This is a genomic window from Synechococcus sp. BL107, assembly GCF_000153805.1.
Classification (GTDB): domain Bacteria; phylum Cyanobacteriota; class Cyanobacteriia; order PCC-6307; family Cyanobiaceae; genus Parasynechococcus.
Genome location: NZ_DS022298.1, coordinates 1,479,439 through 1,536,932, shown reverse-complemented (window position 1 = coordinate 1,536,932; position 57,494 = coordinate 1,479,439). Strand labels below are relative to the sequence as shown.

Sequence of the window (57,494 nt, the reverse complement as noted above, 5' to 3'; positions counted from 1 at the left end):
AACAGCTTGTTCCTCAAGCTTTGGTTTTGGATAACTTAAAAATGGTAGTTCTGGTGATAATCGATCAACAGCAGGGGAAATGACGTACGCCCCGGCTATTTGTTGGATCAATAACGGCACCAAGATTAAAAGCAACAGAATGCGCAACGAAATCAGCGTGCTGTTGCGACGTCGTCGAAACCCGGCAACAACCGTCTCTTCAGATGCAGGATCAAGTTGACGCCGAACCGTGTCAAAGAAGCCGAGCAAGGATCTCGGCAAAGCCTCCGGACTACGACTAATTGCAGGGGATCCACCGCTTGGTAGTTGATATCCGTAGCGACTCACCACAGCCTCAATCAGCTGCAGCTGCCTGAGCTCCTGAGTATCAAGTTGACCACGATTGCGTTCCACCGACTCCAGGGTGGTTCGGCAGATCAATAAGGCAGCACGGAACCTCCGCAAGATGCTGGCCTGAACAGACTTTGGAACGGCTAAATCAACGTCGGGCCTAACCAAACGATCGCCATAAAATTCCAATTCGAAATTCTGGATCAACAGCGCAGATTCATAGCCACGCTCAAGGTCGTTGCTGAGATCGAATCCCTGCCCACGCGAAAAAATGTTGATCCAGTTTCTGCGACTCATGACAGCGTTGTCCTAGCGGGAAAAGACCCACCAGGTGGCCATCGGGATGATCGTTCCCAGTACGAGTAAAACAATGATCCATGTCGTTGCATCGCTTTCTTCCGTTTCCGCCTTTGTGGGGATGTTGGTTGGAAGCGCCACCCGCTCGAGGACCTCCGGAGGACCTGGATCTTCACCACCTGCAAGAACGGTGGACAACCGAGCTAGTCCATCGATCGATGACTGTCGGTAGCGATCACCATCACGAAGTGGAAGGGTCATCGTTGTGCGAGCAGTACTCGTGAGTAACGACTCCGGCAGTTGACTTTGCAACGCAGAGTCGGCGAGAAGCGCGGCACGTTTGTTTTGTGTTTCGATCAAAATCAATAAAAGGGGCACCTCGCTTTTTCCAGACCAGGACGCCATCAGTTCCTCACCGAAGCTCTTCAAGCTGTATCCGTAATCAAGACGCCGCAATGTGATCAAACGTGCATCAACGCGTTGATCCTCCAAGCCCTTCAGCTTCGATTCGAGCTCATTGCGACTCGCGCGACTAAAGACATTGGCTTCATCAACAATCAACTCCTGAGGAGGAGACGACCCCAGTTCTGATGGCGAAATGGCTAGCCCAACGGGCACCCAAACAAACAAACAGAGGCTGATTGCCAGAAGCGCGGCAACAAAACGGCGGGGGAACAGCGGCATCACCTCAAGCGGAACTCACTGCAGTCTGCCCTTAGCTGTCGAGCATGTCTCGATTTAAGGCCTCAATAGCCACAACAATCATGTTCGCTTCGTTTTCTGGAAGGTCCACCTTGGCCGCCAGTTGCTTAAGGAAATCCTCCTCCTCGCTGGTCACTTTCTTGTCGGCATGGACAAGGTGCGCGGCAAGGGCCAGCGCGGACTGTTGTTGACGGGGGCTCAACACAGGCAAGGCTTCGTCGACGAGTCCCGTGACGCCCCGCTCCCTAAGCACCGCTAACAGCTGATCGAAGAGTTCACCCATGACGGCTTCGCTGCTGCTGCTGTAAAGCGATCGGTACTCCAACTGCAGTCGAAGAGCATGGGCTTCATCTCGCCCCAACACACCATCACACCCCACCGCAGCTAGGGCCACTGCGGCAAAAGCCTCTGCACAGTTCATGGGCGCAACACGATTGCCCATATTTGAGCAAGATGTTCCCGTTCCTGCAGCAGTCCGCATCGATGCCAACACCGGCCCGTGTTGTTTTGTTCAGTGGGTTGCTGGTCCTGGTTTTGGCTGTCACGAATGCATCGACAGCTGATCGGATTACGCCAGACCTTCAACGGGCGGAGGTCTTGGCCGGACTGGCGGCGGTAGGACTGATGTTGGTTGCCGTGCTGTGGACGAGGGCCAATCCTCGATCGGCGGACCAGGTGGATCTGCAAGGAGAGCAGGGACTCGTGATGGATCAACAGACTTCAGCGGATCTTCGCGAGGAATTGGGGTGGGGGAGTCACATGCTGCTAACCGCAACACCAGCGTCAACGGTGCTGGTGTATTGGAGAGGGCAGGTCATCCTGCGTCGCGGCTTGATTCGTGCTGTCACGTTTAAACCAGGAGACATTTGCAATCGAGTGATGGAACGGGAGACGACCATCTCGCTCGTCAATACAGAACTATTTCCAGGACGAACTGAGTTTGATTCTGTTGTGGAAAATCTTCCAGCCGTCGTGATATCTCCCCTGGGAAAAAATGGTGTTGTTGTTGTGGGTGGGTGGTCGAAACGTTGTTTCAGCCAGTCCGATGAACGCTGGTTAGAAGGCTGGACTCAGAGACTTAAAACTTCACTTGAGAAGAATTCTTCTGATTAACATCTTTATTGTTTTTGTCTTCGAATTTAATCTGAGTTTTTACGCGATTTCTGGATGGTGAAAACTGTATCGAACCATTAGAATTAAAGCCAGCTTCCATCTGTTCAGCACGTTTTATTTGCCCGGCATTAGATTCTTTAGGGTTTGTATTACCGGCAGCAGTGAGAAGATCATCGCGCCAGTTCCAAGTACAGCTTTGGGCTCTCAAATTCTTATCTGGTTGTTTGACTTGACACGAATTGGAGATAGTGAAGGTATGGCTTGGTATATCAATAACAAATCCAACACCACGGACATCACTCTTGGGAAGTGATGCAGAAACCGGAGCTTTTGATGAAAGCTGATCACGTTCAAAGTACCAGCGAGTTTCGCCTGCATCCACAACAGCATCGTCCTCCTCAAGCTTGAATTGAACAGGAGCTTTTAAGTCAATAAAATTTTTCTTTGTATTGCCCTGAACCGAAGCAGCCGTAAGACGACGGCCATCCATTTGATTTGCAATAATGGGACCAAGAGCAGCAATGATCCCACTATTTAAATTCCATCGACTATTCCCAGCCGTGATCACCGTTTGTGGATCAATGGTTGAACTATAGTTGTTCTGCCATCGCAAAAGTGTTGTCGGACCTTTGAATAGAAGCTGACCACTTTCTTGCTGAAAAGTAAGAGAACTGGAAATAATTTTTGAATTCCTGTTTAAAGCAGTAGGCCTTTGATTGATCACCATTGTCGACAAAGCCGGTCTCCATATCAAACGATCACCCTGAATAAGAAGAGGTTCTGCCCCTAAACGTTTCAGCCGCACAGAGCCTTCCAGCACAACAAGCTCGCCATCATTAAGTACGGTTGCATGCTCTGCACTGATCATGAATGAAGGCTTGTCTTCAAAATAAAGAATCCCCTTAGGAATTCTTGCCCTCACTGTTCTTGCAGCTGTGTTGTAGCGAGCCTCAGGACTTGTCAGTTCCCAATCTCGAATACCATTAGGTCGACGTTGTTTTAGATCTAGCGACCGAAAGACAAAAGGGGTGGATGCCTGATTCTTAATTTGACTAGAAGGATTTGAGGCGCACGCTGAAAGGAAGCAAGAGCTACCTATCACAGCAATAATGCATCTTGACCGTAAAAACTTCAGTTCCTTCATATCAAAGATCGTCATCCAATTCGAGACGCGCCATCACCGGCTCAGGTTTTGGCAGCTCAGTTCCAGATGTCAACCCACCCCAATGAAGCTGGTCCAGCCAGTGTTCAGGATCTAAAGAACAATTCAGTTGATTCAAAATACGAGAACTTAGGTCGGGTAGTAAAGGTGCTAGTAGTAACCCAACAATCCGAGTTGACTCCAATACCACATAAAGATCATTCGCAACAGATTGTTCCTCACCTTGCTGCTTCATCCGACTCCAGGGAGCCGTGTCATTGAGATGACCATTGGCGGCAATCGCTAATTGTAAAATAGACTCAGATGCGGCCTTGAAACCAAGTTCAGGCATGCAACGCATCACAGTTGCAATTGTGGCTTGTGCTTTTAGCGCAAGGGGATGATTGATATGGCTTTCGACTGAATGAGGGGGGACTGAATCATCGAACCACTTTCGCGCCATTGATGACGTGCGATTCAAAAGATTTCCGATGGTATTAGCCAAATCATTATTGACTAAGTCGGAAAAACGTTGTTGTTGAAAATCGCCATCATCGCCAAATTGAATATCCCTTAACAGATACCATCGCACAGCATCAGTACCACACTTTTCTAATAACAATTCTGGATCAAGAACATTTCCCAAAGACTTGCCCATTTTTTGTCCCTCGCGGGTGAGAAATCCATGACCAAAAACACGCTTTGGAAGAGATAGACCAGCAGATATCAACATTGCTGGCCAAAAAACAGCATGAAATCTCAAAATATCTTTACCGATCACATGGACTGAAGCTGGCCATCCGCTGTCGGCTAATCGATCTAGATCAACGGAACCACCATCATCCAAGAGTGCAGTTAGGTAACCGAGCAGTGCATCGAACCACACATAAAACGTATGTCCTGGATGTCCTGGAACTGGTATGCCCCATGACACATTGACCCGTGAAATTGAAAAATCACGAAGTCCGCGTGCTACAAAATTACGAACTTCCTGTCGCCGACTTGCAGGTGCAATGAAGTCGTCATTTGCGATCAACTCTTCAATCTCACGTTGATAACGGGATAAGCGGAAAAATAGGTTCTCCTCGTCGCGCCACTCAAGGGTTTTTTGATGAATCGGGCATTGGGGATCGACTGCATCATCAGGATCATCTTTGAATTCCTCACATCCAACGCAATACCACCCCGTCTGTCGACCGGTAACGATGTCGCCAGAGGCTTTAACGCGCTCGTAGAACTGTTCTACAAGCTCAAGGTGTCGAGGATTAGTGGTACGGACAAAACGATCCTGACTGATGTCCCAACGTGACCAAAGGTCTTGATAACGCTCGCTGACTTGGTCGCAGTGAGCCATAGGGCTGATGTTTTTTTGTTCAGCCGTGCGTTGAATTTTCTGACCATGTTCATCCACACCGGTGATGAACAGCACGTCGTTTTGGGTCAGTCGCTTAAAACGGGCCAGGGCATCACAGGCCAGGGTCGTATACGTGCTGCCGAGATGCGGCTTGTCGTTGACGTAGTAAAGCGGAGTCGTAAGTGTGTAAGACATCGTCGGGAGAAAAACTCCGCTGCACCGCAGCGACGCCAGAGTTTAACGACCATGTCTCTCAACAACGACCACGCTTGGGTCTGTTTTCCTAAAGGTGATCCATATCCCCATTCCCTCAGACCCCATGATTCGGAAAGACGTGCTGGTTTGGGGCGGTGGAACCGGAGGCGTTGCCGCTGCTCTGCAAGCAGCACGCAGCGGTGCTTCCACCATGTTGTTAACGCCCGGGCCATGGCTTGGGGGAATGGTTAGCGCTGCTGGGGTCTGTGCACCGGATGGTCATGAACTGAGTTGCTGGCAAACGGGGATGTGGGGTGCTTTCTTGCGGGAGCTTCATTGCAGTGAACCCTCTGGGCTCGATCAAAACTGGGTGAGTTGTTTTGGCTATCGGCCCCAACAGGCCGAGGACATCCTTCAGCGATGGGTCCATAACGAGCCGTTGTTGCAGTGGTGTGGGGATTGTGAACTGCGAAACCTTTCCCAGCGAGACGGGCTGATTCAACGTCTCGAGGTTCAGCAGGGACCCGCTTCACAACAACAACGCCTCTTTGTTGAGGCAGACATTTTTATTGATGGGAGTGACCTCGGAGACCTCCTTGCCCTAACGGACGTGCCCTACCGCTGGGGATGGGAGGCCAAGGAACAGTGGGATGAGCCAAGTGCTCCAACCCAACACCGACTGATCAACGAAGCGTTCTTCAAACACCAACCTGTTCAATCCCCCACATGGGTTGTGATGGGACAGCTGAAACAATCAGGCCCTCCATCCAAACCCCTTCTGCCATCACAGCCTTTTGAATACAGCACCGCTGCCTTTGGGTTGGAGCGGACGATCACCTACGGCCGCTTGCCCGGTGGTTTGGTCATGCTCAATTGGCCACTTCACGGCAACGATTGGCATCACGGACTGCACAGGGCAGTGAGCTCTGATCCTCTGGACAGAACGGAGCTGGCCAATGAGATGAAAGCGCATAGCGCATCATTTTTATCGGCCCTTCAAGAATGTTCGGACGGTTGGATCACTCCAGGGAAGGCTTTCCCAGGGGCCAACCCCAGTGTTGCCCTGATGCCCTACTGGCGAGAAAGTCGTCGACTGATCGGGACGACCACCGTGACAGAAAACGAATTGCTACCCGTATCAGCCGGCGCCCGTCGTGGATCGATTCCCTTGGATGACGACGGTCAATGCACCAGCATTGCGGTCGGCACCTACGCCAACGACCATCACTACCCAGGGGAGGACTGGCCCCTTGCTTCCAAAAGTTGTCGATGGGGGGGGCGGTGGACCGGTACTCCCTTTTGCATCCCCTACGGCGCATTAGTCAGCGAAACCGTGCCAAATCTCTTGATGGCAGATAAAGGCTTCAGCGTGAGTCACATGGCGAATGGCGCGACGAGGTTGCAACCCTTAATTCTCAACATCGGTCAAGCAGCTGGTTTGGCAGCGGCGTTATCGGTCCATCGCTCCTGCCTACCCACTGAGGTACCGGTGAGCGTGCTTCAGACCCATCTCCTTCATGACCCGACGGCCCCAGCAGCAGTGTTGCCACTTTGGCAGTGGCCGGCATGGCATCCCCACTGGAGAACAGCTCAAGAACAAGGATTAGCCGCACCAGAGCAAGTTGATGCCATGGGTTTGTTGGCCCCATCGCGATCCGTTCACCTCGATCAACCTGGCCTGAATGAAGCCCATATTGATCGCCACGAAGAGTTCTTAAAGGGCAGGGTGTCCTCGACGGCAGACGGTGGCTTTCAGTTCAGCTCCGATGATGAACATTGGCCTCTCATCACGCTGGAGCCAGCCATCAACGCATGGCTCCACCAACAAGATCGCCCAACTGGGATGGTTCGTGTACGCGTGGTTCGGAATCCGTGGGGGCCCTGGCTTCGTTTGATTGGGGTGATTGATTAAGTCAGCTGAAGCTGCAATTCGCCCCGGTCAGGATCCGCCAGCTTCACCGTCATCGTCATCCGATCTCCTGGATTCGGATTGCCTTGATCGACGCGACCGACAACATCCATGGCTAAGTCAGCAAGATGGACAAGGGCTAAGCCGTCTTGCGGTCTTAAAAAACGAAGAAACTCGGCATCCCAGCGTTGATCTCGATATTGAGAAAACCACACCTGTTGCCAATGGCGCTGGTCTTCACGGCTGATTTGAATCGACTGACGGAGCGGATCGTCTAAGTCGTCGATTAATTCACCCATTTCAGGTTCACTTAACGGGGTGGTGTTCTCCAGTTGAGCAATGATCTGACGGTGGGAGGCCAGGTCGGCATAACGACGGATGGGAGACGTGGCTTGCACATAGGCAGACAGTCCAAGGCTGAAGTGCGCCATGGGCTGGGTTCCCTGTACCCCACGACTCAAACATCGCTTGATCGCAGCATCGCGGGCTGGCCCCTCAGGCAATTGGTCGAGTTCAGTCTGCGACGGAAGTTCAGCGGGCGGCTGACTTCGAAATGGCAGAGCCAACTCATGTTGACAACCAAACTCCGCGACAACTGCACCCATCAACAGCATCGCTTCACTCACCATCAAACGCGCCGGACTGGGTTCCACCAATTGAAGGAATAACGCACCGTCACTCCGCCGAAAGCGTCCTTCCATTCGATCAAACATCAGGGCTCCTTGTTGGCGACGCCATCGACTGCGCAGCTGCATCAACTGGGATAAATCCGCCAACGTTTCGTCACCAGGAGGGGCCAATTCGATCAGCTCGTCGCCATCCGCATAGGTAAGGCCATAGCGAGGCTGCACCCAACTCCTCGCAATACGACGCTCAGCGATCGCTCCAGCACTGTCCAACCGCACAGAAACGCTGATTGCCGCGGTGCGTTGTCCGGCACGAAGGCTTAGGGGGCCGGCGGCTAGTCCGAGGGGAAGCATCGGAAGTACGCCATCGGCAAGGTAAAGGCTGGTGGCACGACGACGGGCTTCTTGATCCAACGGGCTACCAGGGCTGATCAGGCGTGCTGGATCAGCGATATGAACCCAAATCCAAACTTCACCGTTTTGAACGTCGAGGGAAACAGCGTCATCAATTTCACGGGTCCCGGCATCGTCGAGGGTGTAGGTCGCCAGATGACACAGGTCCAGCCGGTCGTCGTCTCCAGGATGCGGTTGCGCCGCAGACGAGATCAGTCGTTGGGCCTCGTGCTCCAACTCCATGGCAAACGTTCCGGACCAGACACTGCCGTGCAGGGCACGGGGCTGATGCGGATCCAAAAGCCCTCTTTGAATACACCACTGCCGCAGGCTGCCCTGATCAGGACTCAGCGAAAACACTTGCGCCCAATGGGCCACATCGGGATCATCCTTCAAGTTCGAAGCATCATCACGAGCTCGATCAACCAAGCATTCCAATCGCTTGCGCCATTCAGGATCAAGCGTTTCCAACTGTTCTGGGGTCAGTGGAGACGATGGAGCAAGAACTGCGATCTGCTGCTGACTGTGGTCCTCCGCTAATCGCTGTTGTTTTTGAAGCTTCCTTTTGCGTTGGATCTCGTCCAAGGGCACCACAGAAATCGACTGATCCCGTCGCCAGCGGAACCAGGGTTGATCACCATGCAACCAAGCCCAAGTGGCTGCTATGTCAGGAGTATCAACGTTGGCTTTCAGGAGATCCGTTAACTCAAGGAGAGCTTGGTTCTGCTGCATTGCCTCAGCATCGGCAGCCAAAATCGACCAAGCTTCCGCAGCCGTTTTGCGATCGGGCATCAACTCCGAAAGCTCGTCAGGTGTCGGCAGAGGTTGGTCCGACACATGACCGACGGCCACGAGCTCTCGAAGTGGGAGGTCCTGATCCCGTCGTTGTCCTCCAAAAGAAATAACCGCCTTACTGCCCTTGAGAGACAGAAGACGGCCGATCAGGGGGACACCCTTTAAAACAACAGCAACAATGTCGTTGGCCTTAACTGAGGCTTTCACCACGTCGCTGAGTGACTAAGCGTGGAATCAACCTTCGGGATTTACGAATGGCAGCAAGGCCACAATCCGTGCTCGCTTCACGGCATTAGTGAGATCCCGCTGTTGCTTGGCAGTCAAGCCAGTCAGACGACGGGGAAGGATCTTGCCACGCTCTGTGATGAATTTCTTGAGCAGATCCACATCTTTGTAATCGATGGGATCGCCAGGCTTAATCGGAGAAAGACGCTTCTTGAAAAAGGAGCTCGACATGAATCAGAAACGGTTGAAAGGTTGGAAGGTCTGCAGGCTCACTTGATCTCTTTGTGGAGAGTCATTTTGTTGAGTTGTGGACAGAACTTCATGATCTCCAGCCGCTCGGTGGTGTTCCGTCTGTTCTTCTCTGTTGTGTAGCGCGAAACGCCCGGTGAACGTTTTTCGCTAGCGGAAGCGGACCGGCATTCTGTGCACTCGAGAGTGACCACAATCCGGACGCCCTTGTTCTTAGCCATAAAGGACGTTGCACCGCAGGTGCGAAGTGAATGACAAACAAAGATCTTACCTTGTTGACCCCTCGATTTATCGAAGAGGCTGTTCCTAAGATCGCGAGCTATTCGGTCGACTTCCGATGCTGGTGTCTTTGTCCTGGCTGAAAGAACTGGTCCAGGTGGATGACGCGGTAGACGACCTGGCCGAACGCCTGTCTATGGCTGGGTTTGAGGTGGAAAACGTCGATGATCTCAGCGCCCAATCAAAGGGGGTCGTCGTCGGCCACGTTCTCACCCGAGATAAGCATCCCAATGCCGACAAACTCAGTGTCTGTCGCGTCGATATCGGCGCGGAAGAGCCTGTTCAAATCGTCTGTGGAGCCGCCAATGTGCGGGCGGGTATCTATGTTCCCGTCGCCACGGTTGGTGCCGTTCTGCCGGCTGTGGATCTCACGATCAAGGCCGGCGAACTTCGGGGAGTCACCAGTGATGGAATGATCTGCTCCCTTTCTGAATTGGGTCTGACCGCCGACTCGTCCGGTATCGCCATTCTTGAAGACAGCACCGAGGAGGTGCCCCCTGTGGGGACACCCGTGGCGGCACTCTTTGGCTTAGACGACACGGTGTTGGAGTTAGCAATAACAGCCAATCGTCCCGATGGGATGTCGATGGTGGGGATTGCAAGGGAGGTGGCAGCCCTCACTAACGCCTCACTCTCACTGCCATCGCTCAATCACACACCGGATCAAGAACAGCTCCAAACAGAGCTCGATGGCAGCTATTACGGCATCGCTTGTGTTGAGGGTGTCCGAGGAGATCAAGAATCACCGCAGTGGATCCAGCAGCGACTCAGCCGTGCCGGAATCAACGCCGTGAATGCTGTGGTGGACATCACAAATTTGGTGATGCTCGAACAGGGACAGCCCTTGCATGCCTTTGATGCGGAAGCCCTGGAATCCCTTACCGGGCAGTCGGTGGATGCTGCCAGTTTTGCTGTGCGGCCAGCAAAGGATCAAGAAACCTTCATCGGTCTCGACGATCAATCCCTCTGTCTTGATCCTCGAGTCCAGGTCGTCACATGCCATGACCGTGCCATTGCGATTGCAGGTGTGATGGGAAGCCGGGATAGCGCTGTAAGCGACTCCACGACGAGAATCTGGTTGGAATCCGCCATGTTTTCACCCATCCGAGTTCGCCAGTCCTCGAGGGCTGTGGGATTACGAACGGATGCCAGCAGCCGCTTTGAGAAGGGATTGCCACCGGAAGTCACCTTGGCCTGTTCTCAACGAGCTATTGATTTACTCAGTGATCAATTTGCCTGCCGCGTGAACGGACGTTGGGTGGGTGGAGAGGGGCCCAAAACGCCTGTTCCACTTCAATTACGTCGAGACGCACTGCATCAACTTTTAGGGCCGATTGACACCGATTCAAGTCCAGTGGATTTGGCCGATCACACCATCGAACAGTGCTTAACCGCCCTTGGATGTGAGATGGAGTCGACAGACGAGGGGTGGGCGGTCATGACACCACCGTCTCGCCGCCAAGACCTGCATCGAGAAGTCGACCTAATCGAAGAAGTGGCGCGTCTTGTGGGCTTTGACAAGTTTGGATCGCACCTCCCTGACCCCGTTGCCCCTGGATCACTGACACCCCGCCAACAGGCAGAACGTCGATTAAGACGGCTGTTCTGTTCCGCCGGACTCCAGGAAATCACCACCTTGTCGTTGGTTGGCAGCTCCGATGGGGATGGGCGGATCGCGATCAGTAACCCGCTCTTGGCCGAAACCAGCCACTTGCGTACCAACCTGTGGGAAGAACATCTTCAAATTTGCGTTCGCAACCTCAAAGCCTCCATGGCTGGTTGTTCGATTTTTGAGGTTGGGAATACCTACAGCGGTTCGCCTGAGTCGGTTGAGCAATCAGGGGTGGTCTCCGGAGTGATCTGTGGCGACCGTCGGCTGGAACGTTGGAGCACCAGTGGTAAGTACCAGGCACCCAACTACTACGAGGCTCGCGGTGTTCTCTCCCGGGTGATGGGGGCCATGCAACTTGATCTCAGTGATCGCCCCCTCACGAATGATGAGCGACTGCACCCCGGGAGAGCCGCAACCTTGGTGCTAGAGGGACGCCCCCTGGGCTGTTTTGGCCAGTTGCATCCAGCCCTAGCTGATGACCTATCCCTGCCGGAGTGCACGTACCTATTTGAGCTGGATTTAGACCGTTTGCTGGATGCAGCAACACGCAGCAACCGTTGGACTCCGATCTACAAATCATTCCCGACAGTGCCCGCTAGTGAACGCGACTTGGCTGTTGTCGTTGATCGAAACAGCAGGGCTGGGGATTTGATCCAAGCCATCAGAAAAGCGGGAAAACCTTTACTAGAACATGTCGAATTGATCGACCGTTTCGAAGGCGACCAACTCGGGGATCAAAAGGTGTCACAGGCATTCCGGTTGCGATACAGGAGTCCAAATGAGACCCTGACGGACGACAAGATTCAGCCAGTGCACGAGAAAGTTAGAGCCGCGCTGTCGAAGCAATTCAAAGCCGAGCTTCGTAGCTAGTGCGTTCCAACAGGGCTAGCGACTCCAAATGCGTGGTTTGGGGAAAAAAGTCAATGGGTTGATGCTTCTTCAAGCGATAAGGGCCAGCCGGCTCCATCAACATTTTCAAGTCTCTTGCCTGCGTTGCAGGATCACAACTGAGATATGCCAGACGCTGGGGGGGCGTATCAAGAATGGTTTGAATCACGCGAGCGTCAAGGCCACGCCTGGGGGGATCAAGCACCAAGGCATCTGCACCAAACAAGGCCGCCTCCAATAGGTCCACGACATCTCCAGCCCGGAAACGACACTGTTTGGACAAGTTATTTCGCATGGCATTAAGCAGGGCTTGGTCAACAGATCCCTGATGCAGCTCCAGTCCGATCACATCAAATCCCTTTGCTGCGAGGGGGAGACTGATCGTGCCAATTCCGCAATAGGCATCGACAACAGTGCCGCTACCCATGTCAGTCGATAACCAGTCGCAAAGCACGCGAACGATGCGCTCGGCCTGAGGAGTGTTGATTTGAAAAAAGGTCGTGCTGCTGAGTTGAAGATGAATTCCACAAAACTCTTCCGCGATCGTTTCAGACCCAGCAACCAGAAGAGTTTGAGCTCCTAACACCAAATTATTGGGCTTTGGTTGGAGATTGAGGCAAACACCTTTCACCATGGGCCAACGATCCATCCACTCTTCCGCCAGCTCTAATAAACCGGGGTAGCGATCATGGGAGCTGATCAAGGTGATCAACACCTCGCCGCTGTGGTGACCTAGACGCAAACCAAGATGGCGTAAACCCTTGGCTTGAATCAGATCATGGTCGGCAGCCCAACCGGTTGAATCCAAATCCTGCTTAATCGGTTCGATGAGTTGATCGAGCCGTGGGTCAAGAACAGGACAGTGATTCAAGTTGACAATGCGATGGCTTCGTGGGCGGTAATAACCCGCGCGCAAACGGCCATCACCTTCTCGCTTCAGTGGAATCAAGGCACGGTTGCGATAGCCAAACGCGCGGCTGTTATCCGCTAAAAGCGGTTGTGGCGTGGCTTCAATGCCACCGATGCGTTGCATCGTTTGTTGAAGAGAGGAAAATTTCCAACTGTTTTGGGCCGATTCCTTGAGGGATTGCAGGGTGCAACCACCACAGTCCGCAGCAAGAATGCATGGAGGTCGGCGACGGTCGTCCGACGGTTGAATGAGCTCGCCCCGTCGAGCCAACCAACGCGAGCGTTGACGCTGCTGCAGCTGCACCTGAGCTTGTTCGCCAGGCAGTAAATCATCAACAACGACGACCCAACCGTTCCATCGAGAAATGCCTTTTCCATCCCGATCGAGATCAGAGCATTCCACATTGATCGTCAAGCCAGGCCTTGGCGCGGGCTCGTTTCCAACCATTTGTTCTTCCATGTCTGAACTCCTGCCATTGCAAAGGCGTAACACCAGAGGCCGCAATGGCGTGGAGCCTCACTTAAGACCACTAAACTCCATACAGCCTGCCAAGTTCCATGAGCGTTGTCCGGGATCTCATCCTTCAAGCCGATGATGATCTGCGGTACCCCACCAGCGGCGAACTTCGCTCGATGGTGGATTTTCTTGATCAAGGCGCGATGCGCGTTTCGGTCGTCAAAGTCCTGACCGATAACGAGAAAAAGATCGTCGACGAATCGGCTAAGCAGCTGTTTAGTCGAAAACCAGAATATGTAGCCCCAGGTGGGAACTCTTACGGACAACGTCAACGCGCCCAATGCCTGCGTGATTACAGCTGGTATTTACGGCTTGTGACCTATGGCGTCCTCGCTGGAAGCACAGAGATGATTGAAGACATCGGATTGGTGGGTGCTCGGGAGATGTACAACAGTCTTGGCGTACCAATGCCTGGAATGGTCGAAGCGATGAAAACGATGAAGGATGCTTCGCTGGCCTTGCTTTCCGACCAACAAGCCAAGCTTTCTTCCCCTTACTTTGATTTCTTGATTCAAGGCATGCAGACCTCCACCTGAGCTAACACCAGCACGGTGCACCAAGGAAGAAACCGGGTCGTTAATGGCCCGGTTTTTCATTGACCGCAAACTTTGCATGTCTCAAACGAGACTCAGTATTGGTCTAATATCAATTCCCAAGCAAGACTCTAGAGAGCAACCCTCGTCTCGCCTGCTTCTCGTAAGTCTCGTATGTGATGCATCATGAGTCTTATGGCGAGACTTATGAAAGTCCGGTGAGAGGCGCGATTTGCTATGCGGGTGATATCCATCCAAATTGGCAGCCCAAAAATGTGCGTACCTGTGTCTATAGCAGGTACGCCTCATTCAAAAAGGCTGTTGCAGCTGGATTTGGATCAAACTCCCTAGGAATGGACAGGTGATGGACAGCAGCATGAACAAGGAGCCAAAGAACAGCGGAGCATGACAAGCCATTCCGACCGCGGAGGGAAGGATCAGTTGAGTGAGCGAATCAATTAAAAACATGAAAAAAGTAGATGTTTACCCCTACTCACTAATTCAAGATGAGACGCATAATGAGTCTTAGTCTGCGTCTTGCCTAAGACAAATAATTTGATCAGCTGGTCTAGTTTTGGTCTCATTAATAGTCACAAGACGAGACTTGATTGGGACAAATTAACGATTGCGGTAAAGCTCGCGTAATAGTCGATAGGCCTCGTTAAGTCGACGCATGGCATCTGTCGAGCCTCCAGCATCAGGGTGAACCTCTAGGGCTCTTGTCTTGAACGCCTCTCGAATGGAAACCAACGTCACACTCGCTCCGGCTGTTGTCGACAAGCCCAAGAGTTTGAGTGCACCATGCACGGTCATGGTGGACTCCAGCGTTTCAAAGGACGTGACCTGACGACTTCGACGAAAGCGGTTAACGAATCGTCGAATTAACGTCGGCATTCGCTCAGCGAGAGCAGCCGTTGCAAAGGGATCTTCCAATGTTCCAGCGACCACCATCACCCGCCCAAGCGAAGGATCACCCTGCTCCCAGTCAGAACAGAGTTCCTTCATCGAGGCATTGGCAGCAGACCAGGTGAAAGGTCGACCATCACTGGCATCTGTCGTCGACCAAACATCCCGTGCCAACCAAAGCATCGAAGCCTCCACAACGGTGTCTCCTGGCGGTTGTCCATACAGAGAACGCCAGTGCTCGTTGACTGCTTGCGTAGCAGCGACTAGATCAGCGTGCGACACCGAAGAGAGTAGGGGTTCTCCAGAAACGGACTTGTCTAAGGAATCGACCTCTGAACGCTGGGACAGCGTGTCGCGGAGCTGCGTGGTGCGTCGACTTACGAAACCTGGTAAATCAATGCCAACGGAGCTTTGTTGCTGCAGTTGCGGTTCAGGCTCATCAATCGCTGTGTCCGCCTCCGTGTTGCGGATTAACACCAAGCTGCTTGCTTCAGGGGGTGACCCCTCAGGGGTGACCACAGCGGCATCATGGTCGTTTGGATCCAACAGCTCCGACTGATCTTCGGGCTGGATCAATTGTTCGAGAACCGACTCGAGAACGAGACCCCTCGAGCGAACGCCATACTCACGCTTGAGCTGATCAATCAGCGTCACCAACCGTTTCGACAGGGTGACGGTAATTTTTTGCTGATGGTTGGACTCCTCGGCGCTCACCAGTTCAACCTTGCTGCCGAAAGACTATCGACCCTGAAGCTGACGTAACCACTGTTGCTGGGATCGAATTGCATCTGTGTAACGAGGATCGTTCGTGTGGGAGGTTGAAGGCCTTGGAGCCATGATGGCCGGCTGCAGACTGGAGACAGGTTTAGGAGGAACTTTCTGCTGAAGTTCGGGTAGCGGAGGGGGTGAGTTTGGAACAACAAGCTTGGTTTTTGTGATCGTGCTGTTCTGTTGAGCGGTCCGCTGTTGTCGTTGCCGTTGATGTAACAGAGCCAACTGATCAACCGGAACGACACTTAGGAGATGACCAGGGGTGGCATCCGCTGGATACACGAGTGTGACTTTGACGGGTGAGTCTTGACCCTGTAAAAGATTGATATCTGTAAGAGCCAAACTTTCCCCAGAACGCAACCCAACATGAATCTCTTTCAAAGAATTCTGATGTTCTATCTGCATCGAGCCACGAAATGCAGTAAAAGGTTTTTTACCTGACACCACTGGATGGCTCATGACCAGTTGATAATTACCATTGCCAACAAGATTTAAGGTAACAGCATAACGAACACCATAGGTACCAATATTATTGAGAGCGGAATCAATCATCCGAACAGCTAGGGGATTAACCTGAATTTCCCGCGTTCCAAAATGATGTCGAGGAGTACTAGTCAGTGGGACGTGCAAGGCACCCTGGGAAAGATCGTGGCTGATTGAAGCACGGTATTCATCCCCAAGTGCCACGCCTGCAACCCTGGAGAATACCCTCCCTAGTTGAATTTCCCGGATCCGATTTAAATAGATTCGACCAGGTGCTAGACGTCCATTATCAAGAACAGAAAAAAGATTTTGATCTGAACTCGTCTGCTCTGAGGCCACAACTGCCATGGTAAACGGGCCATTACTTTGACCTTGCAGCAATCCATTGGCAATTCCTCGGGCTGGTAAAACAGTTCGAACCACGACGACACGACTTCCCGCAGGTATGGTCACAGTATCTGGAACTTTGCGATCTAATTCGTTGCGCAAAAGCTGAACAGCAGTGGCGTCACCTGGTCCTGTATTCCATGGTCGCTTTCCAAGGGGTTTAACTCCCATCAATTTATTACTGTGATATGGGGCTTCGAAGCTATTTTTAACCGAACCACGCTTAAACTTTAAGGTAACAGATGTCTTGCCTGGGTTAGAAGCAATAAGAGCTAATGTGAGCAACCCTCGGGAGCGACTTCCTCCCAATTTCGAAGCATCACTTGGATAATACTTGTGATGCATATGAACACCAAATGAACCATTAAATGTATAAGTTGCGTTGTTCAACGGACGATTGTTTTCCATTGCGATCCCTGCTCCTGGGGCCGTATTCACAAGGATTCCTGGACCCGTCACGATCTCGGGCTGATTTGAATGCAAGACGGGAACGTTATTGAAGGTGCCATTGAGAGGTCGCGCCCGCTGGCCAGCCAAGATGGCGACATAGGCACGGCTATCGGCTGAACCGCAAAGTTCGAGCGAGGCAGAGGCAAATGAGACGCAAGCCAGGACTAGTAATGGGACTTTTTTGAGACTCATGAACACTGTTGCCGCATTCGTTTGCTTTGCGGCTCCACCAGCACAGGCCTGCATTGACTACTCACGCTAATGCCAACAACAACAACCGCCAATCCGCCACAGGGGTCACATCAGGGAAGAAAATCAGTCAAGCTTGATTAGCTTTTGAATCTCAATGCTTCCTCCATTCTGCTGCAGCCCATCCACAGATATGGATGGTATGAAGCGTCAGCATCAGCAACGCAAGCACGCCATGCTTTCAATGTGGCGCGATGGTGTTGAGCGTCAGCTTTCCGCCTTGAATGCTGCGATTGACACCTTGGAAAAACAGATGAACAGGGCTTCGAATCAAACTGATTGATCCAGCTTCAAGCGATCCCTGAGAGTCGCTAATGCTCGTTTTAGGCGTCGCTGAACAGTCATGGCTGAAACTCCGATGTTTTTACCCGCCAATCTCAGGCTGTTTCCTTCAAATATCACTAAACGGATGATTTTCTGATCGTTCTTGTGCAACTTTTGTAGGGCGCTATTTATTTTGGCGGCTTGTTCACATCGTTCAATATTTTTAAGTCCATAATATCTTCCTGTCATGAATTCATCTTCGAATTCGACCCATGTTGTTTTGTACCTGTAGCTCTGTTGGACTAAACTATCAGCAGCGCTGATTGTTTGCTCATTCTTGTTTCTAAGAAGTAATGCTCGCTCTTCAACATGTCTCGGTAAACGAATTAGGCTTGCATTATCCCTGAGATAATGAAGAATTGCCCCTCGAATATGGGGTTTAGCGAAAACGTGGAACAATGTTCCTTCTGTGTGTTGGAAACGTTGTGAAGCTTGGATCAATCCCAAGCAACCAACTTGTATTAGATCATCACAATCACAACCACTTCGTTGGGCATATCGCTTGGCGATTGGTTGTACCAGTGAAAGATATTTCTGAACGCGAGAATTTCGTTGTTTTTGCTGAACATTCGTCATTCATTAAGCAGGAGGGTGAACATTGACCTCTCTTGCCATCAATGCACCAATCGACACTTATCGCATCAGTGGTTCCACAGATTTTTAGTTTGAATCCTCTAGACCAATGACAGCACGCAGAAGTTCATCAGGACCTGCTTCTTTCAACCAAGACAAGTTAGAAACATCTGTACTCAATAAGCATCCCGCGAAACCCAAGGCATTCACACTAAATCCATGCACCCCTTCTCGTTTTCGACGAATCACAGCCATCCAAGACCGAGTTAATAATATATTGTATGCAAATCGTGGTAAAGAGTCATTGCTCGGAGAGCCAAGACTCAAATTTTCACATAGCCGTTCATAGGTTGCTTGTAAAACAGATGCATTGAACTCGACTAATTGCTCAACACGGATTAATTGCCGAAGACGATTTTGATCATTATCATCGCTACAAAAACGAAGAAACCATTCCTCTCTAGGGCAGACCCTTTCTCCATCATGTCTTGGCAGCAATTGCAGATGCCGATGGGGTTGACTGGCACCAGCATTGGGATTGCTATTGAAAAACCAAAGGCCGGTCGTGTTTCGATCTACCGAAGTAAGTGCAGACCAATCTGATGCATTGAGCCAACCATTCTGAGGTGCCCATTCTCTGGTAATTAACAACATGTGTCCGATCTGAACAGGAAATTTGTTCAGAATCACCACGTGATCGTCTCCGATCTGTTCGACCTCCAAACGTTGATCCCATGGTCGAAAAGGATTCGGCTTAGGCCCTGCCTGCTGGAGATGTTTCGGCGTGGCTCCAGCTAAATGCCTGAGCTCAAATGTTGTGGCATCTTCGCCTGGAAGATCTTCAAGCGTTGTGGCGAGTGGAACGATGGCTCCGGACCGCAGGGCGTGTTCCGTACAAACCAAAGCTTGTTCCCACAAGTGATCACGACCCATCACGCTGGAGTTGAGCGAGAGACGCTCCTTGGTAGTACCTCCCAAGAATCTCATCAAAACGAAGGCCTTGCGTCGCTAGACGCTGAGCACCGTGTTGGCTCATGCTCGCGCCTAAATGTCGATGGGCCTCCTCACTGATTGCTTGCGTTGACGCATACAAACTTTCGACGAGCCCTCCTCGATAACTCAACACCATTCCCCGCGTTTCATCGGTTGCACGCAGGGTTTGCTTACTCAAGCTCGATGGCCCTGAAAACACCTGCCATCGCGTCGTGTCTCCGAGGTGATATGTCTGCGATGCAGGGCGAGCGAGATGCGTTGCGGCATAGGAGCGAGCAGCCACCGCTTGTGCCTTAAGCGCTTCACCATGCCAATGACTTGGCATTTCAGCACCCACAACCGATGCCACATAGTTTTCAAGGCTCACTTCGTTGACGGCTAACCAACCGTTATCGCTTCGAATCAACTCAAGCGATCCTTCATAGGAGTCGCCATTGATGTCCACGACTCCACCTTTGCAGTACCTGGTGGAGTTTGAGGAGTCAACGTTGACGACGAGCAGTTGATCCACCTCAATGAAAGAGCCATTGGCGAGTCGACACGTCGTCGTTGGTGAGGTTCGAAGGGATTGAATCGGGCTCCGACTCAGTAACCCAACCCTGATCGAGAGGGCGAGCTCGGAAGGAGGTCTGATGGCCGTTAACGAGCGATTGCGAGTCTTGCTTTTGTCCACAGACAAAGGCGATTCGTCAAGCAAATCGAGCAAGTGCATGGTGTCACGGGATTTTGCATCGGCGTCGTAACGATCCAGGGCCAAAAAGGTTCCACAGATCACACCTGTGCCCAGCAAGCCCATGGCGCTCCAACGAAGGATCCCCACTGCCCGCACCATGAACCCCCTGTATTCCCCTCAATCATCCCCGAAATCCTTTAGACGACAAGAAGCTGCTAGTGCGGATATGCATCCTCAGAATCCAGAAGCATGGAGTGGGCTTGCTCTTGTTTGCGGGGCAGGGGGCATCGGAAGCGCCATGGCCTCGGAGTTGCAGAAGCGGTGTCCCTCACTCACGGTTTTGACTGCGGGCCGTCGGGAGCACCACGGCTATGACCTGCCATTGGATTTGGAATCAGACCACGATCTGGATCGTCTCAGTGAGGAACTCTCGACGCGGAACAAACCGCTTCGATTGGTGATCAACTGCAGCGGGCGATTGCATGGTCCGCACCTGCAGCCAGAAAAACGTCTCAAACAAGTGGAACGTCGCCAGCTTATGGAACAGTTCTCGATCAATTCCATTGCCCCTGTGCTTCTGGCCAAAGCGGTAGAGCCACTGTTACGCCGAGACCAACCGTTTCATTTCGCAAGCCTGAGTGCGCGCGTGGGAAGTATTGGAGATAACCGGAGCGGCGGTTGGTACGCCTACCGAGCCGCAAAGGCCGCTCAAAATCAATTGCTGCGCTGTTTAAGCATTGAGTGGGCAAGGCGATGGCCGAAGGCCACTGTGACACTTCTCCACCCTGGAACGACGGACACCGACCTCTCCAAACCTTTCCAAACGTTTGTACCAGCGGAGCAACTCTTCAGCCCACAAAGGGCTGCGGAACAACTCGTTGCCTTACTGCTCCAACAAACCCCTGAACAAAGCGGTTCATTTTTAGCTTGGGATGGTCAGCCGATCGATTGGTGAGCATGCTGCTTCAGCTGCTCCAGGCTCACCACAGACAAGGCTGTGTCCTCCGTTGCCTCCAGACGGACCAAAGGTGCCACTCCGTCGTCATAAGCCTGCTTCCAGCGCGGGGCACAGACGCACCAATGATCTCCAGGTTGAAGTCCGGGAAATTGAAATGCTGGAACGGGCGTTGACAGGTCATTCCCCAAAGCTTTGCTGTAACGGAGAAAGGCTTCCGTCATCACGCAACAGATGCTGTGTTGACCACGATCGGATGGATCGGTTTCGCAGAAGCCGTTGCGATACCAGCCGGTTTTTGGTTCACATCCGCAAATCAACAATGGCTCACCAAGAACATTGAAAGTGACTGGACCCACAGGGCTGTTAGTGGACATCGGGGAAAAAAAAGGGTGGGTGTCTGACGACGGAGTGGCACATTTTGACGTCAAGTGGTTGACGAACCCCTGGGGGCAGGCGTTAAAGGTCTTTCAGTTATGTCCACTCGATGGATTGGGAGTTCACTGAAGACGCCGCTTTTCTGGCGCTCTGCGATGCCTTTCGCGAGAGCGGAGAAAGCTCGGCGATCGAGTTCCTAGCCAATGGGGAAGGTGCGTTTCACTTCCAAGACCTTGCGCAGAATGCTGCGGGAGAGGGAATCGACCTGAGTGAATCCAATGCGTTGGATTCCTTTCAGCAGGAAGTGATCGAAACCATGGAGAAGTTCTGCCAGGACTGAAGGCCTTTGAACATCGCCATGGCTTGAGTCGAGTTAGCTGTAAAAGAAGGCGATTTCTTTATCCTTCAGGCCATCCCAGCCGGCTGAAACAAGTCGTTCATTCAATGTGGCTTGATCGAAGTGCTTTGCACCGGTCTTGACGATCCGGTTCCGCATCGACTTCAAAACTCCACTACGGGTTCGTTGGCTCTCCAGGTCCATGACCTCGTTGTAAAGGCTGAGCATCCCTTCTGGGATCGGACTTCCATCCAAATCCACACCAGCCTTGATGGACGCATCCACGCCATCCGGTCCCGAAATCGCCATGGTTGTTGTTGAGAAGCGATTAAGGCTATGGGAGATCGCAAGACTCATGCACTGAAGTAACGGGCTTTGCTGTGAAGAGCCACCAGAGCCGTCGTGCTCTGTTCAGGAGATAACTGGTCGCTGGCATCCATCGTTAGACCAATGCGATCGGCATCCAGCCAAAGGAGCTGCTGGCGAGAATCGGCAACATTGGGACACGCTGGGTATCCGAAGGAATAGCGGCTACCTCGATATCGCTGAGCTAAGACATCACGCAACGGCATCCCCAGCGGGTCAGCGAAGCCCAGTTCCTGGCGGATCCGTGCATGCACCCACTCAGCCAGCGCCTCGGCCATCTGAACCGCCAGACCATGGAAGTAGAGGTAATCGCTGTATTGGTCGCCTTTGAACAGCTCCTGAGCCACGATGCTGGCCTTTTCGCCCATGGTGACCGCCTGCATCGGCAGCACATCAGTTGGAGCACCATCAGCCGAAATGTCAGAAAAGAAATCGGCGATGCAATAGCGATTCCCTGATCGCTGGCGTGGCAGATCGAAACGTCCGAGCTCTGTTGATTGATCGGATGAGAACACTCTCAAGGCATTTCCATCCCGACCCACAGGAAAGTATCCGTACACGGCACCTGGGGCGAGTAAGGATTCATTGAGGCAGCGTTCGATCCAATGCTTCAGCACGGGCTCGGCTTTTTCAGCGAGCATCGCCTCGTAGTCGTCTCGACTCTGGTCTTTCGTTTTACGGAACTGCCACTGACCCGCAAACAAAGCATTGCGGTCGAGGTAAGTGAACACCTCTTGCAGATCTAAATCGGCCTCGGTTAAAACCGCTGACCCCAGGAAGGGAGCTGCGGGAATCGGCTCTGGGGGAACGGCGCTGGAGCGTTCGGTTGTGACCGGTTCTTGATTTTGTGGCTGTGCTGGTTCAGAAACCTCCGCCTGAGCCGAAGCCTGATCGGATTCGTTCGACACCACCTCATCGAGGCCGACACCCTCTGGAGCGTCCGCCAAAAAACCTGTCAAATTATTCCAATTGGCATTTTTCTTAGCGTCCATCAAGGCATCCATGAATCTCAAGTCTGCGAATGCATCACGCCCATAAATCACTTTTCCGTTGTAAACATCACGACAATCTTTTTGTACAAAACGCGGAGTAAGAGCAGCGCCACCAAGAATCACAGGAACATCAATTCCTGCATCATTAAAAGCTGATAAATTATCCTTCATAAAGGCCGTTGATTTAACCAATAGCCCACTCATGGCGAGACAATCTGCTTGATGCTCTTTTTGAGCATCAACAATTGCATCGCAACTCTGCTTGATTCCAAGATTGACAACTTCATAGCCATTATTTGTAAGAATAATATCCACAAGGTTTTTTCCAATATCATGCACATCCCCTTTGACTGTTGCGATCAAGAATTTTCCTTTGCTAGTGCTTTCGCCCTCTATAGTTTCCATATAAGGCTCGAGATGAGCCACTGCGGATTTCATTGTTTCAGCACTCTGAAGTACGAATGGGAGCTGCATCTGGCCGCTACCAAATAACTCACCCACAACTTTCATTCCATCCAATAAAAAGGTATTGATGATGTGGAGGGGGGCGTAGTCATTCATGGCCTGATCAAGGGCAGGCTCCAATCCAATCCTCTCGCCATCAATGATGTGCTGCTTTAGACGCTTCTCAATGGGAAGGTCGGACAGCGAAGGTCCAGAAGCACGAGCTTCCTTTGCAGAGACCCCTTCAAATAATTTTGTCAGCTCAGTGAGAGGATCGTAAACACAAATATTGTTTTCAAAACGCCGATTATCGTTGATTAGATCACGACATACCTGTTGATGTTCTTCACTGATTTTAACTAATGGAAGAATCTTGGCAGGACTCACAATGGCTGCATCCATTCCTGCTTCGCAGCAATCGTGCAGGAACACAGAGTTGAGATTGATTCGTGCAGCAGGAGATAAACCAAAACTCACATTGCTTACTCCAAGCACAACATGGACTCCAGGCAGGCCCTCTCGGATCATCCGTATCGAGTCAACTGTTGCTTTGGCATTTAATCGATCTTCTTCAATACCTGTCGAAATTGGGAGTGCTAGAGGGTCGTAGAAAATCTCGCGGGCCGGAATCCCAAATTCGAGGGCATCACGATAAGCCCGTTGAGCAATCGCAAATTTCTTATCTGCTGTTCTCGCCATGCCATCTTCATCGATGGTGCCGACAACAACCCCAGCGCCATAACGCCGAGCCAGCTCTAAAACCTTGAAGAATCGTTCGTCACCATCTTCATAATTAGTGGAATTTAGAATACATTTACCACCGGCCACTTTTAAACCGGCTTCCATTTTCTGCCATTCAGTGGAATCAAGCATCAATGGAAGATTCACATTGGTTACCAGGCGACTCACCAAGTTGTTCATATCTTTTTCACCATCACGGCCCACATAATCAACATTCACATCGAGGACATGTGCATTTTCTTTCACCTGTCCACGGGCTACTCCAACGAGACCATCCCAATCCTCCTCCGCCAATAGCTCACGTACTTTGCGACTGCCGCTTGCATTCAGCCGCTCACCAATAATTAAAAATGAATTATCTTGATGGTAAGGAGTAACTCCATAAATAGATGCTGCTGAAGGTTCATAATCAAAACTTGGACGGACATTTTCCTTCTGATCCTTTGATCTGGAAAGGCGTTCCGCCGGCTTAAGCTCTAGGGCTAACTCCACCAAGGCACCAATATGCGCTGGAGTAGTACCGCAACAACCCCCAACAACTTGCACTCCAAGATCCTCAACGAAGTGCATCATTTGCATCTTTAATTCAGTTGGAGTGAGCCTGTAATGGGCGACACCACCAACATTTTCGGGAAGACCTGCATTGGGTATGCAGCTCACAATGAAGGGAGAATTCTCTGACAGGTAGCGAATATGCTCCTTCATTTGCTCAGGACCCGTTGCACAATTAAGCCCCAAAATGTCAATGGGGAACGGTTCCAAAATTGCGACCACAGCGGCAATATCTGAGCCCACCAACATGGTCCCTGTCGTCTCCATCGTCACGGACACCATGAGAGGACGACGTTCACCACAAGACTCAAAGGCGGCCTCAATACCCTGCAAAGCAGCTTTGATCTGCAGCACGTCCTGACAGGTCTCGACAATGATCAGATCGACATTCCCTGCAATCAGTCCTTCCGCCTGTTCACGGAAACCATCGCGCATGGTGTCGAAGTCGATATGTCCGAGCGTGGGCAACTTGGTTGTAGGCCCCATGGATCCGGCCACGAAGCGAGGTTTTTCGGGCGTGCTGTACTCATCAGCGACATCGCGGGCTAGCTGGGCAGCACGACGGTTGAGTTCAAAGGCTTGATCTTCAAGCCCGTATTCAGCCAGAACAATGGAGGCTGCCCCAAACGTGTCGGTCTCAATCACGTCGCAGCCCACGTCTAAAAACTGCCGATGCACCGCCTGGACGGCATCTGGACGAGTGATTACCAAGTTCTCGTTGCAGCCCTCCAAATCGGGGCCACCAAAATCATCAGCTGTGAGGCCTTGATCTTGAAGGCTGGTGCCTGTTGCGCCATCAAAAACCAAAACCGGCCGGGTTGGACCGTGGATGTAATCGAGAAAACGCGAGGCAGTGACAGGAGCTTTTGCTTGTGTCACCACCATGAGAACCTTCTGAATTCGATGATTCTAAGAAAGTCTCTCTCCGTACTTCAGTTGAGCTTGATCCGTGTCACCCAGTGCTCGTAGGCAGGATCGCGCCCCTCCGTAATCGCCACCAATTTGCTCTTCAGGCTTTGCATGATCGGTCGATCATGACGAAGAACGGTCGACTCGATCTGGCGAATCGGAGTGATTTTCGCCGCGGTACCCGTCAAAAACACTTCATCGGCGATGAACAGCTCGGTTTTATCGACTGCGCGCTCAACCACGGGGATACCCATGGCTTTCGCCAGCTCGATCACACTCGCTCGAGTAATTCCCTCAAGAATGTCTTGATCAACGCCAGGGGTGATCAATTCCCCATCCCGGACAAGAAAAAGGTTCATGCCACTGGCTTCACTGATTTTCCCGCGACTGTTGAGAAGTAACGCTTCGTCAAAACCGCTTTGCACCGCCTCCGTCTTGGCCAAGGAACTCGTGATGTAAGCCCCACTAATTTTTCCTCTGAGGGGCAAAGAGCGATCCTCCTGGCGCGTCCAACTGCTGATGCGACAACTCACACCTTCCGGGGAAAGGTAATCGCCGAGAGCTAATCCATAAATCAAGAAGTCGGTCTCGATGTCGTGCAACCGAGGTGCGATGCCGAGATCACTCGTGTAAACAAACGGTCTGAGATAGATCGGCTGATCCGGTTGATTGGCGCGCAACATGGCCGTCAGGGACGTCAAAATTGTCTCTTCGGTCAGATCTGTAAGCAATAAGCGCGCGCTCTGACTAAGTCGACGGGCATGACGATCAGCACGGAACAGCAGCATCGTGCTTGCTTGTTGTGGATCAGGAATGGCTCGCATGCCACCAAATGCACCAGTGCCGTAATGCAGCGCGTGGGTAGCGATGGAGATCCTGGCCTCCTCGAAGGGGACGCACTGGTTCTGGAACCAGGCGTAAGGCAGGAACTGATGCATCGCTAAAACGACCTGGTTCTTGAAATCTTCTCACCACCGCTCACCAGGACAATGGAACGATGCATCGATTAGCCAGCTGTCCGGGTGTTGACCCCCCCGAGGACGTGGTCCTGGTGGAACAGCCCGCGGCGGATGTGTTGTTTCTTTCCAGTGCCGCGACAGACCTCAGCACCCTGGCAGCACATCTTGCTTCGGCCGGTGGTGAGACCTGGCGCAACCAAATACGGGGGCTGTCTCTGGACTGTTTGTCCCATCCCGCGCAACTCGACCACTACCTCGCCACCACCGCTGATCACGCAACGTTGGTCCTGGTGCGCTTACTCGGCGGCCGAGGTCATTGGAGCTATGGGTTAGAGCAGCTCCAACGCTGGAAGGAGGAAAAACCAGAACGTCAGCTCCTGATCCTGGCGGGGACAGACGATCAAAACAACGAGCTGCATGGTTTGGGATCCATCCATGCCGCCTTGGCGGATCGTCTTGCCGAACTGCTGCGGGAAGGAGGCGTCGACAACCTTGGTGAGGTGCTGAGAGCGATCGAATTGCTGTTGCAGAAACAACAGCCCAACCCAATAGAGCTTCGTCTTCAGCCAATGCCAGATCCCGCGCCATGGGATTGGCAGGAGGACGCCGGCCCACGGATTGGTGTGGTGTTGTATCGCGCTCAACTTCAAGCGGGAGACGTTGCACTGGCGGAAGCTCTCTGCTTGACCTGCCGTGACGTCGGTCTTTGTCCCAGGTTGCTTTGGGTGAGCAGCCTTCGTGATCCAGGGGTTCAAGCGGGGGTGATCGACCTGCTTCGAAGCCAGGAGGTGGAGCTGGTGGTTGCAGGGACCTCCTTTGCCTCCGTCAAGACGGCAGAAGCGGGGCTGGGTAGTCCGTTATGGGAACAACTCAACGTTCCGGTGTTGCAGTTGTTGAGCAGCAGCAGAAGTCGCGAAAGTTGGCGAAACAGCACCCGCGGACTGGATCCACTTGATCTGTCCTTACAGGTGGTGATGCCAGAGTTGGATGGTCGGCTGACCACTCGACCGTGCGCATTTCGCGAGCATCAAATGTCGGTTCCCGATTTGGGAGCGGCGGTACCCAGCCAGGTTCCTGATCTTGAGGGAATCCAATGGCTGATCGAGCACAGCCAACGCTGGATCACGCTTCGGAAAACCGACAACAGCGATCGTCGCATCGCCATGGTGCTAGCCAACTATCCGGTCCGAGACGGTCGTATCGCTAATGGTGTCGGCCTTGACACGCCCGCCAGTTGTGCCGCAATGCTGCAGTGGCTGAAGCACTCCAGTCACAACCTCGGCCCAGCGACGTTGCCCTCCAGCGGCGATTCGCTGATGCAGACCTTGATGCAGGGAAGAACCAATTCTCCCGAGGGTCTCCACAGGCCAGCCCTGGATTACTTGCCTTTGGACGTCTACGAACAGTGGTGGGGCAACGTGCCGCCTGAGGCAAGGGCCAAGATTGCAAAGCGTTGGGGTCAGCCCCGTGATGCCTGCGATCTTGATCCCAAACGTGGCTTTGCGATCCATGGGCTTCGCTACGGCCATGTGGTGGTGTTGATTCAGCCAGATCGGGGCTACGACCCCGATCAAATCGCTGATCTCCACTCCCCAGACTTACCGCCACCCCATCGTTATTTGGCGCAGTATCTCTGGCTTAACAAAGTTCACCAGACCCAGGTCATGGTGCATGTGGGTAAACATGGCAGTGCGGAGTGGTTGCCGGGTAAGGGGGTTGGCCTCAGCAGCAGTTGTGGCCCCCATCTCGCACTGGGGCCACTGCCCCATCTCTATCCATTCATCGTGAATGATCCTGGTGAAGGCTCACAAGCGAAACGACGGGGACATGCCGTTGTGTTGGATCACCTCACGCCTCCCTTGGGGCGTGCTGGGTTGCACGGGCCATTGCAACGGTTAGAGGGCCAGCTCGACGAACTCGTTGAAGCACGCCAACTTGGAGCCGAGCGCAGTGAATTACTTGAACGTGCCGTGCTGGTGACGTTGCAAGAGCTGAATTGGCCTGGGGTTCCCAGCAAGGACGATCTCAAATGCGATCCCAGCTTGATCAATGAATGCTTGGATTCGGCGGAAACCTATCTCTGTGAACTGAAAGAAGCTCAAATCCGTACGGGGCTGCATCGATTTGGTCAGCGACCATCCAAAAAAGCTGAATTGGAATTGCTTCTAGCCTTGGCTCGACCGCCGGCCCATGGGCGACCAGGTCTCACTCAGGCCATGGCCCGTCAAGTGGGTTTGGCGTTTGATCCTTGGGGGCAAGAGGACGGCGAGCCATTAGATCAGAACGATCGACACCTGCTCGAACAACTCGGGTGTGAGCGTCGCCAACGGGTGGGGGATGGCGTTGCATGGTTGGAAGACCAAGCCTTTGGTGTCGTATCGGCACTTGTGAGTAACGGCGATGGGTCCGATTTGGTGAAGCCTTTCCGTGACTGGATCCATCCCCAAGCGTCAGACGATGAAACCCTGGCTGCGATCACCCAAGATCTCTGGCCCCGTTTGATTCAGTGTGCGCCCTCGGAAAAAAAAGCCTTTTGCGAGGGCATCTCTGGAGGACGCATTTCAGCAGGGCCTTCCGGTGCTCCAAGTCGTGGGCGACCCGATGTTCTCCCCACAGGCAGAAACTTTTACTCCGTTGATCTCAGAGGTTTGCCGACGGAAGCGGCCTGGGATCTCGGCCGAAGGTCGGCCGAACAGCTGCTGGAGTTACACCTCCAGGAGGAAGGGGAAAGTCTGAAACATCTCGCCCTATCCGTATGGGGCACCGCCACGATGCGAAATGGAGGGGAAGACATTGCACAGCTCCTGGCACTCATCGGGGTCCGACCGGTGTGGGATGGCCCCACACGCCGCTTGGTGGACCTAGAGGTCATCCCCCTGAGTCTGCTTGGACGCCCACGGGTGGATGTTGTTCTTCGCATCTCAGGTCTGTTCCGCGATGCCTTTCCGCAGCTGGTGATGTGGATTGATCAGGCCATCGCGATGGTGGCATCCCTCAACGAACCCAGCGACCAAAATCCACTCGCCGCACTCACCCAACTAGAGGGGCCCCAGGGTCGGATCTACGGCTCTGCACCAGGGGCCTACGGGGCTGGACTTCAAGCTCTCATGGACAGCGGTTCATGGGACTCCCGTTCCGATCTTGGTGAAGCATTTCTCCAGTGGAGTCAGTGGAACTACGGCGGATCATCGGAACCATCCAAGGATCGAAAAGGGCTCGAATCAGCACTGCAACGGGTCCAGGTGGTGTTGCACAACCAGGACAATCGGGAACATGACCTACTGGATTCTGACGATTACTACCAATTCCATGGGGGCTTAAGTGCTGCAGTCGAAACCTGTTCAGGACGTCGTCCGGAGCTTTGGTTTGGAGACCATTCCAGACGGGAACGTCCTCGACTCCATCGGTTAGAGCATGAACTCGACAAAGTGATGCGTAGCCGCTTGCTCAATCCCCGCTGGATTGAAGGTATGCAGCAACACGGCTACAAGGGAGCCTTTGAAATGGGCGCAAGCCTTGATTATTTGTTTGCCTATGACGCAGCAACAGATCGTGTGCCGGACTGGTGTTATGGCGCCTTATGCGATCAATGGCTGAACACTCCAGAGATCGTTGAATTCCTTGAACGACGCAACCCTTGGGTGCTGCGCGATATGGCGGAGCGGTTGCTCGAAGCTTCAAATCGAGGGCTCTGGGAGGGAGCAGAACCTGATCAAATCGACCTGTTGCAGAGCCTCGTTTCCACTAGCGAGGGCCAAATCGAACGCGGTGGGTTAACTACTTGTTCAGATCCCGAACCATCTGCCTGAAGGGATCAATCGAACCTGGCTTCCCGGAGACCCTGGATTGCCCCACCTTGGCAACGGGCTCTTCCACTTCCTTCAGCTGTTCCTTACGACCGACGGGATTGGCATTGGCCGGTGCTGGAGTGTTCACACCGGTAATCGCGCTCCCTTTCAGGCGCTTGTCCATTTCTTTGGTGCTGACCTGTTCGGCGAAGGTTTTCTTCACCGGTTTTGGAATGCCAGCGGTGAGGTCGATGCTTTTCTCAACCTTCACTTCACCACCAAGACCTTCGCTGCGTTTCTCGAGTTTCTCGGTTTCCGCAGCGACTTCCATGATCTGTTCCTTCGTCCCGGGGCTATCGACCGTGCCGGGAAAGGTGCGACGAATCGTTTTCGACTCCCGCATGTAGTTCACATCACCGAGGGACGACGAGGAGTCGGCATCGAGAAAAAACTCTTCGGGTTTGTCCTTGGCAGGCTTCCGTGGCTTCAGCGAGGCGTCCGCGTCCTGCGAATCTTTTTTCAGGAGGCGATCAAATAAGCCCATGCCGACTACAGCTGTGGTGTGATGAATTTAGCGGCCATAGAGGTCAATTCCATGACTATCTGTGCCACACGTACGCAAAAGGCCAAGGTTGGCCAGCTGTCGATCAATGGATTCGCAGATCAGAGGACTAGGAGACCAGGCTGGATTCATGTCGTAGTCATACCAAGCTTCACCTCCATCGAAGCCAAGCCGTGCGGCTTCCTCAAGCAAAACCCCATGGCTCAACCGGTAGCGAGCTGGATGGGCGAGCACTGCTAATCCTCCAGCCTGATGAATCGCTTCCACAACAGCTTCGGCGCGCAGGAGCACTCCGACCACGGCATCACCTTGGTTGTAAGGGGCTAATGCCCCATGATCCAGCTCAAAGCCGAGCGCCAGAACATGAACCAAACAGCCCTTCAGCAGGGCACTGATCTCCATGCCACTCCAAAGGGTCGGCACGCGATCCCCCAAGTTGCGACGCTGGTCAAGCCAGGCCTGCATGGGTGCGTGGGCATGGGAGCTGTGGTGATCTGTAACGGCCAAATGGCTCAAGCCCAATGTGGTGGCCTGTTGAATCAACTCGATGGGTTCGAGGCTTCCATCACTGCAGACGGTGTGGCAATGAAAATTGAAGGAGCCAGGACAACTATCCGACGCCACTTGGGTTAGAACCTCGCGCAGCGGATGACTCATCTCAAAGCTCCGTCTCTGCCTCAGCCCGCAGACGTCGCCAGCGGGCATAGAACTGAATGGACGCTGCCATAAACACCACAAGGGCAACGATGAACCAAGTGGCAGCACCCGTTGGGAACTGCGACTTAAAGACCACCAACATCACCACAATCACCAGCAGCAATGTGGGGAGCTCATTCAGTGCACGCAGCTGCTTTCCAGACCATTGACAGCTGCCAGCGTGCAGCTGTCCCATCAGTCGATAACAGAAAAAGTGATATCCCAATAGGGCCGCCACAAAACCAAGTTTGGCGTGCATCCACGTCTGCTGGAGCCAACTCGGCTGGGCCACCAAAAGCCCGATGGCCATCGTCACAGCAACGACCATCCCAGGGGTGGTGATGATGTTGGCCAGACGTTTTTCCATCAGGGTGTACTGATCACGAAACGGCTGTTGCAGAGCGGGCTCCAGCTCTGCCGTTTCAACGTGATAGATGAACAGGCGCACCAAATAAAACAGGCCTGCAAACCAAACCACCACGCCAACGATGTGGAGTGTTTTGAACCAGAGGTAAGCCTCAGGAGGAAGCGTCATTGGCGCAACCGCACTAAAGCGACCTTACGCAGTGCTCAGTTCAACCCGTCAAGAAACTCATGCGCCCGGCGTTGATGGACTTCCAGGGTTTCTGGTGCCATTCGGTCCAAATTGCGGGCCATCATGGCGAGTCGATATTGGCTTCGAAAGAATGTCTCGTGCTTCTTGATAAAGCTCCAAAACAACCCATCCCAGATCTCGCACCAAGGACCTTTCGGGTAATCCGACATTTTACGGACGTAATTAGAACCAGATACATAGGGTTTTGTGGTGAAGATTCCCCCATCTGCGAATTGACTCATCCCATAAACATTTGGAACCATCACCCAGTCATAAGCATCAACAAATAACTCCATAAACCACACATAAACACGATTCGGATGAAACCCACAGAGCTGCATCATGTTTCCAAGGAGCATTAATCGCTCAATGTGATGGCAATATCCTGTTTGCAATGCATGCTTGATGGCATCGTCAATTGGAGGCAATCCTGTAGTACCCGTATAAAAAGCATCAGGGATCGGTCGATCTTCAAACTGCCAAAAATTGCCATTGCGCATTTCCACCCCATGACGGCGATACATCACAGCCATAAATTCACGCCAACCAATGATTTGTCGGATAAATCCTTCCAAAGAATTCAGAGGAATATTATTTTTATCCGCACATTCCAAGGTGCGATCGAGGATTTGACGTGGTGTTAGCAATCCAATATTCAGCATGGGAGTTAAAACGCCATGCCACATCACTCGGTGGTGTCGACTAATGGCATCTTCATAAGCTCCAAAATCTTTGAACCGATCATCCAGAAATTGATCCAACCAAAGAGCAGCCTGTTCATGATTGATCGGATAATTGAATTGGTCCCCATCTCCAAGAAGGGGTAATTGTTCCGTTCTCAGCTGCTCCAGCATCGAACCGTGATCGTCACATGGCGTGGATACAGGCACAGGAGGAACAATGATTCCCTTGGGCAATTTCTTTCGATTATCAGCATCAAAACTCCACTGCCCGCCACGGGGAGAGCCATCAGCATCGATCAAAATATTTAGCCTTTTACGCTGCATCTCATAAAACTTGGCCATCAACGGTTTTTTTCCATTGCCAAAATGTTTCTCACTAACCAACTTAGGTGTGAGAAGTAGAGGAGTATCTACGACCTCTAGCTGACAATTGTTTTCATCGATGAAAGCCTTTAAACGTTTTTCCAGTAGGTGATCAACAGGATCCGCTACGTGAAACCGTCGATAACCAGCAGCATGAAGAAGCCTTAGATGACCGTTCGTATCAACGGCACTGTCATGACGCTGAACCTGCACTGAAAAACCCTTATTCCGGAGCTCATCGGCATAGGCCGCCATCGACAAACGATGAAGCAACAACCGTTGGCAATGAACCTTGATCGGCCACAAAGGATCGGTTCCAAAAAAAAGCGGGTCCTCGATCAGTGCTACGCCACGGCCGCGTTGAATCGCTGGGTGTTCCGCAAACAGCTGATGCGGGTAAACAAGAGTGATCTCCACAGTTAGCCGTCTTCTCCTGCCAAGCGACAAGCTCGTCGTCCAAGGGATGTGGCGTAGGCGCGATCGACCTGCCCATCAAGGGGACTCAGCAATCCAGCCTTGCAATTCATGGTGACTTTTTCGCGATGACCTTGTTGGTCGCTGATCTTGAGAACCAACTGCCAATGGTTTTTGGCGCTGCGCGTGATCCCCTCAGCACAAACCGGGCCCGTACAGAGCCCTGGGGAGGCCAAAGCGGGGGGAGTCCAGCAAATCCAGACCGCAAGACAGCAGCACAACAGTCGAATCATGCGGAGTGCTCCAGTTGATGTTCTTCTAGGTGAGAGGGGAGCGAATCGTTGTTCTCGTTCGTGGGGTGGAAGAAGTTAAAAATATCTTGAGCCAAGACTGGACCCACACCAGGCGCTTTCGCGAGGGTGTCGACGGATGCCAGTTGTATGGCGTCGATCGAATGAAAGTGGGACAACAAATCGCGCACACGCTTGGCGCCCAATCCAGGAATGTCCGATAAGCGAGAGCGCTTCATCCGTTCGCCTCGCTGTTGCCGATGAAAGCTCACAGCAAAACGGTGGGCCTCATCCCGGAGTCGACGAAGCAACGCAACTCCCAGCTGATCGGCTTCACTCTCAAGCGGTTGACTTTCTCCAGGGAGGAACACCTCTTCCCTCTGCTTTGCAAGGGAGCACACATTCAAATCGTCATGGAGATTCAGTTCTCGGAGAGCCTCCATGACAGCAGAAAGCTGACCTTTACCACCATCAATCATCACGAGATCAGGCCAGTCGTTCAGACCATCCGTTTGCAGAGCACTGCCTCCCTTTTGACGTAAAGCCCCGAGATCAACCCCATCAGCTTTTGCCCGTGCCCAGCGGCGAAACCGCCTTCGCATAATTTCGGCCATCGCCATGAAGTCATCGCTATGGCCCGCACGGATGCTGCTGCTTTGAATTTTGTATTTGCGGTAGTGCTGTTTCGCCGGCAAACCATCGATAAACACCACCTGTGAGGCCACCGCATCACTGCCTTGGATATGGCTGATGTCGTATCCCTCGATTCTCCGAGGAGGAAGTGGGAGATCAAGAAGTTGAGCCAAGTCTTCCGTGGATAGGGCTTGTTGTTCCTGACCTTGTTTGGCCCGAAGCAACTCAAATTCAGCATTGCGCTGAACTAATTCAATTAAGTCGGCTTTTTGTCGACGTTGGGGGCAATGAATTTGAACCTTGCGTTCACGTTGCTCCGTGAGCCATTCCTCCAGCAACAATTGTTGAGGCAGAGGATGCTGCACAAGTAGCTGGGGTGGAACTTCCACAGCATCCACTTGGCTGTAGTGCTCCTCAATGACACGTTGCAAAATCAGTCCAGGAGACAGACCAGAGGCATCGGCTGTATAGCCAAGCCGCCCAACAAGTTTCCCAGCGCGCATCTGAAACAACTGAACTGCAGCGAGCCGCTCATCACAGGCCAAAGCAAGAACATCACGGCTGACCGATGAGTCGGGGAGGCTCATCTTCTGATCAGCTGTGAGTTGATCTAACCCGTGAAGCTGATCACGCACACGGGCCGCTGATTCATAATCTGTACGATCGGCATACTTCTGCATTTGCTCCTGCAGAAGATGCTGTAATTCGTCACTTCGACCCTGGAAAACCATTGCAACCTTGCGCAATGTCCGGTGGTAATCATCGGAGCTGATCATCTCCTGACAGACTCCAGGACAGCGGCCAATGCTGTAATTCAAACAGGTGCGATCCTGATGCAGAGGTCTCGGTCTTTGACGCAATGGGAAGACACGTTTGACGAGGAACAATGTTCGTCGCAACAGCCCAACATCCACATAAGGCCCATAAAAACGATCCAAGGGGCTCCTAAAACGACGACGTCTTGTGATGAAGATTCGCGGATAAGCTTCGCTCCAAGTAATACATAGATAAGGATATTTCTTATCGTCCTTAAGTAATACATTAAAATGGGGCTGATGGTTTTTGATGAGATTGGATTCAAGGGCAAGAGCCTCTGCTTCGCTATCGGTAACGATGAATTCAATTTCACAAACCTGCCGCGTCATCAAGCGAATACGCGGAGAAAGATCGTGACGACTGCGAAAATAACTGCGCACTCGACTGCGCAAGGTTTTTGATTTTCCGACATATAAAATGCGGTCGTCACCATCACGCATCAGGTAACAACCGGGTTCAGCAGGAATATCTTTTAAGCGTCGTTCCAGACGCTCCGGCTGGGTGAGCAGCGGCGTGCCTGAGATTGAGTCAGCCAAGGGTTGATCAGCCGCCGTAGTTCCACCCCGTTGAAGCCAAGTTGAGGGCCTCACCGTCTGCAATCAAACGGGCCGACTTCACCGCACCCACAAAAACGGTGTGATCACCGTGCTTAAGCGAGCCAACTAGCTCACATTCAACGCCGCCGATTGCATCGTCGAGCAAAGGAAGTCCGAGTTCACCTTCGGTGAAGGGCGCAGCGTCAAAACGACCGCCCAAGCCTTTCTGAGGCTTAAAGAACACCGCAGCCAAATCCTTCTGGTCGGCCCTTAAGACGTTGAGCGAGAAGCGCTTGGTGGCCTCAATAATGGCGTGGCTGCTGCCATCGGCCCGAACACCCATCACCACCAAAGGTGGCTCGAATGAACCCTGGGTGACCCAACTGGCTGTAAAGCCATTCACGTCATCACCATCCCGCACGCCACAAATAAACAGTCCATGGGGGATTTTACGAAGCAGAACTTTCTTGGCGTCGGTATCGAGGCTCATGGCACCCAAGCTTTTTCAAAAATCTAGGCAGCGATCAGCTGCATAGGATTCGACCAACGCGAACTGTTCAGATGCGGGCGCTCTATCCCGGCAGCTTCGATCCCCTTACGAATGGTCATATGGACCTGATCGAACGGGCTTCCCTCCTATTCGGCGAGGTGATTGTTGCCGTCCTGGGCAATCCGAGCAAAAAGCCAGCCTTCAGCGTGGACCAACGAATCATGCAAATCCGATCATCGACGGATCACCTCAAGGGCGTTGAAGTGATCAGCTTTGACGGACTCACGGTGAATTGCGCCAAAGACCACAGAGCCGATCTGATTCTGCGGGGATTACGCGCCATGAGCGACTTCGAATACGAGCTTCAGCTCGCCCACACCAACCGCTCCCTCGACGACACCCTGGAGACAGTTTTTATGGCAACGTCCACCCGGCACAGCTTCCTCAGCAGCTCCGTTGTCAAAGAGGTGGCGCGATTCGGAGGCGCAATTGACCACATGGTGCCCAAAGAGGTGGCGCTCGACCTCAACAGGCTCTTTAATTCAACTTTCTTACCCCACTGAGATGGACGACGTGCGGCTCACCGTTCTCGATCAGCTTGATCAGCTCGAGGAGGTCGTACTGGAGGGCAGTCGTCTCCCATTTACCGGTGGCCGACTCGTGAATGAAGGGGATGCCGTTGAAGTTCTCGATGCCGTGCGGGACGCTCTTCCAAAAGAAATTGAGAGGGCGGCAAAGCTGATTGAACGCCGCGATGAGTTCATCAATACCGCCCGGCAGCAAGCAGAAGAAATCGTTCAACAAGCGCAACGTCAGCGGGAGCAGCTCGTCAATAGTGCGGCGATTCGGCAAGAGGCTGAACGTCAGGTGAATGACCTTCGTGATCAAACCCGCCAACAGTGCGAACAGCTCCTTCAAACAACCCGTCAGCAAGGGGCCCGTTTTGAACAGGAGGTTCAAGCCAAAATTGCCGAACAGGAGCAAAGCTTTGCCGCCCGCCGGCAGCAGCTTGAACAAGAGGCCTTGCAGCGTCGTCAGGAACTCGAACAGGAAGTTGTTGAATTACGTCGACAGGCCGCCGAACAACACGACAACAATCGAGCTCAAGCGCAGAAAGATTTGGAAGCCATTCGCAATGAAGGTTTGCGTCTTCAAAAAGAAGGTCGTGATGAAGCCGAGCGCATCCACAACGATGCATTGCAATTTCGGCAGCAAACTCAGCAACAGTGTGAGGCGCTGATCCATCGCAGCCGACAAGAAGCTGCTGGTGTACAAGACGGCGCCAACCGCTATGCCGAACAAACTCTGGGGGAGCTAGAGGCACGACTTAAAGATATGGCGCAGATCGTTATTGGTGGCCGCCAAGAATTAGTCAAAATCCAATCAATTCGTTCCGATTTGGGTTCAAACCAGTCGAATCCACCTCAAGCAGCTGCGCCCATCAATCGCGGACGCCGTTCATCATCTCGTTTCCGTTCCATGAAGGGCATTGGCTAACCCGCTGACTCGCTAGAAGCACGTCCCCCATCACGGCATTGGGGGCTAAACCCCCGTTCGAGATCATGCTCACGTAACGGGGACCATTCTGGGTTTCAAGAACCCCTGAGGTTGATTTCACTCCAGACAACGTTCCTGTTTTTCCCCAGAAACGTCCATAAAGCGATGGTGTTCTGAACCGATTTCTGAGGGTTCCTCGTTGGCCTGCAATCGCCATCGAGGCCTGGTAGTAGCTGCCGAGTGGATGCTGTGCCATGCGCCAAAGCAAGGTTGAAATGGCTCGACTGGTCAGACGATTGCCACGGGACAACCCACTGCCATCACGGATACGCACGCCTGCCATTGGAACACCTTGGGATTGCAGCCAACGGGTAGTGATCAGTGAAGCCCGTCCAGGATCCCAGCTATTTGCAGCTTCGCGCATCAATACTTCTGCCGTGAAGTTATGACTTTCGGTATTGGCCAGGCTGAGCAAGGCATGCATGGGGGCCGATTCCTCGCTGTGCAACACAACGCTGTTTTGCAAAGTGCTGCTTTGCAAAGTGCTGTCTTGAATGTTGCGTGAGGTTGATGCCGCGACCACCGAACGGTCGTGATCCACCAAATCAAGCTGGACTTGTCCGCCTTGACGACGAATCGCCAAATCCAGAACCCTCTGTAATCGAGCTACAGGGTTCATCACAGCCATGTGAAGCGCATTACTCGTGAGGGCTAACCGGGTTATGGGTGCCCCGTAGGCGTAGGAACGATCAGAAGGATGCCAATCGCTAGGCCACCAACGCTGACGGGGTTCTTCGCGAACGATCAGGGAGACCGGTGCCGTTGAGGCTGATGCGCCACGGGAGCCACCTTGCCCAAGTGCCACCATCGCGATGCGTTGCACCTCAGCAATGCTCAAATCGGGATCCCCTTCGCCGACGAGTTCCAAGCTGCCGTTGGGATGCCGTAGAAGCTGGGTGCGTAAACGAAAGTCCGGACCAAGACGATCGAGGGCAAAGGCAGTACTGACAAGCTTTTGGTTCGACGCCGGAATCCGTGCGAGTCCTCCATTGAGATCCGCCAGTAATTGACCGCGGTCGTCGACCACACTGATGCTCCAGGCTCGACTCTCGGATCCCACTGCAATCTCCACCGATCGTTGGAGGGCAGGACAGAGAGGGCCCATGCCGAGGAGAGCGCGACCCTGACGTTGTTGAACGGGAGGGGGTGCAAGTAATGGCGTGGCATCAGCTCCAGTGGCGTGGAGCGACGACAGCAGAACCAGGGCCGTGAAGCAGCGCATCACGGAAGCGTGATCCCGCTGACCACGCCACGGAAGCGATAGAGCCGTCCTTGCACATCCACTGGCACGCCAATTTTGAGCTTGGTGCCACCAAAAACAACACCCGACGCATCAGCTTCAGCCTCTGCCTTCAATAAAAAACGCAGATGAAGCCCTTGGGTTTGATTAGCAATCTCGGCTTCCAGAATTCGACCATCCGGGTGGACAGCCATCAATGGCGGGGTGACATTCACAACGTCGAGAAGTTCAACACGACCCGCCGGTTGGTTGCGAATCACGATATCGACATTCCCTTCATCGCGAATCGACTGCAGCAAGAGTTCGGGCTGAGCCAATTGCAATTGCCGAATATCCACACTGACCCCAACCGGTTGCATCGCCCCTGTTGCCTTGGCGATGGCCTGATTCAACTTTGGAGACCACACCACACCCACGAGAGCCAGGCAAGCAATCACTGCCGCTGCACCATCGATGGGCGACAGGTTGCGAAGCCAGTTGAGGCGAGTCATAAATCCCCACGGGGACACGAACCATAAAGACAGTCGGTGCAGCAATCAAGCTGGATTTCGCTCAATTTTGAAGCCCATCGAGAAAGCGGTCGACGCTTTTGAGCTGCTGCTTCAAGCCATCTGGATCCTCACCAGCCAAAACGGCAGCAATCGTTTCTGGATCTGGGCGAGTTTCGAAGGACGACAGCGGGCGATACCCATCCGGATCCAAGCGAAACAACTGCCAAGTTTCGGGATAGGACCTAAACAGAGCTCCCCCGTCCAGCGGTTGAAGCCAATACGCCTGCTGCCAGGTGGCAACAAAACCGCGTCGACGCTCCCGGGCCACGCTTCCAATCCCCACGGCGGCATCTTCCAAGCGGCCGTTGAGCATCAATACCGGGCCGGCGTGGTCCTCACACACCGCCTCAAATTCGTCGTAATCCGAAGGCTGAGGACCAACCGCCAACAAAACTCGCTCATCAGGACTGCTCGACTCCATCCGCTTCAGCTGATTGAAATCCATCGTGATGGCACTGAGGTCGTCCGCATCGCGCCGCGCTAAAGCCGCAGCACCAGCATCCGGCCACACAATGCAAACTGGACAATCCTTGGCCAACAGGGCGCGGGCAAGCCTGAGTGCTACGGGAAGAATCCGTAGATTTTCAAAGCGAAGATTGGCGGACCAGCGACGTGCTGAACCGGAGGCAAGTGCTGCAACAACCGCATCCTGAAGTTGTGCTTCCGCCATCAACAGGTCAGCTGGCAGCGAGCTTGTTGCGTCGTTCATCGATGTCATGGCAAAAGCATCTCAGGAGAGGGCTCGCTGAGCGGCAACAACATGGTCAGGGACTTGCATCAAAGTCTTGTCATCCAACCAAGGACCAAGGGTGAAGCGCAAACCCGACTGTCGCCACGGTTCAGGGATATTCATTGCGGTGAGAACAGAACTGTCTTGCCGCTGTCCTGAACGACAAGCACTTCCACTACTACAAGCCACACCTCGACGGGCCAACTCTCGAACCATCGCCCGAGCAGGAATGGGCTGACCTTCTGCAGACCCGACAAGAACAGCGATGTGATTTGGCGATCGCTGATCGACGTTGGGGCCCAACAATGACAACCCCGGAATCTCCAAAAGCGCTTCGAGCAGAACATCCCGTTGACGTCGAACGTCAGGCCCGGAACCTGGTGGAATCGTGTCGCCACTCAGGTGATACGCAGGAAGTACGGATAGGGCTTGAGCCATACCAGCAATCAGAGCTAAGGCTTCCGTTCCCGAGCGCAAGCCAAACTCCTGACCACCACCCCCTTGAACCGGCACTAACGGATGGCTCGAATCTCGGATTAGGAGGCCAATCCCACGAGGGCCTTGGAACTTATGGGCCGACAGGCTGATCAAGTCGGAATGAAAACGATTGAATTCAGGACAACCCTGAGGAATGAGTTGGGTGGCGTCGCTGTGAAATGTGATGCCCCGGTCGCGACAGGCCCGCCCGACCAGGGCAGTGGGCTGAAGTGCACCGACCTCGCTCTGGGCAGCAATCAGCGAGACCATGCGAGTTGGTTCATCCAAAAGCTCCTCCATAAACTCCAACCGAATCAGACCCATCGCATCAACGGGCCAGAACACAACACTCCAACCCTTGTTTTTCAATTGATCTGCAGCGGCAAAAACAGCCGGATGTTCCACCCCAGACACCACGATGCGACCGGGGGCATGGCTCGCCGCTGAACCGAGAATGGCGAGATGAACCGACTCTGTGGCACCTGAGGTAAAGATCAACTGATCGGGCGCCACGGCAAATCGCTGCGCGAGCTTCCAGCGACACCGCTCCAGCAACTCAGCAGCTTTCACACCTGTGTTGTGCAAGCTGCTGGGGTTCCCCCAGGCCTCTTGCTGCGCACAAACAACGGCCTCAATGACGTCCTGCCGAGGCGGAGTGGTCGCTGCCGCATCCAAATAAATCTCAGCTTCCACCACGTTCAAAGCGCGAGCGTGTGCGCTGCTCTAAAGAATCGCTGGCGAGGTTCAACATCGAGTCCAACGAGGTGTCGTTGAGAAACGCTTGCACCTTTGCCAGGGCTGCCGCTTCATCCTCTGGCGAAGGAGGTGATGTGGTCTCGACAGGAGTGATCGCCTCGGGTTGAACCATTGATTCAGAAGGGGATGGGGCGGGCACCAACTCCGGCGTGATCACCCCATCGAACACGGCCTCTGCAGGCCCCGTCATCAAAACTGATCCGCGACGCCCCGGCCAAGAAATAAGAAGAGGGCCTCCAGGCAGCATCACCTCGGCTTGCTCGTCGGCAAGGTCGAGAAGCACAGCTGCTACGAGCGTGGCGCAGGCACCTGTGCCACAAGCCAGGGTTGGGCCAGCACCCCGTTCCCATACCCGTATTTCCAAGCGGTGACGGGAGTGGACCTTGAGGAAATGCACATTGGTCTTGGCAGGGAAAACGGGATGCACTTCCAAGGCAGCCCCCCATTGCTCGAAGGGAATCAGGCTTAGGTCATCGACGGGAACCACCACGTGGGGGTTGCCCATACCGACCGATGCAACATTGAGCGGAACGCCATCGATCTCGAGCGACCCTCTCGGCAACCCTCCCAGAGGCTCCAGGGTGGTGGGGATCGACGTTGCCTCCAAAAACGGGGCGCCCATATCCACCCGCAACTGCCCATTCGTCATTAACTCGGGGCGAATCATTCCAGCTGGAGTCTCAATCGCCCATCGACAACCTGGGGCCTCTCCATCGGTGTCTGCCAGATAACGGGCAAGGCAGCGAATGCCATTGCCGCACATCTCAGCTTCCGTGCCATCGGCATTGAAGATCCGCATGCGTAGATCGCCATCGGCCTGGGGTGGGAGAGCCAAAATCACACCGTCACCCCCGACACCAAACCTGCGATCACAAATTCGCCGAACCCAGTTGGGATCTGGGTCTGAAATAGCAACATCCAGCTGATCCTGACGCCCCTCAAGAATCAGGAAGTCGTTGCCAAGACCCTGATATTTGCTGAACTGCAGCATGCTCCCCCTTCGTGTGTTCTGAATTTTATGGAGACCACGCCCCTAGATCCGAGTCTTCCGGGTGTACGGATGCTGCAGACCTGGATTCGTGAAGGTCTCGCTGTCAGCATTGCTGTCCTTGAACAGGAGCGCATTGAGGGCCGACTGATTTGGCAGGACCCTGAGTTTCTGGCCCTCGAACGTCTGGGCTCAACACGCCCTGTTTTGATCGCTCGCCGGCACATCACCTTGATTCGATCCATCGATTGATCAACAGGTGTGTGGCACGATCGCAGCCAAGCCACATGCGGGTCCCGTGAACGCTGCCTCTTCTTCAGCTTCAGCCAATAGCCCCCTGCAGGAGAACCGATACGACCCCTCGGCCCTTGAACAGCGATGGAGAGCCCGATGGAAAGACCAAGGGCTGGACACCACTGAGGCCGAGTCCAACAAACCGGGCTTCTTTGCCCTTTCGATGTTTCCGTACCCATCAGGAAGCCTGCACATGGGCCATGTGCGGAACTACGTGATCACTGATGTCATCGCTCGTGTCCAGCGGATGCGCGGGGATTCCGTATTGCATCCCATGGGCTGGGACGCCTTCGGATTGCCCGCAGAAAATGCTGCCATCGAACGCAATATTGACCCCGGTGAATGGACGGACCGAAATATCGACCAAATGCGAGACCAACTCGATCGACTCGGACTATCCATCGATTGGGATCGCGAACAAGCCACGTGTCATAGCGATTACTACCGCTGGACCCAGTGGCTCTTCCTCGAATTATTCGATGGCGGACTGGCGTACAGAAAAAACGCAACGGTGAACTGGGATCCGGTGGATCAGACGGTGCTGGCTAACGAGCAGGTGGATGCCGATGGCCGTTCCTGGCGTTCAGGAGCACTGGTCGAACAACGCCAGCTCAACCAGTGGTTCCTTCGAATTACCGATTACGCCGAAGCCTTGCTGAACGACCTCGACAAGCTGAAGGGTTGGCCTGAACGGGTCCGAACCATGCAAGCCAACTGGATTGGGCGGTCAGAAGGGGCCGAAATCACATTCCAAGTGACTGGGTCGAGTCAACAATCAATCACGGTGTTCACCACGCGACCCGACACCTTATCGGGGGCTAGTTACGTGGTGTTGGCCCCAGAACATCAATTGGTGGACGGGCTCACAACGGAAGAGCACCTGGCTTCCGTTGATCAGTTTCGAAAGCAAGTTGCTCGCCTCAGCACGATTGAACGCACCAGTGACGAAATGCCCAAGCAAGGGGTTGCCACTGGAGCCTGCGTCACAAACCCACTCACTGGCGAACAACTGCCGGTCTGGATCGCCGATTACGTCTTGGCCGACTACGGAACTGGTGCGGTGATGGGCGTACCGGCTCACGACCAACGGGACATCCAGTTCGCGAAGGCCAATGGATTGGCGGTCCGTCAGGTGATCGATGCCGAGGGTGCCAAAGAAGCGATCGAAGCAGGAAAGGCGTGGACAGAGCCAGGAACGCTGATCAACTCCGGTTTGTTTGATGGCCAGCCCTCAAACCAAGGCAAGGCATCGATCACGGCCCATGGAGAGACGGCCGGATGGGCCACCAGAAAGGTGACCTACAGACTGCGTGACTGGTTGATTTCACGGCAACGGTATTGGGGCTGCCCAATCCCAGTAATCCATTGTCCCACCTGCGGTGTTGTACCCGTACCCAGGGAGGATTTGCCGGTGGAATTACCCCGAGGCATCGATCTGTCTGGGAAAGGGGGATCCCCTTTGAGCCAACAAACCGATTGGGTCAACGTGACCTGCCCTTGCTGTGGTGGTGCCGCCAAGCGTGAAACCGACACCATGGACACCTTCATGTGCTCGTCCTGGTATTTCCTGCGCTTTGCTGATCCCCACAACACTGAACAACCCTTCAGCAAGGAGGCCGTCAGTCGTTGGTTACCGGTGAAGCAATACGTGGGAGGGATTGAACATGCCATCCTCCATCTCCTTTATTCGAGATTTTTTACCAAGGCACTCCGAGATCGTGGACTCATTGATATCGATGAGCCCTTCGAACGTCTACTCACCCAGGGGATGGTGCAGGCCATTACCTATCGAAATCCGACCACTGGTAAGTACATCGCAACAGCAGATGTGAGCGATCCCAATGATCCGCACGATCCAACTACTGGCGACAAACTCGAGGTGTTGTTCGAGAAAATGTCGAAGTCGAAGTACAACGGCGTTGATCCGGCAGCAGTTATCGATCGCTATGGCGCCGATACCGCACGCATGTTCATCTTGTTCAAAGCACCTCCCGAGAAGGATCTCGAGTGGGATGACGCTGATGTTGAGGGGCAATTCAGATTTCTGCAGCGACTCTGGCGTTTGGTTGAGAGTGCGTCAACAACGCTGACCAATCTGAATACAACGGACTGTCCAGAAAATTTGACGGTTCAGGAAGCCGATGTTCGTCGAGCCCTTCACTTAGCGATTGATGCGGTTAGTGATGATCTCAACGATGAAATTCAGCTGAATACAGCCATTTCTGAATTAATGAAGTTGTCGAACACGATCACATCATCGGGACCTGATCGTCTTCGTTCTCCCATCCTCCAGGAGGCACTATCTGGCCTGATTCGATTGCTAGCTCCCTTTGCACCGCACATTGCCGAGGAGTTCTGGAGTCGTCTCGGTGGTGAGGGCAGCGTGCATCAACAGAGCTGGCCCTCGGTGGATCCCAGCGCATTAATCCAAGACACCATTTCCATCGTGATCCAAGTGAAGGGCAAAGTTCGTGGGAGTATCCAAGCGCCAGCTGATGCAGACAAGGCAACACTTGAATCCATGGCGCTATCCAGCGATGTAGCCAGTAAGTGGCTTGAGGGAGCACCACCAAAACGAGTCATTGTTGTTCCTGGAAAACTCGTTAATCTTGTACCATAAATTTTAAGCTAGGACGCAATCTATAAACAACTACGATTAAAAAAATCAAAAAAATATAAATCTAAAGACTACGAATGTTTACTGATCTAAAGTGAATCTCTAGTCTTTGCTGAAACGCATGCCGGCAGGATTCGACCAGTCACCTTGGGCATTGTATTGGCGCTTATTACCAGCGAGATGTCGCATGATCCAAAAGATGGACTCATCACTGCCATCGTCAAGAACTTGCCGAATCTCAGACACGGTGCGAGGCACACCATCCTGCAAAACATTTTCCACACGTTGTTGCAGATCGAGAATGGCGGCTGCTGCCTTCTTTCCAGCCTCGACGCCAGGCTGGTGATAGGCATTGACATTCACCAACTCGCCATACAGCCCGACAGCTCGCTCAAATAAAGCCACAAGAGCCCCTAGGCGACGTTCATCGAAGCACCGCATGGTGATCGTCATGTTTTGACGTCCACCTTCTGTAAGGGCCGATCGTGTTCCCTGTAAAAAGCCATCAAGGAAGTCGCCGGGACGCTCATCTTTAATGGCGGGAATGTCTTGACTATCTTCAATCTCTTCAATGAATGTGGCGAAAAAGTTATCAACTCCATCACGCAACTGTTGGACGTAAGCATGTTGATCAGTGGATCCTTTATTGCCATAAACAGCAATACCTTGGTGCACAACATTGCCATCCCGATCAAGGCGCTTACCAAGAGACTCCATCACCAGTTGTTGGAGATAGCGGCTAAAAACTTCGAGTCGATCGCGATAGGGGAGAACCACCATGTCGCGACGACCTTTCCCATCTCCAGCCACATACCAAGACGCTGCCATCAGAGCGGCAGGATTCCTGCGGCTATCGGCCACTCGCGTGGCTTCATCCATCTGAGCCGCACCGGCCAAGAATTCTCTGATATCGGAACCAATGAGTGCACCAGGTAGCAATCCCACGGCACTTGTGATGCTTGTGCGACCACCCACCCAATCGAACATGTCGAAGCGTTTGAGCCAGGCTTCCTGCTGGGCCTGTTGATCAAGCCGGCTGTTCAACATCGTGATCGCTACCGCTTGGCCAGCCCACTGACCTCCGTCAGCCTCCAGCTTTAAGCGAGCTTGCTCCATGCCGATATGAGGCTCGGGTGTTCCACCGGACTTGCTCACCGTCACCACCAAGGTGGTTTTAAAGCGACCGGCCAGACCGCCAAGAACGTTGCTCATCCCGTTGGGATCAACATTGTCGAGGAAATGAAAGGGGAGCCCCTGGTTGTTGTTCTGGAGCGCGCGAATCATCAAAGCCGGGCCAAGGCCACTGCCTCCGATCCCAATCCACAACACATCCGTAAACGGAACTCCGCTAGGGGCCTTGATCTCACCCTGAACAACAGCATGGCCAAAAGCCTCGATGTCATCGACTTCACGGGCGATGTGGCTTCGAAGGTCATCGGACGGAGCCAGTTGGGGATTCCGCAGCCAGTAGTGGCCGACTTGCCGTTCTTCATCGGGATTCGCAATGGCACCCGCCTCAAGCTCATGCATGGCGGTGAAGGCGCGATCCATCGCTGGTTGCAACGCCTCAAGCTCAGAAGCATTGAGGTGCATTCGGCTGACATCCAGCCACAAACCAAGATCGTCGTGATACCAAAGGAGATCACAAAACCGCTGCCATTGAATCTGAGCGTCGCTAGCGCTGAAATCCGGAAAGCTCACGGGGGAGTTGCTGCTGATATCTGCTGAAGCTATCCAGGATCTGACGAAATGCGCACTTTCTTGGACACCCCGGGTAGTTTCATCCGAGTTCCTTCGCATTTGGCCTTCCTCCTCAATGCCTGATCGTCTGCGCTTTATCGCTGCAGGAGCCTGTGCTGCCGTAGTTATCGGACTGGGCTTCTTCCGCACTACGCCAGGCATCGACGTGCAACCAGGCCAGAGGCAATCCACGCTGGAAGGGAATCTCAATCCGGCCGATTTCAGCGTTGAGGAATTGCAAATCCTCCAACGACGTTTCGGCGTGCATGGCCCCCAGACACCTCTGGCCCAGCTCTTCACCGATGGGATGGATCAACTGCAACCCCTGCGGTTGCGAACCCTTGACCGTCTCCAAGCACTCAAGCCAGCCATCCTTCGTGAATCGGCAAGGCATCGCGTGAATCCGATGTTGGTGACGGCAATTTTGTTCGATGAAATACAACATTCCAAACCAGGGGAAGGGTTGCCGTTTATTGCCCATTCGGGCTTGGTTAAAACCCATGGACCTGCCCAACTCGGCATCAGCGAATTAATTCATCAAAAGAAACTCTCCCCACAGCCCACGGCGGATGAAATTGCTTGGGCACGGGATCAATTGTTGAATCCAGAACAAAACGTGCGGCTCTTAGCTGGAAAACTGCAACGACTGAAGCGTGAGTTAGGCCTCTCACCCCATGAGGTGCTCCAAGCCAGCCGCTCTTATCTGGACGCAAAAGCAATTGCAACCCTCAGCTACTTACACAACGGCAAACTCGACTACCCGGCAAGAGTGCTGCGTTACATGCAAGACCCGGAACTGCATGGCCTGATCTACTCGGCTCGAGCTCCAGCTCGAGCCCATTTCATTTAGGGGTGTCGAACTGACAATCTCTCTCAAGGGACACAAAGATCTCCCAAAGCAGCAAGTCGCCCCTGCAAGGCTGACCAATCGAAACTACGCGGATCGGCTCGTTCACCGCCAATATCCACATGACGATGAGTGGTGACTGAGGTTGGGGAGAGATTGAATGCTTTCATCCATCCGGATAACACCAGGGCCAAGGCGTCGTATTGCTGAGACGAATAGCCACTGTGGCCAGAACCACCGTGCGCACCACTGGATGGCGTTTCAAGACTCAGGTGAAGAGCGAAATTATTGACCGATCCCTTAAGCCTTTTATTCGTAATGGCCCATTCCCCAAGGAAGGCTGAATAGCCGGCTCCATAGGCCCGCATGAGTGGGTCTACCAGGTCGAGGACACGACCATCCCGACTAATGAGGGTGTGGTAACTCACTTGGTCTTCATCTCTGGGGTGCGGCGTTTGAAAGGTGTTCACAGCAGAACTCACTGAATACACCGTTTCATGCAAAACAATCACCCGAGGAGAGGGATCGAGGCGACGACCAAAAGCGTCTTCGCTGAAGCGCTTGCCAAAATTGGTTGAATCAATGGGCACAAATGTGCGCCACGAACCTGAACGCTTCTGGAGGGTTAGCAACCGGGATCGAATGCCTTTATCGATGCTCGAGCATTGGCGAGCCAACGGCGAACGCCACGAACGGGAAAGGGGTGCGACTGGCACAGATCCAAGCGGAGACGGCTTGCGCTTAGTGCCCTTGTCCTCACTCACCTGGTCGAGTAATTCCAACAACGAAGGACGATCAAAAACAAGCGAGAGCATCCGGCCATCAATCAGCGACCAACCCAGCACGACAAAACCGATTGAGCCAATGGCAAGTGCTGACAGAGCAGTTTTTTGATGACGTCGTAAAAGCGAAAAAGGTTGCTCTCGGCAACGGTTCAGAAAGTTTTGAACCATTGCTCTCGTAAGGCCAATTGATTGGATGACGCCTGAGGATCGAAGTCCAAGCGCCAAGACTCAATGGCCGTTTCGGGCTGTAGGAGCGTTTCTTTCATCAACCCCCGCCGCACAAAAGACACCTGAACTTCAGAACAGTTACGCATGAGATCAGCAACGGCTTCGATGCATCGGACACGGAAGCCATTGATCGCCAGGATTTCGTCCCCAACAACCAAGTTGGCCCTCATGCCTGGGCTGTTCTTCATCACCCGTTGAACCACCAGATCACCTGCTGAAAGTTTCAAGCTCAGCCCATGGTGGGGGGTCTGTTGTTGGACAGACTCCAGGCGCAGACCAATGAGCCCAGCGGAGTGCTCAAGCGGAATCGCATTTGTGTCGTCAAGCCAGTGGTCCAGTTCTGCAGGAAGGCCGCTGTCCACAGATGAGAGCCATAGATGTAGATCGTCTCTGCAAAAACCACGACGTTGTTCGCCAAAGAAACTCCATAGATGGCGAAGCAACACTGGAAGGGAGGACCCAAAACTGCGGAGGCGGACGTCCAGGCAAAAAGCCACTGCAGCTCCCAGCCGGTAGTAGCTGATCTGGGTATCGCGTGAGGCAGGTGTGGCCTTGTACAGCTTCACCCAGGCCTCTTCTGCACTCATCGACAGAGATTGAATCGACCGTCCAGGCGACATCAAGACACTGGACAGCTCCTCACCAAAGTCCTCTAAAAGCATGGTCTGGTCTGTACATCCAGCCCACAGCGGAAGAAAGAGGTCGTAGTAGCTCGTGATGCCCTCAGCAAACCACAACCCCTCACAGATCACCGGTTGGGAATAGTTGTAGGGGCGCAATTCGACGGGACGAAGCCGACGCACATTCCACTGGTGCAGATACTCATGGCCGACCAGCTGAAGCAGCTGCCTGTATCCCTTCTTGCTGGCCAGGGCAGACCAATTGAATTGCAAAACAGCACTGTGGTCATGCTCCAGGCCGCCATACCCCTTTTCAAGAAGTTGTAGAACCAGTTGGTATCGGTCTCCTGCGGGGGGAGGCGTCCCCATCAGATCGCAGGTGGCCTGGCAAACGCGCTCGATGTCCGAGATGATGCTCTCCGGCCAACCAAAAGGGGGAGCGCCAATCAGGAGAAGTTCATGCCGATGTCCATGAACGGTGAACGGCTCCACCGCAAATGAACCGGCATGCAACGGGGTGTCGATCAGCGCATCGAAATCCGGGGCAAGCCAACCCTTGACTGACGATTCGAGGGGGAGATGCACTTGCCAGTGGGAAGGAGCTGACACCTCCAAGTGATGGGGCATCCAACGGAAGCCCTCGATCTCCATCGCCACCGAAGCCAGACTGAGGGACGCAAAATCCGGGTCCAGCAAGCCAGTCCGCACCGTGAGGTCCCGAGATTCAATCGCGTAGCTGAGCGTGACCGGCTCGAGCGTTGTCAGCTCGCACAGCCAACGACTCGGGGACAAACGACGAACCTTTTGAACCGTTGAACCATTGCTCAGCCGAAGACTGTGAAGGTGTTGAGCGTGATCTCGAACGGTGTAGGACCCTGGGGTCCAGACGGGTAACTGAAGAATTTGGCGATTCCACTGGGGCGTCCACTCCATGTGGACCCAAACCGTTTGGCTGGCTGGTTGGGTTAGGTCGAGTCGAATCTGAACCGAATCGCTCACATCAGTCCTGCAGAAGAGACATGGAGGCTGTTGTTAAGCGATCACTCTCGATATTGATCTGATCGATGGCAAACAGCAGCGCATAGCGACGCGCCACCCGCTGAAGTCGAGCTTCCAGTCCAGGGTGAGAACTGATGCGTTGAAGGTCGCCACAGAGACAGATACATCCATCAGCCTGACGAGACCAGCCCAGCGGACGACAGTCACCGCAAGAGGCCACAAGGTCTGCGGGCACTGGGACTGAACCGACATCATCAAGGTACCCACCGAACTGAACCTTGAAGCCCTCTTGGGTCAAGGCACGAGCCAAATAATCGAGCCGCGTGTACACGGTGGGCAGGATGGAGAGATGGGACATTGACCAATCACCTGCTTTGACCGACCCTAGCCAGCAAAATCCGGCTGACCAGGCCCTTTTACATCCGTATTCAGACGGTGTTCCTTCCCTGATGACCCCGTTAAGGATCGGAGTGATGGCCTCCGGTAATGGAAGCAATTTTGAAGCGATCGTCCAGGCCATTCAGGCCGGACGCCTTGGGGCAGACATTCCACTTTTGGTGGTTAACAACAAAAACTGCGGCGCCCACCAGCGGGCTGATCGCTTTGGCATTCCTGTCGAAGTGGTTGACCATCGTGGCTACACGGATCGAGAAGCCCTCGATCGTGAGCTGGTTTCCCTCTTTCAAGCTCAGCAAGTGGACGTTGTGGTGATGGCCGGATGGATGCGGATCGTGACCGATGTATTGGTGGATGCCTTTCCGGAACGACTGGTGAACATCCATCCGTCACTCCTGCCTAGTTTCCGTGGACTCGATGCTGTGGGACAAGCCCTTCAAGCAGGGGTGTCGATCAGTGGCTGCACGGTGCACATCGTCACCGCCGACCTTGATGCCGGACCGATCCTTGCTCAAGCCGCGGTTCCAGTGCTCGCAGCCGATACCCACGCCTCGCTTTCAGGACGCGTGCAAAAGCAAGAACACGTTTTGCTGCCAGCAACGCTGCAGCAAAACGCTCACCGCTGGCGTCAGGGGTAGATGGGTTGCAAGGGCAAACCGGTCTCCGGCGCCAAACCCGCCATCAGATTGAGACACTGCACGCCTTGGCCCGCCTGTCCTTTAATCAAATTATCGATCGCGCTCATCAACACCAATTGCCCCGTCCGATTGTCCACTTGGACGGAAAGGAGCGCTCGGTTCGTGTGTCGCGCCCATTTTGTTGCGGGGTAGGTACCAACAGGCAGGACGGTGACACAGGGATGGTGGCGATACACCGCGTTGATCACCGTTGTGCAGTCTTCCGCTGTTAAGCCTGGATCCCTTAAGCGGGCATACACCGTTGAAAGAAGACCACGAACCATCGGCACCAGATGCGGGGTGAATTGAAGCTGGATGGTTTGGCCGGCCACGTCTTGGGCCATTTGCTCGATCTCGGACGTGTGGCGATGACCAATCACGCCGTAGGGAGCAATCGACTCGGAGGCCTCCGCCAACAACATGGCTTCTTTGGGAACCCTGCCACCACCAGAGGTTCCGGTTTTGGCATCAATGATGATTCGATCGGTATCGATTAATCCTTGTTTGAGGAAAGGAAGAAGCGGCAACAGACTCGCAGTTGGGAAGCAGCCAGGTGCGGCCACAAGTTTTGCCTCAGCGATGGCGGGTCCGTTCCATTCCGGGAGCCCGTAAACAGCTTCACGACAAAGTTCGGCATCGGTCCGATTGATGTTGCTGGCTTCTTGGGCGTACACCTCGAGCCACTGATCTAAGGAGCGATATCGAAAATCTGCGGATAGGTCGACAACCCGAACGCCGCGATCAAGTAATTGCGGTGCCAGCTGACAGGCAAGGCAGTTAGGAAGGCTCAGAACGGCATAATCCGCCACCTCCGCGATTCGAGCTGGATCGACGGATTCAACGAGGGGATCATCCGGCAGTGGCAAAAAGGGGCAGATCGAACTCCAACGCCGGCCTGCACTTCGTTCTCCTCCCAGGAACGTCACGGAAAGAGACGGGTGTCCTTGCAGTAGGCGGATGGTCTGAAGGCCGCCATACCCAGAGGCGCCGATGACGGCCACACGCCCCCCAGACGTCGCCGCCATTTCAACCATCGTTGACGGTGTGCTGCTTGGCATCGGGGAGCTCACTGAACGATCGATCGTACAGAGATCGATAATGGGGGCTTATTCCGATCTTCCAGGCTCCTGAACCCCAGCTCCCCTGCTTCTTCCAACGACCCGATTCAATTCGACAGCATTGCGGATGCACTCGTGGCCATTCGCAATGGAGCCTGCGTGGTCGTCGTGGACGACGAACAACGTGAAAATGAAGGGGACCTCATTTGTGCGGCGCAGTTCGCCACCCCAGAGGCGATCAATTTCATGGCAACGGAAGCCAGAGGGTTGATCTGTCTCGCCATGGAGGGAGACCGCCTTGATGAACTGGATCTCCCGCTCATGGTGGATCGCAACACAGATGCCAATCAGACAGCCTTCACCGTCAGCATTGACGCTGGCATTGAACATGGCGTCACCACAGGCATTTCAGCGGATGACCGGGCTCGGACCATTCAAGTTGCCCTCAACCCTTCAACAAGGCCTGCGGATCTCCGCCGTCCAGGCCATATCTTCCCCCTCCGTGCACGCTCTGGGGGCGTCTTAAAGCGCGCTGGCCATACGGAGTCGGCTGTTGATTTATCCCTGTTGGCTGGCCTTAGCCCAGCTGGTGTCATTTGTGAGATTCAGAACACCGACGGCTCCATGGCTCGCTTGCCAGAGCTCAGGGCCTACGCCGACCAATGGGGCTTAAAACTCATCAGCATTGCCGATCTGATTCGCTACAGGCTTGAGAACGAGCGTTTCGTCAAGCGGATGGCGCACGCCGAACTGCCAAGTCAGTTCGGCGCATTTCAAGCGATCGGCTACAAAAATGATCTCGATGGATCAGAGCACGTTGCCCTGGTGAAAGGAGACCCAGCGTCTTTGCGGGAACCGGTTTTGGTGCGGATGCACTCGGAATGCCTCACCGGAGATGCCTTCGGATCACTGCGCTGCGACTGCCGCCCCCAACTGGAGGCGGCGCTTCGCCAAATCGAAGCCGAAGGACAGGGGGTCGTGGTGTACCTGCGACAGGAAGGTCGTGGCATTGGCTTGATCAACAAATTGAGGGCCTACAGCCTTCAGGACGGTGGACTTGACACCGTTGAAGCGAATGAACGATTGGGCTTTCCAGCCGACCTACGCAATTACGGGGTTGGAGCACAAATCTTGTCCGACCTTGGGATCCACAGGCTGCGGCTACTCACCAACAATCCACGCAAAATTGCCGGATTGGGTGGATACGGCCTTCAGGTGGAAGAACGCGTTCCCCTCGTGATGGACGCAGGAGACCACAATGCCGATTATCTCGCTGTGAAGCGAGACAAACTTGGCCACTTATTTGAGGCGGACACGCCGTGCACTGTGTTGGCCATGGCGGTTCGCGGGCAACCAGACACTTGGCCACATGTGCGTCGACAGGTGGAATCAGTGGCGCATGAGCATGGCTTTCAAATGGACGCACTCCATGAACCAAGGCTGCTCGCCCTTTGGGACAGACCGCAATTCGTTTGGAAGATCAATCCTGGTGATCGTGATCCGTACCGGTTAATCCAAGCGTTGGCCAAGATTTCAGGCACAGAAGCCTTAGGCCTGATGCGCGTTCCAAGCGAACGGATGGCACTCCATCCACCTCAAACATTGGAACGTCTCGATCGAGAGTTCACAGACTTGGGTTCGGATCAGGGGGCTGGCCTAATCAAGACCAGCCCGGTTCTGTTGTTTTGGCGCCATTCAGCACAATGACGCCAGCGCGCAGGCGATTAGCTCTCTTGAATGGTGACTTTGTTGATGCGTGAACCGTTGTTCAGCTTCAGCACGACGTCCATATTTCCGGTGAGACCGAACACCGTGTGGACTCCATCAAGGTGTGGCTGTCCCTCGTAACAAATGTAGAACTGTGAGCCCCCGGTGTTGCGACCGGCGTGGGCCATGGCAAGAGTCCCAGCCTGGTGCTTCTTGGAATTGATCTCACAGTCGATCTGGTACCCAGGGCCGCCGGTGCCCGCCATTCCCTTGGCCCCTTCACGGCTATTGGGGCAGCCACCCTGGGCCATAAAACCAGGGATCACACGGTGGAAAGCGAGACCGTCGTAGAACCCATCCTTCACCAATTTGACGAAGTTAGCGACGGTATTAGGCGCATCAGTGTCGAACAGCTCGAGCTCGATTGGGCCTGCTTCGGTATCCATCAGGGCCTTGGTCATGGTGGCGCGAGCAAAGCTGCAGTTTAGAAACACGGCAAGATGACGGCGTCGAAAGGATTGCGATGGAACACCAGAGTCCAGATCTGTCCAATGCACGCGTAGGAGTGATCGGGGGCAGTGGTTTGTATGCGATCGCCGGTCTTGAGGATGAACAGGAGATAGAGGTACAAACGCCGTTTGGCCTTCCATCCGATCAACTGCGCGTTGGTCGTTTGGAGGGCGTCGAAACCGTTTTTCTGGCACGTCACGGACGCCATCATCAATTCCTGCCCCGCGAGGTTCCCTACAGAGCCAATCTTTGGGCGATGCGTTCCCTGGGTGTGCGTTGGTTGGTGTCCGTCTCCGCTGTTGGCTCCTTACAAGCCTCAATACGACCGAGGGACATGGTGGTGCCCGATCAGTTCATTGACCGCACTCAGCAGCGTCCAGCGACGTTTTTCGGGGAAGGATGTGTGGCCCACGTGAGCCTGGCCGATCCTTTTTGTTCGCAACTCAGCCAGCTGTTATCGGATGCGGCCGAGTCGTCCTTGCCCAATGGGCAAACATTGCATCGAGGTGGAACGTATTTGTGCATGGAAGGGCCAGCGTTTTCCACCCGAGCAGAGAGCGAGCTTTACCGGAGTTGGGGGTGTTCCGTGATCGGCATGACCAATCACACCGAAGCGAGGTTGGCTCGAGAAGCCGAATTGGCATACACCTCACTGAGCATGGTGACCGACTTTGATTGCTGGCATCAGGACCACGACGCCGTGACTGTTGAGATGGTGATGGGGAATCTGAGGGCCAATGCCATGGCCACCGAACCGATCCTTCGAACGCTCATACATCGGATCGGCGCTGCACGACCAGCATCATCCGCCCATACGGCCTTAGCGAATGCAGTCGTAACTCCTAAGGAGGTTGTGCCCCCTCAGACGCGTCAAAAGCTCGATCTCTTCACTGCCCCCTATTGGGGAGAATGGTCTCAAAGTTGAGTCAATGTTGCACCGCAACTCTCCAGCGCCTGCCGCAATTGTTGGTCGTTCCGCTCTAAAACACCTTCTGCCTGGTCTTTTGAAAGTTTTCCAGCCTTCATCAGAAGTGCAAGTTTGACGGAACCATCCGACAATCCCAACAGGGCCAAACCCTCCTCACGCTCGACGCCGATGAGATCACGGAGGATGCGCAGGGAACGATCGACCAACTTGCTGTTGCTGGCTGCCACATCCACCATGCGATTGCCATAAACCTTGCCAAGACGGACCATCACCGTGGTCGACAAAATATTGAGGGCCATTTTTGTGGCGGTGCCGGCTTTGAGTCGCGTCGAACCCGTTAACAATTCCGGACCCGTCAGCAGACGGATATCGATATCGCAGGGCAACGGGGCTTGATCCTTGGGAACACAGGCCATCCCAATCGCGAGGGCACCGATTGAACGGGCGTAGGACAAACCACCCCGCACATAGGGGGTCGTACCACCAGCTGCGATGCCCACCAAACAATCCCCCTGCTGGAATCCATGCCGCTCCAGATCTTCACGACCGGCCTGCTCAAGATCCTCAAGACCTTCTGAACTACGCAATAGGGCCGGGGTTCCTCCAGCCAACACCCCTTGAACAAGCTTGGGATCACTACAAAAGGTTGGAGGGCATTCAGCGGCATCCAAGACACCAAGCCGGCCAGAGGTTCCAGCCCCCAGATAAAACAACCGACCACCATCAAAAAGGCGCGCTGCAATGGCATCCACGGCGGCGGCTAATGCCTCTGAAGCCCCTGCCACCGCTTCTTGGGGACGACGATCTTCATCCACGAACAAATTCACAAGATCCGTAGTCGCCAATTGATCCAATCGGCGACTACGGGGATTGCTTTGCTCCGTCAGGAGATGACCGCGGTCATCAGAGGGCTGAAGTGAGGGATCAAAGCCAGCCATCGCGTTAGAGAAGTCCTTCGAGACGTTGTCTCAGTGCATCCAATTCTGGGTTTGGTGCCGCGTCGAGCGAGGCATCGGAATCAGACGACGTCTCAGCCACCACAGATTCATCATCCTTCCATTGGCTGACATCACGGTTGGATTCAGGCGGGGCCATGAACAAACGCTCCTCATCCGTGCCAGGCACAAAACCCGCCTCAATCAGACGTGCCTCATAACCGGCATCTCTGCAAAACAATTCAACGTCCTCACGATCCAAGGCCTCGACGGTTGGAACAGGAAAGTCTTGGGCTTCCAGCAAGCCTGCATAGCGTTCGGCATCTTCCGGATTCTCAAACAACAGAACCACGGTGCGTCCAGCGATCTCAAGCGAATGAATGCCCTCGCTGTCCGTGCCAGCGTCAAACAACATCACGTGAACGCGCATCCCGGAACCGTCAATCCGAACTTGAGCGGAGTCTCTCACCGAACAACTC

Annotated in this window: 54 protein-coding genes (1 of these 54 running past the window's edge); 16 read left to right on the top strand and 38 right to left on the bottom strand. The window is 53.7% G+C overall.

Translation table 11 applies throughout. The features are described from left to right. The 3 genes in view from pxcA to BL107_RS07930 are tightly spaced (at most 31 nt apart) and all read right to left on the bottom strand, a layout consistent with a single transcriptional unit that may run on beyond the window. Positions 1 to 627: the 5' portion of a proton extrusion protein PcxA gene (pxcA, locus tag BL107_RS07940; RefSeq protein ID WP_009789798.1), read on the bottom strand. It extends 525 nt beyond the left edge of the window; 627 of the gene's 1,152 nt are visible here — the first part of the coding sequence; the start codon lies at positions 625 to 627; the stop codon falls past the left edge of the window. A gap of 12 nt (positions 628 to 639) precedes the next feature. Continuing rightward, a complete protein-coding gene (psb32, locus tag BL107_RS07935) occupies positions 640 to 1,311 on the bottom strand; it encodes a photosystem II repair protein Psb32 (protein WP_009789797.1) in 672 nt (223 codons plus the stop codon). 31 nt (positions 1,312 to 1,342) lie between these two features. Then, positions 1,343 to 1,750 (bottom strand): tellurite resistance TerB family protein, encoded by a 408-nt coding sequence (locus tag BL107_RS07930; protein WP_037988890.1) that lies wholly within the window; start codon positions 1,748 to 1,750, stop codon positions 1,343 to 1,345. A gap of 32 nt (positions 1,751 to 1,782) precedes the next feature. Between BL107_RS07930 and BL107_RS07925 the strand changes: the two genes are divergently transcribed. Next, positions 1,783 to 2,442 carry a cofactor assembly of complex C subunit B gene (locus BL107_RS07925; protein ID WP_009789795.1) on the top strand — a complete coding sequence of 220 codons (660 nt, stop codon included), beginning with the start codon at positions 1,783 to 1,785 and terminating at the stop codon, positions 2,440 to 2,442. On the opposite strand, the gene lptC is transcribed toward BL107_RS07925, so the two are convergent. Further along, positions 2,408 to 3,601, bottom strand: coding sequence for an LPS export ABC transporter periplasmic protein LptC (lptC, locus tag BL107_RS07920; RefSeq protein ID WP_009789794.1), 1,194 nt, complete (start codon positions 3,599 to 3,601; stop codon positions 2,408 to 2,410). The two genes, BL107_RS07925 and lptC, sit on opposite strands and share 35 nt — an antisense overlap. Beyond that, positions 3,588 to 5,132 (bottom strand): methionine--tRNA ligase, encoded by a 1,545-nt coding sequence (metG, locus tag BL107_RS07915; RefSeq protein ID WP_009789793.1) that lies wholly within the window; start codon positions 5,130 to 5,132, stop codon positions 3,588 to 3,590. The genes lptC and metG overlap by 14 nt, the downstream gene beginning before the upstream one ends. A gap of 124 nt (positions 5,133 to 5,256) precedes the next feature. On the opposite strand from metG, the gene BL107_RS07910 reads away from it, so the two are divergent. Next, complete coding sequence (locus tag BL107_RS07910; RefSeq protein ID WP_009789791.1) at positions 5,257 to 7,044, top strand: FAD-dependent oxidoreductase; 1,788 nt, start codon at positions 5,257 to 5,259, stop codon at positions 7,042 to 7,044. Here the strand turns inward: BL107_RS07910 and BL107_RS07905 are convergent. From BL107_RS07905 to rpmG, 3 genes are read right to left on the bottom strand one after another with little or no spacing between them, the layout of a single operon-like run. Further along, positions 7,041 to 9,062 carry a ribonuclease catalytic domain-containing protein gene (locus tag BL107_RS07905; RefSeq protein ID WP_232192862.1) on the bottom strand — a complete coding sequence of 674 codons (2,022 nt, stop codon included), beginning with the start codon at positions 9,060 to 9,062 and terminating at the stop codon, positions 7,041 to 7,043. The two genes, BL107_RS07910 and BL107_RS07905, sit on opposite strands and share 4 nt — an antisense overlap. Positions 9,063 to 9,089: 27 nt before the next feature. Further along, entirely contained in the window at positions 9,090 to 9,311 is a 222-nt protein-coding gene (rpsR, locus tag BL107_RS07900) for a 30S ribosomal protein S18 (RefSeq protein WP_006041316.1), read from the bottom strand. 38 nt (positions 9,312 to 9,349) lie between these two features. Further along, positions 9,350 to 9,550, bottom strand: a complete 201-nt coding sequence (gene rpmG, locus BL107_RS07895) for a 50S ribosomal protein L33 (RefSeq protein WP_009789789.1) — start codon at positions 9,548 to 9,550, stop codon at positions 9,350 to 9,352. A gap of 116 nt (positions 9,551 to 9,666) precedes the next feature. On the opposite strand from rpmG, the gene pheT reads away from it, so the two are divergent. Then, entirely contained in the window at positions 9,667 to 12,090 is a 2,424-nt protein-coding gene (pheT, locus tag BL107_RS07890) for a phenylalanine--tRNA ligase subunit beta (protein WP_009789788.1), read from the top strand. Here pheT and rlmD read toward each other — a convergent pair. Further along, positions 12,068 to 13,477 (bottom strand): 23S rRNA (uracil(1939)-C(5))-methyltransferase RlmD, encoded by a 1,410-nt coding sequence (gene rlmD, locus BL107_RS07885; RefSeq protein WP_009789787.1) that lies wholly within the window; start codon positions 13,475 to 13,477, stop codon positions 12,068 to 12,070. The two genes, pheT and rlmD, sit on opposite strands and share 23 nt — an antisense overlap. A gap of 98 nt (positions 13,478 to 13,575) precedes the next feature. Between rlmD and apcD the strand changes: the two genes are divergently transcribed. After that, the gene (gene apcD, locus BL107_RS07880; protein ID WP_009789786.1) at positions 13,576 to 14,070 is read left to right on the top strand and encodes an allophycocyanin subunit alpha-B; all 495 of its coding nucleotides are present in this window, start codon (positions 13,576 to 13,578) and stop codon (positions 14,068 to 14,070) included. A 615-nt stretch (positions 14,071 to 14,685) separates the two neighbouring features. Here the strand turns inward: apcD and BL107_RS07875 are convergent. Together BL107_RS07875 and BL107_RS07870 are read right to left on the bottom strand one after the other, a co-directional pair. Then, positions 14,686 to 15,687, bottom strand: a complete 1,002-nt coding sequence (locus BL107_RS07875) for a hypothetical protein (protein ID WP_006169723.1) — start codon at positions 15,685 to 15,687, stop codon at positions 14,686 to 14,688. A gap of 24 nt (positions 15,688 to 15,711) precedes the next feature. Further along, a complete protein-coding gene (locus tag BL107_RS07870) occupies positions 15,712 to 17,310 on the bottom strand; it encodes a DUF3370 family protein (protein ID WP_009789785.1) in 1,599 nt (532 codons plus the stop codon). 145 nt (positions 17,311 to 17,455) lie between these two features. Between BL107_RS07870 and BL107_RS12945 the strand changes: the two genes are divergently transcribed. Then, a complete protein-coding gene (locus BL107_RS12945) occupies positions 17,456 to 17,596 on the top strand; it encodes a hypothetical protein (RefSeq protein WP_232192860.1) in 141 nt (46 codons plus the stop codon). Here the strand turns inward: BL107_RS12945 and BL107_RS07860 are convergent. From BL107_RS07860 to BL107_RS07850, 3 genes are all read right to left on the bottom strand, one after another. Further along, on the bottom strand, positions 17,584 to 18,213 hold the full coding sequence (locus BL107_RS07860) for a sigma-70 family RNA polymerase sigma factor (RefSeq protein ID WP_037988321.1): 630 nt from the start codon (positions 18,211 to 18,213) through the stop codon (positions 17,584 to 17,586). The two genes, BL107_RS12945 and BL107_RS07860, sit on opposite strands and share 13 nt — an antisense overlap. Positions 18,214 to 18,297: 84 nt before the next feature. Further along, positions 18,298 to 19,143, bottom strand: coding sequence for an ATP adenylyltransferase (locus BL107_RS07855; protein ID WP_009789781.1), 846 nt, complete (start codon positions 19,141 to 19,143; stop codon positions 18,298 to 18,300). Then, the gene (locus BL107_RS07850) at positions 19,133 to 20,035 is read right to left on the bottom strand and encodes a SpoIID/LytB domain-containing protein (protein WP_009789780.1); all 903 of its coding nucleotides are present in this window, start codon (positions 20,033 to 20,035) and stop codon (positions 19,133 to 19,135) included. Before BL107_RS07850 ends, BL107_RS07855 begins: the two co-directional genes overlap by 11 nt. Before the next feature lie 67 nt (positions 20,036 to 20,102). On the opposite strand from BL107_RS07850, the gene BL107_RS07845 reads away from it, so the two are divergent. Then, entirely contained in the window at positions 20,103 to 20,831 is a 729-nt protein-coding gene (locus BL107_RS07845) for an SDR family NAD(P)-dependent oxidoreductase (protein WP_037988317.1), read from the top strand. Here the strand turns inward: BL107_RS07845 and BL107_RS07840 are convergent. Then, a complete protein-coding gene (locus BL107_RS07840; protein WP_037988315.1) occupies positions 20,813 to 21,208 on the bottom strand; it encodes a DUF2237 family protein in 396 nt (131 codons plus the stop codon). The genes BL107_RS07845 and BL107_RS07840 overlap by 19 nt on opposite strands. Positions 21,209 to 21,318: 110 nt before the next feature. Here BL107_RS07840 and BL107_RS07835 point away from each other — a divergent pair, with 110 nt between their 5' ends. Then, positions 21,319 to 21,549, top strand: a complete 231-nt coding sequence (locus tag BL107_RS07835) for a hypothetical protein (RefSeq protein ID WP_009789777.1) — start codon at positions 21,319 to 21,321, stop codon at positions 21,547 to 21,549. 33 nt (positions 21,550 to 21,582) lie between these two features. Here the strand turns inward: BL107_RS07835 and BL107_RS07830 are convergent, their stop codons facing one another. Genes BL107_RS07830 through BL107_RS07820 form a run of 3 tightly spaced genes read right to left on the bottom strand, consistent with a single transcriptional unit; the run spans position 21,583 to position 26,488 of the window. Further along, the gene (locus BL107_RS07830) at positions 21,583 to 21,855 is read right to left on the bottom strand and encodes a DUF4090 family protein (RefSeq protein WP_009789776.1); all 273 of its coding nucleotides are present in this window, start codon (positions 21,853 to 21,855) and stop codon (positions 21,583 to 21,585) included. Between the two features lie 44 nt (positions 21,856 to 21,899). Beyond that, on the bottom strand, positions 21,900 to 25,526 hold the full coding sequence (metH, locus tag BL107_RS07825; protein ID WP_009789775.1) for a methionine synthase: 3,627 nt from the start codon (positions 25,524 to 25,526) through the stop codon (positions 21,900 to 21,902). 47 nt (positions 25,527 to 25,573) lie between these two features. Beyond that, positions 25,574 to 26,488: a branched-chain amino acid transaminase gene (locus BL107_RS07820; protein WP_009789774.1), complete on the bottom strand. Its 915-nt coding sequence runs from the start codon at positions 26,486 to 26,488 to the stop codon at positions 25,574 to 25,576. A 59-nt stretch (positions 26,489 to 26,547) separates the two neighbouring features. On the opposite strand from BL107_RS07820, the gene cobN reads away from it, so the two are divergent. Continuing rightward, positions 26,548 to 30,318, top strand: coding sequence for a cobaltochelatase subunit CobN (gene cobN / locus BL107_RS07815; protein ID WP_009789773.1), 3,771 nt, complete (start codon positions 26,548 to 26,550; stop codon positions 30,316 to 30,318). On the opposite strand, the gene BL107_RS07810 is transcribed toward cobN, so the two are convergent. From BL107_RS07810 to BL107_RS07780, 7 genes are read right to left on the bottom strand one after another with little or no spacing between them, the layout of a single operon-like run. Further along, positions 30,287 to 30,841 carry a hypothetical protein gene (locus BL107_RS07810; RefSeq protein ID WP_009789772.1) on the bottom strand — a complete coding sequence of 185 codons (555 nt, stop codon included), beginning with the start codon at positions 30,839 to 30,841 and terminating at the stop codon, positions 30,287 to 30,289. The two genes, cobN and BL107_RS07810, sit on opposite strands and share 32 nt — an antisense overlap. Before the next feature lie 27 nt (positions 30,842 to 30,868). Continuing rightward, positions 30,869 to 31,516, bottom strand: a complete 648-nt coding sequence (locus BL107_RS07805; RefSeq protein ID WP_009789771.1) for a PHP domain-containing protein — start codon at positions 31,514 to 31,516, stop codon at positions 30,869 to 30,871. A 1-nt stretch (position 31,517) separates the two neighbouring features. After that, entirely contained in the window at positions 31,518 to 32,090 is a 573-nt protein-coding gene (hemJ, locus tag BL107_RS07800; RefSeq protein ID WP_009789770.1) for a protoporphyrinogen oxidase HemJ, read from the bottom strand. Positions 32,091 to 32,125: 35 nt separating this feature from the next. Continuing rightward, positions 32,126 to 33,613: a cryptochrome/photolyase family protein gene (locus tag BL107_RS07795; RefSeq protein ID WP_009789769.1), complete on the bottom strand. Its 1,488-nt coding sequence runs from the start codon at positions 33,611 to 33,613 to the stop codon at positions 32,126 to 32,128. 2 nt (positions 33,614 to 33,615) lie between these two features. Continuing rightward, positions 33,616 to 33,903, bottom strand: a complete 288-nt coding sequence (locus BL107_RS07790) for a hypothetical protein (RefSeq protein WP_009789768.1) — start codon at positions 33,901 to 33,903, stop codon at positions 33,616 to 33,618. Further along, positions 33,900 to 35,885, bottom strand: coding sequence for an excinuclease ABC subunit UvrC (uvrC, locus tag BL107_RS07785; RefSeq protein ID WP_009789767.1), 1,986 nt, complete (start codon positions 35,883 to 35,885; stop codon positions 33,900 to 33,902). Before uvrC ends, BL107_RS07790 begins: the two co-directional genes overlap by 4 nt. A gap of 7 nt (positions 35,886 to 35,892) precedes the next feature. Then, entirely contained in the window at positions 35,893 to 36,375 is a 483-nt protein-coding gene (locus BL107_RS07780) for a flavin reductase family protein (RefSeq protein ID WP_009789766.1), read from the bottom strand. A 71-nt stretch (positions 36,376 to 36,446) separates the two neighbouring features. Between BL107_RS07780 and coaD the strand changes: the two genes are divergently transcribed. Then, positions 36,447 to 36,938, top strand: a complete 492-nt coding sequence (coaD, locus tag BL107_RS07775; RefSeq protein ID WP_009789765.1) for a pantetheine-phosphate adenylyltransferase — start codon at positions 36,447 to 36,449, stop codon at positions 36,936 to 36,938. A 1-nt stretch (position 36,939) separates the two neighbouring features. Then, positions 36,940 to 37,872, top strand: a complete 933-nt coding sequence (locus BL107_RS07770) for a hypothetical protein (RefSeq protein WP_009789764.1) — start codon at positions 36,940 to 36,942, stop codon at positions 37,870 to 37,872. On the opposite strand, the gene dacB is transcribed toward BL107_RS07770, so the two are convergent. From dacB to dapF, 5 genes are all read right to left on the bottom strand, one after another. Continuing rightward, positions 37,817 to 39,154, bottom strand: a complete 1,338-nt coding sequence (gene dacB / locus BL107_RS07765) for a D-alanyl-D-alanine carboxypeptidase/D-alanyl-D-alanine-endopeptidase (RefSeq protein ID WP_009789763.1) — start codon at positions 39,152 to 39,154, stop codon at positions 37,817 to 37,819. The genes BL107_RS07770 and dacB overlap by 56 nt on opposite strands. After that, a complete protein-coding gene (locus BL107_RS07760; protein WP_009789762.1) occupies positions 39,154 to 39,663 on the bottom strand; it encodes a DUF4330 domain-containing protein in 510 nt (169 codons plus the stop codon). The genes dacB and BL107_RS07760 overlap by 1 nt, the downstream gene beginning before the upstream one ends. 61 nt (positions 39,664 to 39,724) lie before the next feature. Beyond that, entirely contained in the window at positions 39,725 to 40,441 is a 717-nt protein-coding gene (locus BL107_RS07755; protein ID WP_009789761.1) for a DUF1995 family protein, read from the bottom strand. A 12-nt stretch (positions 40,442 to 40,453) separates the two neighbouring features. Next, complete coding sequence (locus BL107_RS07750) at positions 40,454 to 41,626, bottom strand: cysteine desulfurase family protein (protein WP_009789760.1); 1,173 nt, start codon at positions 41,624 to 41,626, stop codon at positions 40,454 to 40,456. Continuing rightward, entirely contained in the window at positions 41,613 to 42,677 is a 1,065-nt protein-coding gene (gene dapF / locus BL107_RS07745; protein ID WP_009789759.1) for a diaminopimelate epimerase, read from the bottom strand. Before dapF ends, BL107_RS07750 begins: the two co-directional genes overlap by 14 nt. Before the next feature lie 27 nt (positions 42,678 to 42,704). On the opposite strand from dapF, the gene BL107_RS07740 reads away from it, so the two are divergent. Both BL107_RS07740 and leuS read left to right on the top strand, forming a co-directional pair. Further along, the gene (locus BL107_RS07740) at positions 42,705 to 42,926 is read left to right on the top strand and encodes a hypothetical protein (RefSeq protein ID WP_037988313.1); all 222 of its coding nucleotides are present in this window, start codon (positions 42,705 to 42,707) and stop codon (positions 42,924 to 42,926) included. 46 nt (positions 42,927 to 42,972) lie between these two features. Then, the gene (gene leuS, locus BL107_RS07735) at positions 42,973 to 45,588 is read left to right on the top strand and encodes a leucine--tRNA ligase (protein WP_037988887.1); all 2,616 of its coding nucleotides are present in this window, start codon (positions 42,973 to 42,975) and stop codon (positions 45,586 to 45,588) included. Positions 45,589 to 45,687: 99 nt separating this feature from the next. Here leuS and BL107_RS07730 read toward each other — a convergent pair whose 3' ends face one another. Beyond that, complete coding sequence (locus BL107_RS07730) at positions 45,688 to 47,286, bottom strand: glucose-6-phosphate isomerase (RefSeq protein WP_009789756.1); 1,599 nt, start codon at positions 47,284 to 47,286, stop codon at positions 45,688 to 45,690. A gap of 115 nt (positions 47,287 to 47,401) precedes the next feature. Between BL107_RS07730 and BL107_RS07725 the strand changes: the two genes are divergently transcribed. Beyond that, positions 47,402 to 48,175: a hypothetical protein gene (locus tag BL107_RS07725; protein ID WP_006169700.1), complete on the top strand. Its 774-nt coding sequence runs from the start codon at positions 47,402 to 47,404 to the stop codon at positions 48,173 to 48,175. A 23-nt stretch (positions 48,176 to 48,198) separates the two neighbouring features. Here the strand turns inward: BL107_RS07725 and BL107_RS07720 are convergent, their stop codons facing one another. Genes BL107_RS07720 through BL107_RS07710 form a run of 3 tightly spaced genes read right to left on the bottom strand, consistent with a single transcriptional unit; the run spans position 48,199 to position 51,162 of the window. Further along, positions 48,199 to 49,125, bottom strand: a complete 927-nt coding sequence (locus BL107_RS07720; protein WP_006169698.1) for an N-acetylmuramoyl-L-alanine amidase — start codon at positions 49,123 to 49,125, stop codon at positions 48,199 to 48,201. Continuing rightward, entirely contained in the window at positions 49,107 to 50,804 is a 1,698-nt protein-coding gene (locus tag BL107_RS07715) for a M61 family metallopeptidase (protein WP_009789754.1), read from the bottom strand. Before BL107_RS07715 ends, BL107_RS07720 begins: the two co-directional genes overlap by 19 nt. 1 nt (position 50,805) lies before the next feature. Beyond that, on the bottom strand, positions 50,806 to 51,162 hold the full coding sequence (locus BL107_RS07710) for a hypothetical protein (RefSeq protein ID WP_009789753.1): 357 nt from the start codon (positions 51,160 to 51,162) through the stop codon (positions 50,806 to 50,808). A gap of 91 nt (positions 51,163 to 51,253) precedes the next feature. Between BL107_RS07710 and purN the strand changes: the two genes are divergently transcribed. Beyond that, positions 51,254 to 51,838, top strand: a complete 585-nt coding sequence (gene purN / locus BL107_RS07705; RefSeq protein WP_232192855.1) for a phosphoribosylglycinamide formyltransferase — start codon at positions 51,254 to 51,256, stop codon at positions 51,836 to 51,838. Here purN and argC read toward each other — a convergent pair. Then, positions 51,829 to 52,902, bottom strand: coding sequence for an N-acetyl-gamma-glutamyl-phosphate reductase (argC, locus tag BL107_RS07700; protein WP_156779503.1), 1,074 nt, complete (start codon positions 52,900 to 52,902; stop codon positions 51,829 to 51,831). The two genes, purN and argC, sit on opposite strands and share 10 nt — an antisense overlap. Before the next feature lie 168 nt (positions 52,903 to 53,070). Between argC and ribBA the strand changes: the two genes are divergently transcribed. Then, positions 53,071 to 54,642: a bifunctional 3,4-dihydroxy-2-butanone-4-phosphate synthase/GTP cyclohydrolase II gene (gene ribBA, locus BL107_RS07695; RefSeq protein WP_009789750.1), complete on the top strand. Its 1,572-nt coding sequence runs from the start codon at positions 53,071 to 53,073 to the stop codon at positions 54,640 to 54,642. A 17-nt stretch (positions 54,643 to 54,659) separates the two neighbouring features. On the opposite strand, the gene BL107_RS07690 is transcribed toward ribBA, so the two are convergent. Then, positions 54,660 to 55,103, bottom strand: a complete 444-nt coding sequence (locus BL107_RS07690; RefSeq protein WP_009789749.1) for a peptidylprolyl isomerase — start codon at positions 55,101 to 55,103, stop codon at positions 54,660 to 54,662. A 62-nt stretch (positions 55,104 to 55,165) separates the two neighbouring features. Between BL107_RS07690 and mtnP the strand changes: the two genes are divergently transcribed. Continuing rightward, positions 55,166 to 56,077, top strand: coding sequence for an S-methyl-5'-thioadenosine phosphorylase (gene mtnP, locus BL107_RS07685; protein ID WP_009789748.1), 912 nt, complete (start codon positions 55,166 to 55,168; stop codon positions 56,075 to 56,077). Here mtnP and murQ read toward each other — a convergent pair. Beyond that, the gene (gene murQ / locus BL107_RS07680) at positions 56,068 to 57,018 is read right to left on the bottom strand and encodes an N-acetylmuramic acid 6-phosphate etherase (RefSeq protein ID WP_009789747.1); all 951 of its coding nucleotides are present in this window, start codon (positions 57,016 to 57,018) and stop codon (positions 56,068 to 56,070) included. The genes mtnP and murQ overlap by 10 nt on opposite strands. A 4-nt stretch (positions 57,019 to 57,022) precedes the next feature. After that, positions 57,023 to 57,445 carry a DUF3110 domain-containing protein gene (locus tag BL107_RS07675; protein WP_009789746.1) on the bottom strand — a complete coding sequence of 141 codons (423 nt, stop codon included), beginning with the start codon at positions 57,443 to 57,445 and terminating at the stop codon, positions 57,023 to 57,025. Positions 57,446 to 57,494 lie beyond the last annotated feature (49 nt).

Excerpts from the sequence above, each read along its gene's own strand:
- coaD (WP_009789765.1), top strand. The coding sequence starts at position 36,447 with ATGCGGGCGCTCTATCCCGGCAGCTTCGATCCCCTTACGAATGGTCAT.
- BL107_RS07930 (WP_037988890.1), bottom strand. The coding sequence starts at position 1,750 with ATGAACTGTGCAGAGGCTTTTGCCGCAGTGGCCCTAGCTGCGGTGGGG.
- metG (WP_009789793.1), bottom strand. The coding sequence starts at position 5,132 with ATGTCTTACACACTTACGACTCCGCTTTACTACGTCAACGACAAGCCG.
- BL107_RS07810 (WP_009789772.1), bottom strand. The coding sequence starts at position 30,841 with ATGGGCTTATTTGATCGCCTCCTGAAAAAAGATTCGCAGGACGCGGAC.
- rpsR (WP_006041316.1), bottom strand. The coding sequence starts at position 9,311 with ATGTCGAGCTCCTTTTTCAAGAAGCGTCTTTCTCCGATTAAGCCTGGC.
- pheT (WP_009789788.1), top strand. The coding sequence starts at position 9,667 with ATGCTGGTGTCTTTGTCCTGGCTGAAAGAACTGGTCCAGGTGGATGAC.
- BL107_RS07760 (WP_009789762.1), bottom strand. The coding sequence starts at position 39,663 with ATGACTCGCCTCAACTGGCTTCGCAACCTGTCGCCCATCGATGGTGCA.
- dapF (WP_009789759.1), bottom strand. The coding sequence starts at position 42,677 with ATGCTGCAGTTCAGCAAATATCAGGGTCTTGGCAACGACTTCCTGATT.
- apcD (WP_009789786.1), top strand. The coding sequence starts at position 13,576 with ATGAGCGTTGTCCGGGATCTCATCCTTCAAGCCGATGATGATCTGCGG.
- dacB (WP_009789763.1), bottom strand. The coding sequence starts at position 39,154 with ATGCGCTGCTTCACGGCCCTGGTTCTGCTGTCGTCGCTCCACGCCACT.
- metH (WP_009789775.1), bottom strand. The coding sequence starts at position 25,526 with ATGGTGGTGACACAAGCAAAAGCTCCTGTCACTGCCTCGCGTTTTCTC.
- BL107_RS07925 (WP_009789795.1), top strand. The coding sequence starts at position 1,783 with ATGTTCCCGTTCCTGCAGCAGTCCGCATCGATGCCAACACCGGCCCGT.
- psb32 (WP_009789797.1), bottom strand. The coding sequence starts at position 1,311 with ATGCCGCTGTTCCCCCGCCGTTTTGTTGCCGCGCTTCTGGCAATCAGC.
- BL107_RS07675 (WP_009789746.1), bottom strand. The coding sequence starts at position 57,445 with ATGCGCGTTCACGTGATGTTGTTTGACGCTGGCACGGACAGCGAGGGC.
- BL107_RS07805 (WP_009789771.1), bottom strand. The coding sequence starts at position 31,516 with ATGAGTCATCCGCTGCGCGAGGTTCTAACCCAAGTGGCGTCGGATAGT.
- rlmD (WP_009789787.1), bottom strand. The coding sequence starts at position 13,477 with ATGGAAGAACAAATGGTTGGAAACGAGCCCGCGCCAAGGCCTGGCTTG.
- BL107_RS07855 (WP_009789781.1), bottom strand. The coding sequence starts at position 19,143 with ATGGGTCGTGATCACTTGTGGGAACAAGCTTTGGTTTGTACGGAACAC.
- BL107_RS07755 (WP_009789761.1), bottom strand. The coding sequence starts at position 40,441 with ATGACATCGATGAACGACGCAACAAGCTCGCTGCCAGCTGACCTGTTG.
- BL107_RS07845 (WP_037988317.1), top strand. The coding sequence starts at position 20,103 with ATGCATCCTCAGAATCCAGAAGCATGGAGTGGGCTTGCTCTTGTTTGC.
- BL107_RS07710 (WP_009789753.1), bottom strand. The coding sequence starts at position 51,162 with ATGTCCCATCTCTCCATCCTGCCCACCGTGTACACGCGGCTCGATTAT.
- BL107_RS07780 (WP_009789766.1), bottom strand. The coding sequence starts at position 36,375 with ATGAGCCTCGATACCGACGCCAAGAAAGTTCTGCTTCGTAAAATCCCC.
- BL107_RS07725 (WP_006169700.1), top strand. The coding sequence starts at position 47,402 with ATGCCTGATCGTCTGCGCTTTATCGCTGCAGGAGCCTGTGCTGCCGTA.
- BL107_RS07850 (WP_009789780.1), bottom strand. The coding sequence starts at position 20,035 with ATGGTGCGGGCAGTGGGGATCCTTCGTTGGAGCGCCATGGGCTTGCTG.
- BL107_RS07720 (WP_006169698.1), bottom strand. The coding sequence starts at position 49,125 with ATGGTTCAAAACTTTCTGAACCGTTGCCGAGAGCAACCTTTTTCGCTT.
- BL107_RS07870 (WP_009789785.1), bottom strand. The coding sequence starts at position 17,310 with ATGCAGGCCTGTGCTGGTGGAGCCGCAAAGCAAACGAATGCGGCAACA.
- BL107_RS07830 (WP_009789776.1), bottom strand. The coding sequence starts at position 21,855 with ATGGCGATTTCGGGACCGGATGGCGTGGATGCGTCCATCAAGGCTGGT.
- rpmG (WP_009789789.1), bottom strand. The coding sequence starts at position 9,550 with ATGGCTAAGAACAAGGGCGTCCGGATTGTGGTCACTCTCGAGTGCACA.
- BL107_RS07770 (WP_009789764.1), top strand. The coding sequence starts at position 36,940 with ATGGACGACGTGCGGCTCACCGTTCTCGATCAGCTTGATCAGCTCGAG.
- BL107_RS07820 (WP_009789774.1), bottom strand. The coding sequence starts at position 26,488 with ATGCATCAGTTCCTGCCTTACGCCTGGTTCCAGAACCAGTGCGTCCCC.
- BL107_RS07790 (WP_009789768.1), bottom strand. The coding sequence starts at position 33,903 with ATGATTCGACTGTTGTGCTGCTGTCTTGCGGTCTGGATTTGCTGGACT.
- lptC (WP_009789794.1), bottom strand. The coding sequence starts at position 3,601 with ATGACGATCTTTGATATGAAGGAACTGAAGTTTTTACGGTCAAGATGC.
- murQ (WP_009789747.1), bottom strand. The coding sequence starts at position 57,018 with ATGGCTGGCTTTGATCCCTCACTTCAGCCCTCTGATGACCGCGGTCAT.
- BL107_RS07740 (WP_037988313.1), top strand. The coding sequence starts at position 42,705 with ATGGAGACCACGCCCCTAGATCCGAGTCTTCCGGGTGTACGGATGCTG.
- BL107_RS07860 (WP_037988321.1), bottom strand. The coding sequence starts at position 18,213 with ATGACGAATGTTCAGCAAAAACAACGAAATTCTCGCGTTCAGAAATAT.
- BL107_RS12945 (WP_232192860.1), top strand. The coding sequence starts at position 17,456 with ATGAAGCGTCAGCATCAGCAACGCAAGCACGCCATGCTTTCAATGTGG.
- mtnP (WP_009789748.1), top strand. The coding sequence starts at position 55,166 with ATGGAACACCAGAGTCCAGATCTGTCCAATGCACGCGTAGGAGTGATC.
- purN (WP_232192855.1), top strand. The coding sequence starts at position 51,254 with ATGACCCCGTTAAGGATCGGAGTGATGGCCTCCGGTAATGGAAGCAAT.
- BL107_RS07835 (WP_009789777.1), top strand. The coding sequence starts at position 21,319 with ATGGATTGGGAGTTCACTGAAGACGCCGCTTTTCTGGCGCTCTGCGAT.
- BL107_RS07910 (WP_009789791.1), top strand. The coding sequence starts at position 5,257 with ATGATTCGGAAAGACGTGCTGGTTTGGGGCGGTGGAACCGGAGGCGTT.
- BL107_RS07840 (WP_037988315.1), bottom strand. The coding sequence starts at position 21,208 with ATGTCCACTAACAGCCCTGTGGGTCCAGTCACTTTCAATGTTCTTGGT.
- cobN (WP_009789773.1), top strand. The coding sequence starts at position 26,548 with ATGCATCGATTAGCCAGCTGTCCGGGTGTTGACCCCCCCGAGGACGTG.
- argC (WP_156779503.1), bottom strand. The coding sequence starts at position 52,902 with ATGGCGGCGACGTCTGGGGGGCGTGTGGCCGTCATCGGCGCCTCTGGG.
- hemJ (WP_009789770.1), bottom strand. The coding sequence starts at position 32,090 with ATGACGCTTCCTCCTGAGGCTTACCTCTGGTTCAAAACACTCCACATC.
- BL107_RS07690 (WP_009789749.1), bottom strand. The coding sequence starts at position 55,103 with ATGACCAAGGCCCTGATGGATACCGAAGCAGGCCCAATCGAGCTCGAG.